40 protein-coding genes are annotated in these 45,582 nt (G+C 67.3%); 18 read left to right on the forward strand and 22 right to left on the reverse strand.

Going from position 1 to position 45,582, the window contains the following annotated elements; all coding sequences use genetic code 11:
- Positions 1–118: 118 nt before the first annotated feature.
- Positions 119–1,240, reverse strand: coding sequence for a CaiB/BaiF CoA transferase family protein (locus tag WFK61_RS24385; protein ID WP_336814646.1), 1,122 nt, complete (start codon positions 1,238–1,240; stop codon positions 119–121).
- Between the two features lie 181 nt (positions 1,241–1,421).
- A complete protein-coding gene (locus WFK61_RS24390) occupies positions 1,422–2,393 on the reverse strand; it encodes an AEC family transporter (RefSeq protein ID WP_336814647.1) in 972 nt (323 codons plus the stop codon).
- Positions 2,394–2,665: 272 nt separating this feature from the next.
- Here WFK61_RS24390 and WFK61_RS24395 point away from each other — a divergent pair, with 272 nt between their 5' ends.
- Both WFK61_RS24395 and hspQ read left to right on the forward strand, forming a co-directional pair.
- On the forward strand, positions 2,666–3,715 hold the full coding sequence (locus WFK61_RS24395; RefSeq protein ID WP_336814648.1) for an HpcH/HpaI aldolase/citrate lyase family protein: 1,050 nt from the start codon (positions 2,666–2,668) through the stop codon (positions 3,713–3,715).
- Positions 3,716–3,827: 112 nt separating this feature from the next.
- The gene (gene hspQ / locus WFK61_RS24400; protein ID WP_336814649.1) at positions 3,828–4,157 is read left to right on the forward strand and encodes a heat shock protein HspQ; all 330 of its coding nucleotides are present in this window, start codon (positions 3,828–3,830) and stop codon (positions 4,155–4,157) included.
- Positions 4,158–4,280: 123 nt separating this feature from the next.
- Here the strand turns inward: hspQ and WFK61_RS24405 are convergent, their stop codons facing one another.
- Positions 4,281–5,075 (reverse strand): invasion associated locus B family protein, encoded by a 795-nt coding sequence (locus WFK61_RS24405; protein WP_336814650.1) that lies wholly within the window; start codon positions 5,073–5,075, stop codon positions 4,281–4,283.
- Between the two features lie 293 nt (positions 5,076–5,368).
- Between WFK61_RS24405 and WFK61_RS24410 the strand changes: the two genes are divergently transcribed.
- The 3 genes from WFK61_RS24410 (at position 5,369) to WFK61_RS24420 (ending at position 8,595) form a co-directional block, all read left to right on the forward strand.
- Positions 5,369–7,168 carry an extracellular solute-binding protein gene (locus WFK61_RS24410; protein WP_336814651.1) on the forward strand — a complete coding sequence of 600 codons (1,800 nt, stop codon included), beginning with the start codon at positions 5,369–5,371 and terminating at the stop codon, positions 7,166–7,168.
- Positions 7,169–7,177: 9 nt separating this feature from the next.
- Positions 7,178–8,212 (forward strand): AMP-binding protein, encoded by a 1,035-nt coding sequence (locus WFK61_RS24415; protein ID WP_336814652.1) that lies wholly within the window; start codon positions 7,178–7,180, stop codon positions 8,210–8,212.
- Positions 8,213–8,283: 71 nt separating this feature from the next.
- Positions 8,284–8,595, forward strand: a complete 312-nt coding sequence (locus WFK61_RS24420) for a hypothetical protein (protein ID WP_336814653.1) — start codon at positions 8,284–8,286, stop codon at positions 8,593–8,595.
- Here the strand turns inward: WFK61_RS24420 and WFK61_RS24425 are convergent.
- Positions 8,567–9,244, reverse strand: coding sequence for a ceramidase domain-containing protein (locus WFK61_RS24425; protein WP_336814654.1), 678 nt, complete (start codon positions 9,242–9,244; stop codon positions 8,567–8,569). The two genes, WFK61_RS24420 and WFK61_RS24425, sit on opposite strands and share 29 nt — an antisense overlap.
- A 122-nt stretch (positions 9,245–9,366) precedes the next feature.
- On the opposite strand from WFK61_RS24425, the gene WFK61_RS24430 reads away from it, so the two are divergent.
- The 8 genes from WFK61_RS24430 (at position 9,367) to lexA (ending at position 16,374) form a co-directional block, all read left to right on the forward strand.
- Positions 9,367–9,648 (forward strand): YARHG domain-containing protein, encoded by a 282-nt coding sequence (locus WFK61_RS24430; RefSeq protein WP_336814655.1) that lies wholly within the window; start codon positions 9,367–9,369, stop codon positions 9,646–9,648.
- Between the two features lie 112 nt (positions 9,649–9,760).
- Positions 9,761–11,272 (forward strand): ATP-binding protein, encoded by a 1,512-nt coding sequence (locus WFK61_RS24435; RefSeq protein WP_336814656.1) that lies wholly within the window; start codon positions 9,761–9,763, stop codon positions 11,270–11,272.
- A gap of 99 nt (positions 11,273–11,371) precedes the next feature.
- Positions 11,372–11,989: an anthranilate synthase component II gene (locus WFK61_RS24440; RefSeq protein WP_336814657.1), complete on the forward strand. Its 618-nt coding sequence runs from the start codon at positions 11,372–11,374 to the stop codon at positions 11,987–11,989.
- A gap of 15 nt (positions 11,990–12,004) precedes the next feature.
- Positions 12,005–13,018, forward strand: coding sequence for an anthranilate phosphoribosyltransferase (gene trpD, locus WFK61_RS24445; RefSeq protein ID WP_336814658.1), 1,014 nt, complete (start codon positions 12,005–12,007; stop codon positions 13,016–13,018).
- Positions 13,019–13,025: 7 nt separating this feature from the next.
- Entirely contained in the window at positions 13,026–13,832 is an 807-nt protein-coding gene (trpC, locus tag WFK61_RS24450) for an indole-3-glycerol phosphate synthase TrpC (RefSeq protein ID WP_336814659.1), read from the forward strand.
- Positions 13,829–14,311: a cyclic pyranopterin monophosphate synthase MoaC gene (moaC, locus tag WFK61_RS24455; protein ID WP_336814660.1), complete on the forward strand. Its 483-nt coding sequence runs from the start codon at positions 13,829–13,831 to the stop codon at positions 14,309–14,311. Before trpC ends, moaC begins: the two co-directional genes overlap by 4 nt.
- Before the next feature lie 57 nt (positions 14,312–14,368).
- Positions 14,369–15,580, forward strand: a complete 1,212-nt coding sequence (locus WFK61_RS24460) for a molybdopterin molybdotransferase MoeA (protein WP_336814661.1) — start codon at positions 14,369–14,371, stop codon at positions 15,578–15,580.
- Between the two features lie 80 nt (positions 15,581–15,660).
- Positions 15,661–16,374 (forward strand): transcriptional repressor LexA, encoded by a 714-nt coding sequence (lexA, locus tag WFK61_RS24465; protein ID WP_336814662.1) that lies wholly within the window; start codon positions 15,661–15,663, stop codon positions 16,372–16,374.
- On the opposite strand, the gene WFK61_RS24470 is transcribed toward lexA, so the two are convergent.
- Positions 16,368–18,659, reverse strand: a complete 2,292-nt coding sequence (locus WFK61_RS24470; RefSeq protein ID WP_336814663.1) for a ComEC/Rec2 family competence protein — start codon at positions 18,657–18,659, stop codon at positions 16,368–16,370. The genes lexA and WFK61_RS24470 overlap by 7 nt on opposite strands.
- Before the next feature lie 172 nt (positions 18,660–18,831).
- On the opposite strand from WFK61_RS24470, the gene gltX reads away from it, so the two are divergent.
- From gltX to WFK61_RS24485, 3 genes are all read left to right on the forward strand, one after another.
- Positions 18,832–20,253 carry a glutamate--tRNA ligase gene (gltX, locus tag WFK61_RS24475; RefSeq protein WP_336814664.1) on the forward strand — a complete coding sequence of 474 codons (1,422 nt, stop codon included), beginning with the start codon at positions 18,832–18,834 and terminating at the stop codon, positions 20,251–20,253.
- A gap of 359 nt (positions 20,254–20,612) precedes the next feature.
- The gene (gene gltA, locus WFK61_RS24480; RefSeq protein WP_336814665.1) at positions 20,613–21,902 is read left to right on the forward strand and encodes a citrate synthase; all 1,290 of its coding nucleotides are present in this window, start codon (positions 20,613–20,615) and stop codon (positions 21,900–21,902) included.
- 139 nt (positions 21,903–22,041) lie between these two features.
- Entirely contained in the window at positions 22,042–23,031 is a 990-nt protein-coding gene (locus tag WFK61_RS24485; RefSeq protein WP_336814666.1) for a Bug family tripartite tricarboxylate transporter substrate binding protein, read from the forward strand.
- Between the two features lie 16 nt (positions 23,032–23,047).
- On the opposite strand, the gene lpxB is transcribed toward WFK61_RS24485, so the two are convergent.
- From lpxB to frr, 11 genes are all read right to left on the reverse strand, one after another.
- Entirely contained in the window at positions 23,048–24,235 is a 1,188-nt protein-coding gene (lpxB, locus tag WFK61_RS24490) for a lipid-A-disaccharide synthase (protein ID WP_336814667.1), read from the reverse strand.
- Positions 24,235–25,095, reverse strand: coding sequence for an LpxI family protein (locus WFK61_RS24495; protein WP_336814668.1), 861 nt, complete (start codon positions 25,093–25,095; stop codon positions 24,235–24,237). The genes lpxB and WFK61_RS24495 overlap by 1 nt, the downstream gene beginning before the upstream one ends.
- On the reverse strand, positions 25,092–25,901 hold the full coding sequence (lpxA, locus tag WFK61_RS24500) for an acyl-ACP--UDP-N-acetylglucosamine O-acyltransferase (RefSeq protein ID WP_336814669.1): 810 nt from the start codon (positions 25,899–25,901) through the stop codon (positions 25,092–25,094). Before lpxA ends, WFK61_RS24495 begins: the two co-directional genes overlap by 4 nt.
- 35 nt (positions 25,902–25,936) lie before the next feature.
- Positions 25,937–26,395, reverse strand: a complete 459-nt coding sequence (fabZ, locus tag WFK61_RS24505; protein WP_336814670.1) for a 3-hydroxyacyl-ACP dehydratase FabZ — start codon at positions 26,393–26,395, stop codon at positions 25,937–25,939.
- 193 nt (positions 26,396–26,588) lie between these two features.
- Entirely contained in the window at positions 26,589–27,650 is a 1,062-nt protein-coding gene (lpxD, locus tag WFK61_RS24510; RefSeq protein WP_336814671.1) for a UDP-3-O-(3-hydroxymyristoyl)glucosamine N-acyltransferase, read from the reverse strand.
- A 130-nt stretch (positions 27,651–27,780) separates the two neighbouring features.
- Positions 27,781–30,261 (reverse strand): outer membrane protein assembly factor BamA, encoded by a 2,481-nt coding sequence (bamA, locus tag WFK61_RS24515; protein ID WP_442896371.1) that lies wholly within the window; start codon positions 30,259–30,261, stop codon positions 27,781–27,783.
- Between the two features lie 216 nt (positions 30,262–30,477).
- Entirely contained in the window at positions 30,478–31,626 is a 1,149-nt protein-coding gene (gene rseP, locus WFK61_RS24520) for an RIP metalloprotease RseP (protein WP_336814672.1), read from the reverse strand.
- Positions 31,627–31,760: 134 nt separating this feature from the next.
- Positions 31,761–32,942, reverse strand: a complete 1,182-nt coding sequence (gene dxr, locus WFK61_RS24525; RefSeq protein ID WP_336814673.1) for a 1-deoxy-D-xylulose-5-phosphate reductoisomerase — start codon at positions 32,940–32,942, stop codon at positions 31,761–31,763.
- A 5-nt stretch (positions 32,943–32,947) separates the two neighbouring features.
- The gene (locus WFK61_RS24530) at positions 32,948–33,775 is read right to left on the reverse strand and encodes a phosphatidate cytidylyltransferase (protein ID WP_336814674.1); all 828 of its coding nucleotides are present in this window, start codon (positions 33,773–33,775) and stop codon (positions 32,948–32,950) included.
- Positions 33,772–34,530, reverse strand: coding sequence for an isoprenyl transferase (locus WFK61_RS24535; protein WP_336814675.1), 759 nt, complete (start codon positions 34,528–34,530; stop codon positions 33,772–33,774). The genes WFK61_RS24530 and WFK61_RS24535 overlap by 4 nt, the downstream gene beginning before the upstream one ends.
- Positions 34,531–34,589: 59 nt before the next feature.
- Positions 34,590–35,153: a ribosome recycling factor gene (gene frr / locus WFK61_RS24540; RefSeq protein WP_336814676.1), complete on the reverse strand. Its 564-nt coding sequence runs from the start codon at positions 35,151–35,153 to the stop codon at positions 34,590–34,592.
- A 248-nt stretch (positions 35,154–35,401) separates the two neighbouring features.
- Between frr and WFK61_RS24545 the strand changes: the two genes are divergently transcribed.
- Complete coding sequence (locus WFK61_RS24545; RefSeq protein WP_336814677.1) at positions 35,402–35,815, forward strand: VOC family protein; 414 nt, start codon at positions 35,402–35,404, stop codon at positions 35,813–35,815.
- Positions 35,816–35,825: 10 nt separating this feature from the next.
- Here the strand turns inward: WFK61_RS24545 and pyrH are convergent, their stop codons facing one another.
- From pyrH to WFK61_RS24565, 4 genes are all read right to left on the reverse strand, one after another.
- On the reverse strand, positions 35,826–36,533 hold the full coding sequence (gene pyrH, locus WFK61_RS24550) for a UMP kinase (RefSeq protein WP_265059236.1): 708 nt from the start codon (positions 36,531–36,533) through the stop codon (positions 35,826–35,828).
- Positions 36,534–36,697: 164 nt separating this feature from the next.
- Positions 36,698–37,621 carry a translation elongation factor Ts gene (gene tsf, locus WFK61_RS24555; RefSeq protein WP_336814678.1) on the reverse strand — a complete coding sequence of 308 codons (924 nt, stop codon included), beginning with the start codon at positions 37,619–37,621 and terminating at the stop codon, positions 36,698–36,700.
- Positions 37,622–37,814: 193 nt separating this feature from the next.
- Positions 37,815–38,807: a 30S ribosomal protein S2 gene (locus WFK61_RS24560; RefSeq protein ID WP_336814679.1), complete on the reverse strand. Its 993-nt coding sequence runs from the start codon at positions 38,805–38,807 to the stop codon at positions 37,815–37,817.
- A gap of 250 nt (positions 38,808–39,057) precedes the next feature.
- Positions 39,058–39,450 (reverse strand): pore-forming ESAT-6 family protein, encoded by a 393-nt coding sequence (locus WFK61_RS24565; RefSeq protein WP_336814680.1) that lies wholly within the window; start codon positions 39,448–39,450, stop codon positions 39,058–39,060.
- A 137-nt stretch (positions 39,451–39,587) separates the two neighbouring features.
- Here WFK61_RS24565 and WFK61_RS24570 point away from each other — a divergent pair, with 137 nt between their 5' ends.
- Positions 39,588–40,742: a GGDEF domain-containing protein gene (locus WFK61_RS24570; protein WP_336814681.1), complete on the forward strand. Its 1,155-nt coding sequence runs from the start codon at positions 39,588–39,590 to the stop codon at positions 40,740–40,742.
- Positions 40,743–40,757: 15 nt separating this feature from the next.
- Here the strand turns inward: WFK61_RS24570 and pncA are convergent, their stop codons facing one another.
- Complete coding sequence (pncA, locus tag WFK61_RS24575; protein ID WP_336814682.1) at positions 40,758–41,384, reverse strand: bifunctional nicotinamidase/pyrazinamidase; 627 nt, start codon at positions 41,382–41,384, stop codon at positions 40,758–40,760.
- An 11-nt stretch (positions 41,385–41,395) separates the two neighbouring features.
- A complete protein-coding gene (dnaE, locus tag WFK61_RS24580; protein ID WP_336814683.1) occupies positions 41,396–44,869 on the reverse strand; it encodes a DNA polymerase III subunit alpha in 3,474 nt (1,157 codons plus the stop codon).
- Between the last annotated feature and the right edge of the window lie 713 nt (positions 44,870–45,582).

Genomic DNA, 45,582 nt, shown 5'->3' on the forward strand with positions numbered 1-45,582 from the left:
GCTCATCAAGCGCCAGAAAAAGCCAATCGTCGCTATCGTCGCCATCATGCGACGCATCATCGTCGTCGCAAACGCAAGGCTCAGAGACGCTAAATACTGAGTTGATGACAACCGTTCTTCAGCCCTCGCCGAGCAACTTCCGCGTATCAGCCCCGCTCGCCGCGACTTTGCGCAACCCCGCCGCCTGCTCCCGGAACACCGGAGCCAGCGGCAAGGGCGTCGAGACGAGGCGCCGGCCGCCGGGCTCCTCCACCTGCGCATCGAGCAGGCCGCGCGCCGACATCTGCGGATCGGACACCGCTTCCTCCAGCGTGCGCACCACCGTGCAGCAGCAATCGAGCGGCTCGACCAGCGCGCGCCAGTAGGCTGCGCTTTCGCTCGCGATGATCGCGGCGATGCCGGCTCGTGTCGCGAGTGGATCGCGGCGGTCGTCCCGCAGCCTCTCGTCGAGCCCGATCCCCTCGCAGAAAGCCTGCCAGAACTTCGGCTCGATCGCGCCGACCGCGAGGAACCAGCCATCGGCCGTCGCATAGAGCCCATAGCGCGGGCTCGCGCCGGTCAGGAGCCCCTCGCCGCCATCGGGAAAGGAGCCGGTCACTTGCCCCTGCGCCAGCCCGTACCAGGCGAAGGTCGGCATCGCATCGGCCATGGCGATGTCGAGATGGCAGCCCTGCCCGGTCCGGTCGCGCTGGCGCAAGGCCAGCAGGATGTTGAGCACGGCCGGCATGGTGCCCCCGGCGATGTCGGCGACGAGCGGCGGCGGCAGGGGCGGCACCTCGCCGCGCTTCAGCGACTGGCCGAGCAGACCGCCCAGCGCCTGATAGTTGATGTCGTGCCCGGCCTCCTCCGCACGCGGGCCGTGCTGGCCGTAGCCGCTGATCGAGCAATAAATCAGGCGCGGGTTGATGGCCTTCAACGCCTCATGGCCAAAGCCGAGCCGCTCCATCACGCCCGGACGGAACTGCTCGATCAGGATATCGGCCTTCGCGAGCAGCGGAGTCAGTCGCGCCAGCGCGTCCGGCGCCTTGAGATCGATCTCGACCGAATCCTTGCCACGGTTCAGCACCGCGAAGGGCGCCGCCGTCTCGCCAATGCGCGGCGGGAAGCCGCGCATGTCCTCGCCGCCCCGCCGCTCGACCTTGATGACGCGCGCTCCGGCCTCCGAGAGGAACAGGCTCGCCAGCGGCCCGGGCAGGAGCGTCGAGAAGTCGAGGACCAGCAGGTCGTCCAGCGGCAGCATCCGGCACCCTATTGCGCGGGGCATGTCTGGGAAGTTCCTCAGCCCTCACCCTGAGGAGCGATGTCGTCAGACATGGCGTCTCGAAGGATGATCCAGGAGGCTCCGGAACCATCTGGAGCATCCTTCGAGACGCAAGCTTCGCTTGCTCCTCAGGATGAGGGCTTGCTTCCCAAACAAGCTCTCAGTGAAACAGATCGGCCGCTATCCTGCCCGTCTTCACCAGCCACAGGAAGCCCGACAGGGTGACCATCGATACGATGGTGCCGACGAGGATGCAGGCCGAGGCGCGCTCGATCCCGACTTTGTACTGCGTCGAGATCACGAAGATGTTCAGGGCCGGCGGCAGCGCCGCCATGATGATCGCGGCATAGATCCAGTGCGTCGGGATGCCGCCGATGGCCGAGAGCAGCACCCAGACCAGCAGCGGATGCAGCAGGAGCTTGATGAAGACCAGCGCCGGGACGCCGGCCGGCATCCGCTTCATCGGCCTGAGCGCCACCGTGACGCCGAGCAGGAAGAGCGCGCAGGGCGCGGCCGCCTGCGACAGCCACAAAACCATCCGGTCGAGCGCCACCGGCAGCTCGAACTTGAGATAGCTCGCCAGCACGCCGGCCAGCGTCGCGACATTGAACGGGTGGGTCAGCACCCGCCACACCACCTCGCCGGCTGTCGCCAGCAGGCTCTTCTTCTCGACGCCGGCGACCGCCATCAGCAGCGGAACCAGCGAGAACAGCAACACGCTGTCGAAGACGAAGATCAGCACGACCGGCGCGCTCGCCTCCGGCCCCAGCGCGGCCAGGATCAATGGCGGGCCCATATAGCCGATATTGGAATAGGCCCCCGCGACGCCCTGCATCACCGCCTGCGGCAGGTCGCCCTTGGCAGCCCTCAGCCCGATCACGAGCGACAGGCTGAAGGCGCAGAAGGTGGCGAAGGTCGTGCCGGCGATGAATTTCCAGTTGGCGAGCTCGCTCAGCGGCTTGTCGGCGATCAGCCGATAGAACAGCGGCGGCAGCGCGACATAGATCAGGAAGAACTGCAGCCAGGCGAGCCCTTCCTCCGGCAGCTGCTTGTAGCGGCCGATGGCGAAGCCGAGCAGGATCAGCCCGAAGAACGGCGCGACCAGATTGAAGATGTTGAGAAGGTCGGCCATCGGTGGCGTTTCGTCCTGCGATGAAGGCGCCCGCTTTCGATCCGAACCCGGCGGACATCTGCATCTAGCGCATGGCCCGAGGGCAGCAAGGGCTTTTGCAGCGCGCACACCCACGCCCAGCGCAACAAAGAGAAATGATGCCTAGGAAATATTACCTACTCGGGACAATGGGATTAATAACCTAGGCATTCCAGCCTATTCGTCATCGAAAGAACCATGGACGGCGCGCATCGTCTCGGCCACAGTCGCTGCATTGCAGCATGGAGCCGCCGATGACGACCAGGACGCCGCGCCAGTTCTTCCGCCCGCTCGCGATCGGCGCGCCGGAGCCCTTCCGCGAATTGCCGCTGCGGCTGGAGCGGATGATCCATTTCGTGCCGCCGCATCTGGAGAAGGTCCGCGCCAAGGTCGGCGAGCTCGCCGGACAGGTCGATATCGTGCTCGGCAATCTCGAGGATGCGATCCCGGTCGAAGCCAAGCAGGCGGCGCGCGACGGCTTCATCACCATGGGCAAGGCCGTCGATTTCGGCAAGACCGGCCTGTGGACGCGCGTCAATGCGCTGAATTCGCCGTGGTTCCTCGACGATATCACCGCGATCATGGGCGAGATCGGCGGCAAGCTCGATGTCGTGATGGTGCCGAAGGTCGAGGGCCCCTGGGACATCCATTATGTCGACCAGTTGCTGGCGCAGTTCGAGGCACGGCACCAGTTGCGCAAGCCGATCCTGATCCACGCCATCCTGGAGACGGCGGAGGGCGTCAAGAATGTCGAGGCGATCGCCACCGCCTCGCCGCGCATGCACGGCATGAGCCTCGGCCCCGCCGATCTCGCCGCCTCGCGCGCCATGAAGACGACCCGCGTCGGCGGCGGCCACCCGGAATACAAGGTGATCGCCGACCCCTCCCCCGATGGCGGGCCGCGCGCGATCGCGCAGCAGGACCTCTGGCACTACACGCTCGCCAAGATGGTCGATGCCTGCGCCTCGGCCGGGATCAAGCCGTTCTACGGCCCCTTCGGCGATTTCGCCGACGAGGCGGCCTGCGAGACGCAGTTCCGCAACGCCTTCCTGCTCGGCTGCGCCGGCGCCTGGACGCTGCATCCCTCGCAGATCGCCGTCGCCAAGCGCGTCTTCAGCCCCGATCCGGCCGAGGTCGCCTTCGCTAGGCGGATTCTGGAGGCGATGCCGGACGGCTCCGGCGCCGTGATGATCGATGGCAAGATGCAGGACGATGCCACCTGGAAACAGGCAAAGGTCATCGTCGACCTCGCCGTGCAGGTCGCCGCGCGCGACCCCGATCTCGCCGAGCGCTACGGAATGTGATGGGACAGAGGGCCTCAATCGATTGATTTCGACGCATTTACGACGCATTGCTTGAGCAAGGCGGCAAGAACGTAAGCTGGCGGCGTATCAGCCGGCGCAAGATGGATTTGTCATGGAAGCGCGTTCGGCCAAGTTCAGGATCGGGCAGGTGGTCAAGCACCGCATCTACCCGTTCCGCGGCGTGATCTTCGACGTCGACCCGGTCTTCTCGAACACCGAGGAGTGGTGGATGGCGATTCCGGAAGCAATGCGCCCGTCGAAGGACCAGCCCTTCTATCATCTCTTCGCCGAGAACGAGGAGGCGGAATACGTCGCCTATGTCTCCGAGCAGAACCTCGTCGACGACGATTCCGGCGAGCCCGTGCGCCATCCCCGCGCCAAGGAATTCTTCCGGCGTGACCGCAAGGGCCGCTACAAGCTCGACCGTGGCGAACTGAATTGAATCTCACCGGCCGATGAGCCGCCGCTCGGCGAGGAGTTCCTCGTCAGCAACACGCGTGACCAAAGAAAAAGGCCGGCCCCGCGAGGGACCGGCCTTTTCTGTTTCAGGCGATAGCGCCGCCGATCAGGGCTTCGGCGCGGTCGCGGGCGCGGCAGGCGCAGCGCCGGGGGCCGGGGCAGCGGCGCCCGGAGCGGCGGCACCGCCGGCGCCGAGGCGCTGGCGCAGTTCTTCCTGGCGCTTGGCGAGCTCGTCCTGGAGCTGCTTCTGCTGGTCCTCGAGCACCTTCGGGTCGATGGCGGCGCCGTCGAAGCCCTTGGCGAAATCGGCGAGCGGGATCGTGAACGTCAACTCGCGGGCGCCCTGGTTCTGGACGCTGACATTCAGGTTGGTGCCCTTCTTCATCGCATTGATGAAGTCGTCCTTGACCTGCGCCTCGGCGAAGCAGCCGTTCGGGAAGCAGATGGCGTAGCGGCCGCCGGTGGGCTGGGCGTTGTCGACGCCGAAGCGGATGCCGGGCTGCAGCAGCAGGCCGAGCGGCATCAGGAAGCGCACGATCTTGTTGGCGTCGCCCTTCACGTCATAGATCGCGACGGCCAGAACCGGCTGCCCCTGATCCGAGACGAAGTCGCGGGTGGTGTAGCAGATTTCCTTGTTGGCGCCCTGGTCCTTGCCGCAGACCTTGGTCCAGCTCGTCTGCGAAGGCTCGGGCTTGACCTGAACGACGGTCGGGCCGGAAGCCGCGGCGGCGCCGGGCTGGGCCGGAGCGGCAGGCTGGGCCGGCGCCGGAGCAGCCGGACGGGCCGGCGTCGCCGGGCGCTGCGCCGGAGCCTGGGCGAAGCCAGCGACGGGCGCAAAGCCGATGGCCGTGCTGAGCACGAGGCCGAGCGCACGAGATGACAGGCGATACGAAGCGGACATTCCTTGTCTTTCCTTATCAAGCGAATTCGGGATCACGACTTCGCAAGCCGCGCGCGTCACCGCTGATGGCCCAATCGCATGGGGCGCAGGCCATCGCAAGCCGTGCACATCAAGGCTGATTGAGGCGTTTGAATGACACCCTGCCCTCGCCTTTAGCGAGTTCGCACCGAGGATTCCAGCCCGAATAGCTGCGTGACCCTGCTGCTCCCATGCTATTCTTATGGAGGGAATCAGGTCGTACGATGGAATTTCTTCGATTGCCCCAGGCGGTGAGCCGTCGCGGGGTCAACCTCTTGCTGGCTTTGGCCCCGTTCGCCGTCCTGGCGCGCGGCCGTTCGGCGCTGGCCGATTCGGCCCCCTTGCGGCACGCCATTGCGATGCACGGCCAGCCGGCGCTGCCGCCCGGCTTCGCGCATCTGCCCTATGCCGACCCCAGGGCGCCCCGGGGCGGCCGCATCGTGCTCGGCATCCAGGGCACCTTCGACAGCCTCAATCCGCTCGTCGTGCTCGGTGTCGCGCCCGATGCGGTGCCGAAATACGTCCAGCAGAGCCTGCTCTATCGCTCGGCCGACGAGCCCTTCACGGCCTACGGCCTGCTCGCCTCCGGCGTTTCGCTCGATGCCGACCGCAAGCAGCTCGCCTTCGAGATCGACGAACGCGCCCGCTTCTCGGACGGCAAGCCGGTCACGGCCGAGGACGTGATCTTCACCTTCGAGATGCTGAAGGCCAAGGGCAAGCCGTTCCATCGCTCCAGCCTCGGCCGGGTGACCAAGGCCACGGCGCCCTCGCCCCGGCGTGTCGAGTTCGAGCTCGGCGACGGTTCAAACCGGGAGTTGCCGCTGGTGATCGGCGCGATGCCGATCTTCGCGAAGCACGCGACCAATGCCGAAACCTTCGGCGAAACCAGCTTCAAGCCGGCGCTCGGCTCCGGCCCCTATGCCGTCGAGGAGGTCCGCCCAGGCGAATCGCTGGTGCTGAGGCGGCGCAAGGATTTCTGGGCCGAGGACCATGCCCTCACGCGCGGGCTCTATAATGCCGACGAGATCCGCTACGACTTCTATCGGGATTCGAACGCGCTGTTCGAGGCGTTCAAGGCAGGCCTCTACGATGTCCGCATCGAGGGCGACCCGACGCGCTGGATGACCGGCTACGACGTGCCCGCCGTGCATGACGGGCGCATCCGGCAGGAAACCCTGCATTTCGACACGCCCAAGGGCATGACCGGCCTCGTCTTCAACACGCGCCGGCCGATCTTCGCCGATATCCGGACGCGCGAGGCGCTGGGACTCCTGTTCGATTTCGAATGGGTCAACCGCAACCTGTTCCATGGCGTCTATCGCCGGGCCGGCAGTTTCTTCTCCGATTCGGAGCTTTCGGCGCTCGGCATCCCCGCCGACGGCCGCGAGAAGGCCCTGCTCGCCAGCTTTCCGGGTGCCGTGCGCGAGGACATCCTCGCCGGCAGCTGGCGCGCCTCGGAGACCGACGGCTCGGGCCGCGACCGCGAGCAGGCGCGCAAGGCGCTCGACCTGTTGAAGGCTGCCGGCTTCACGCTTCAGAACGGCGTGCTGCGCAACGCCAAGGGCGAACCCTTCGCCTTCGAGATCACCGTCACCAGCCGGCCGCAGGAGCGGCTCGCGCTCAACTATGCCCAGTCGCTCGCCCGGCTCGGCATCACGGTCTCGGTGCGCCTGATCGACGACGTGCAGTACTGGCGGCGCCTGTCGACCTTCGATTTCGACATGATCCAGTGGACTTGGCCGGCCTCGGCCTCGCCCGGCAACGAGCAGATCGGCCGCTGGGGCTCGGCCAATGCCGCCCGCAACGGCTCGCTGAACTATGCCGGCGTGAAATCGCCCGCCGTGGACGCCGTCCTGCAGGCCCTGCTCGGCGCCCGCGAGCGCGAGGATTTCGTCGCGGCAGTGCGCACCCTCGACCGCCTGCTGATTTCCGGCTTCTACGTCGTGCCGCTCTATTACCTGCCCGACACCTGGATCGCCTTCGCGCGCGGCGTCGTGCTGGCGGGGCGGCAGCCGGCCTATTTCCTCTCCAACGAGCTGCTGGCCCGCCTCCCGGCGGCAGCGCCGGCGAACTAGGATCTGTCGATGCGGGCAGAACAGGACGAAGCCTCAGCCTTGCTCGACGGTCTCGATCTCGACACCCTGCTCGCAGCCCTGACCCGCAATCGCGGCTATGACGCGGCCTTGCGCGATCCGCCGGGCCGGCGCGGCTGGAGCGACGTCACGCCGGGCTCGGTCAATTTCCTCGATCTCGACGAGCGCATCGACCGGCTGGCCCGGCTGCTCGCGATCAACAAGGGCACGCCAGGCGCGAGCGTCGCGATCCTGGCGCCGCTGGGGCCGGAGGCGATCGTCTCGATCCTGGCCAGCCTGCGCGCGGGCCTGTCGCCCCTGATGTTGCCGTTGCACGGCAACGAGCTTGAGCTGCTCCGGCTGATCGAGGCTTCCGGCGCGGTGATGGCGCTCGGCGTCAGCCGGGTCGGGCCGCTGCGGCCCTTGCTCATGTTGCGCAATCTCGCGATGCGCGCCTTCGGCACGCGCTTCGTCGGCGGCTTCGGGCCGGACGTTCCGGACGGCGTCGCCCCGCTCGACATGCTGATGGCGAACCCGACGCTGCATCCCCTGCCGCAGCTCACTGAGCGGCCCGTGCTGCAGATCGCCGACGGCGTGTCGCTGCAGGGGCCGATCGCGCTGCCGGAGCGGGAGCTGCTCGGCAAGGCGCTCGACATCTCGCGGGCGCTGAAGCCGACCGTCTCCTCGCGCATCGTAACGACGCTGGTCGGCGGCGACCTCGCCGCGCTGGCGAGCGGGCCGGGCGTGGCGATGCTGAGCGGGCTCGAACTCCTGCCGCTCGGCCTGTTCAATCTCGGCGATCTCCAAGCCTGCATCGAGGGCGGGCGCAACGTCCATCTGGTGCTGCCCGGCACGATGGAGCCGGCGCTGGCGCATTCGCGGCTAGCCGGACATCCGGCGCTGGCGAGCCTCGTCTTCGTGCATCGCGCGAGCGACGCCCGCAGCCTGCCCGCGATCGACCGGCCGGACGTCGCGATCGTCGATATCGAGGCCCATTCGGCCGGCGACATCACCGTCGGCAAGCGGCAGGGACCTTCGATTGCCTGACAACGCCGGACCGGGAACTCCACAGGCCGACTCGCGTTGATCCGCGGGGCGTCTTCCTTGGAGTGCCGGCCATGCTTGCCGCCAGCCTCGTGCTTCTGTCTCTCTCCGCCAACCCGATCGCCAACGGCGTCGTCGCAATCGCGGATTCGCCGCCGCGCTTCGACATCGCCGCCTCGTGCCGCGATGTCGGCAAGTCCGGCATCGATATCGGCCGGCCGGCCAGCGCCTGCCGGGACGACGAGGAACGGGCCCGCGATACGCTGACTGCACGCTGGGCCCAGTTCCAGCCGGCCGCCCGCACGACCTGTGTCGAGGGGGCGACCTTCGGCGGGCCGCCGAGCTATGTCGAAGTGCTCACCTGCCTTGAGATGAAGAAGCCGTGACGGCCGGCCCTTCGCCGGTCACGGCCGCGCGCAGCAGCAGATAAAGCACCGACGCGTTGAGCAGGTGCCAAAGCCAGTGCGTCCCGAGCGGCAAGCTGCCGCACAGCGCGCCGTCGATGCTGCGCATCCTCAGGGAAACGGCGAAAGCCCCAGCCGCAAGCGCCAATAGCCGGCGCTGATCGCACAGCACCGGGGTTCGCGCCATCGCGAGCGCCATGCCGATCAGCCCGAGCAGGAAGGCCGCATAGCCGGCCGAACCTGCCATTCCGGCGGGCAGGACTGCGCGCCCGGCAGCCGACAACCCCAGCGCCAAAACGAAGAAGGCGAGCGTTCCGACAGCCGTGACCACGCCGCTCAACCCAAGAAAGCGCCTCAGCGCGAAAGCGAAATAGCCGAAGGCAAAGAGCTGGATCGGCACGACATCGGCCAGCAGCGTCCAGCGATTCGGGGTGGTGTGGAACAGGAACGAGCCGATGCCGATGGCAAAGACCAGTCCGATCAGGACGAGCGTGACCGCGTCCCTCCCGCCTTGCCGGCGCCACAGCCAGAACGCTGCAAGGGCCGCGACGAGGAAGGCGCCATTGGTCACCGCATTCAGGGGCTCGGCCCAGAAGCTGCCATCGATCCGCTCGCAATAGCCGAACTGCATCGCCTCGCCCGTCGTATTACGCCAGCGAAGCCGCCCGTTGCGACGGCCTCATGTCAGGCCCAGCGTGTTGCCTTCGCAAGCCCGCTCCGCAAAGCTCGCGCCTCGCCAGCAGGAGATATCCCATGCGCAGCCTCTGCCTCCCAATTCTCGCGGCAACCCTGCTTGCCGGCGGTATCGCGAGTCCGGCCTTCGCCAATCCCCAGGCCTGCGCCGATCTCTGGACCGCGCGCAACGAGATCTACAAGGCGCAGGGCTATTGCTTCCGTACGCAGCGCGCGATCGCGGCCTTCGGCAATGCCGGCTGCCAGTACGACAATATCGAGGATGTGCCGCTCTCGGCCAATGACCGCCGCGCGGTTGCCGATATCGTCCGGCAGGAGCGGAATCTGCGCTGCCCGCGCTGAGGTGCATTGCCTGTGGAAGGCAGGGCAGCCCTGCGTCCAGCGAGGGGAAGGCCGTGCTAGAAGCGCCGGCCGCAAGTCCGCTCCCGACCCAACACGACGATTCAGCGCCCGCATGACCACCGCAATCGAGATGGGAACGACAAGGACCGGCGAGCCCGGTCTGATCGATCTCGCCGAATTGCTGGCGACGCGCCTGCTCGTGCAGGGCAATTCCGGCTCGGGCAAATCGCATCTGCTGCGCCGTCTGCTGGAGCAGAGCGCGCCTCTGGTACAGCAGGCGATCATCGACCCGGAAGGCGATTTCGTCTCGCTGGCCGACCAGTTCGGCCATGTCGTGGTCGATGCCGAATGCGGCGAGGCCGAGTTGCAGCGCGTGGCGCTGCGCGTGCGCCAGCACCGCGTCTCGGTCGTGCTGAACCTCGAGAACCTCGAAGCCGACGAGCAGTTGCGCGCCACCGCCGCCTTCCTCGGCGGGCTCTTCGACGTCGACCGCTCGCTCTGGTTCCCGATGCTGATCGTGGTCGACGAAGCCCAGCTCTTCGCGCCGGTGATGGCGGGCGAGGCCTCCGACGAGGCGCGCCGGCTTTCCTTGGGCGCCATGACCAACCTGATGTGCCGTGGCCGCAAGCGCGGCCTTGCCGGCGTCATCGCGACCCAGCGCCTCGCCAAGCTCGCCAAGAACGTCGCGGCGGAAGCCTCGAACTTCCTGATGGGCCGCACCTTCCTCGATATCGACATGCAGCGCGCCGCCGATCTGCTCGGCATGGACCGGCGCCAGGCCGAGATGTTCCGCGATCTCGAACGCGGCCAGTTCGTCGCGCTCGGCCCCGCCCTGTCGAAGCGCCCGCTGCCGATCCGGATCGGCACGGTCTCCTCGGTCGATCGCGGCAGCGCGCCGGGGCTGATGCCCTTGCCGGAACAGGCACCGGAAGAGGCCGGCAAGCTGATCTTCACCCCCGGCGAGGACGAGCCGCTGCCCATCGCCCGCCCGGTGCGCCCGGCACCGCGCCCGCGCCCCGATCCGACCGAGGTGCTGCGCCGGATCGAGAACTACCGCCCTGCTCCGCAGCCGGAGCCGGAACCCGAGATCGAGCTGGAGCCGGCCGAGCGCGAGGCGATCATGGTCGAGATCCTCCGCGAATTGATGGGCGATCCCGAGGCCCGTTCGCGCCAGGTCGCGGTGCTCTACCAGGATTTCACCGTGCGCTGCCGGATGCGCCGGCTCGGCCGCACGCATCTGAGCCTGGAGGAGTTCCGTCGCAGGCTCGCAGTGGCGCGCGCCGGGGTCAGCGACAGCGTCGCGACGAGCGAGGGCTGGCAGGCGGCCGTCGCGGCTTCCGGCACGCTGCCGGAAGACCTGCAGGGGCTCTTCCTCTACATCGCCCGCACCGCGATCGAGGGCCGGCCCTGCCCCAGCGATGCCGAGCTCGCCGAGGTCTATGGCAGCGCCTCGCCGAGCCGGGCGCGGCGCGTGCTCAGCTATATCGAGGAGCGCGGGCTGATCGTCTGCCATGTCGATTTCCGCGGCCAGCGCACGCTCGCCCTGCCGACGCTCGGTGTCGAGACCGCGCCGGGACTGGCCCAGCCGCGCACGGCAGGCATGCCGCGCAGCGCGCGGGGATGACCGGCAGGCCGCGGCGCGGCGCCTTCAATCGCCCGCTCCAAACTTGACCACCCCGCCCCCGAACGTGCATGACCTCAAGCCGCATTCACGGGTTCGGCCATGCGCGTTCTGTTGATCGACAACTACGACAGCTTCACCTGGAACCTGGTCCATCTCATCGGTGGGCTGGGCGCCGAGGTCGATGTCTGGCGTAACGACGCGCTCACCGTCGACGAGGCGCTGGCCGGCGATCACGACGCGATCGTGCTCTCGCCCGGCCCCTGCACGCCCAACGAAGCCGGAATCTGCCTCGACCTCATCCGCGAAGGCGCGGGCAGGAAGCCGATCTTCGGCGTCTGCCTCGGCCTGCAGGCGATGGGCCAGGCCTTCGGCGGGCAGGTCGTGCGCGCGCCCCTGCCGATGCATGGCAAGGTCTCGCCAATCCGCCACAAGGCGCGCGGCCTGTTCCGCGGCATCAACGGCCAGCTGCAAGCGACGCGCTATCACTCGCTCGTGGTCGAGCGCGCCTCCTGCCCGGATGTCTTCGACATCGAGGCGGAGAGCGATGACGGCCTGATCATGGCGCTCTCGCACCGGGAACTGCCGGTCCACGGCGTCCAGTTCCATCCGGAGAGCATCGCCTCCGAGCATGGCGCGACGATCCTGCGGAACTTCCTCGACCTCGCGGAGCGATGGCAGAGCGAACGCGAAGCCTCCGCCCTGACCCCTTCAGCCTGATTCCGCAGAGTTCCCATGGACGATTTCAAACCCTTCATCGCCAAGGTCGCGACCGGCGCGACGCTCTCCCGCGAGGAAGCGCGCGACGCCTTCGACACCATCCTTTCGGGCGGGGTGACCAACGCGCAGTCGGCCGCCTTCCTGATGGCGCTGCGCGTGCGCGGCGAGACGATCGACGAGATCGCCGGCGCAGCCGGCGCCATGCGCGGCAAGATGCTGCCGGTGAAGGCGCCGCCCGAGGCGATCGACATCGTCGGCACCGGCGGCGATTCCTCCGGCTCCTACAATGTCTCGACGCTGGCCTCGATCATCACCGCGGCCTGCGGCGTGCCGGTCGCCAAGCATGGCAACCGCGCCGCCTCCTCACGCTCCGGCGCGGCGGACGTGCTGACCGCGCTCGGCGTCAAGGTCGGGCTCGATCCGGCCGCGACCGAGCATTGCATCCGCGAGGCCGGCGTCGGCTTCATGTTCGCGCCGACGCATCACGCCTCGATGCGCCATGTCGCGCCGGTACGCACCGAACTCGGCACGCGCACGATCTTCAACCTGCTCGGCCCGCTCTCCAACCCGGCCGGCGCCAAGCGCCAGCTCATCGGCGCCTTCTCCGAGACCTGGCTGGAGCCGATGGTCAAGGTGCTCGCCTCCTTCGGCTCGACCCGCGTCTGGGCCGTGCATGGCTCCGACGGGCTCGACGAGATCACCACGACGGGCCCGACCCGCGTCGTCTCGCTGGAGAACGGCAAGATCGAGAGCTTCTCGATCAGCCCGGCCGATGTCGGCCTCGAACCGGCCAAGCCCGAGGTTCTGCGCGGTGGCACGCCTGAAGAGAACGCGGCGGCGCTGAATGCCGTGCTCGCTGGCGACAAGACCGGCTTCCGCGACATCGCCGCCTTCAATGCGGCCGCAGCGCTGCTCGTCGCCGGCAAGGCCAAGGACCTGAAGGACGGCTTCGCCCAGGCGACGGCAGCCCTCGATTCCGGCAAGGCCCGGGCGACGCTTGCCGCGCTCGTCAAAGCCTCGAACGCGTGAGGCCGGCATGACCGATATCCTCGCGAAGATCGAAGCCTACAAGCGCCGGGAGATCGCGGCGGCGAAAGCCGCGGTTCCGCAGGCCGAGGTCGAACGCCGCGCCCGCGCAGCCGCCAAGCCGCGCGGCTTTGCCGATGCGCTGGCGGGCAAGCTCGCTCAAGGCAAGCCCGCTCTGATCGCCGAGATCAAGAAGGCGAGCCCGTCCAAGGGGCTGATCCGCGCCGATTTCGACCCACCTTCGCTCGCCCGCGCCTATGCGGCCGGCGGCGCGGCCTGCCTCTCGGTGCTGACCGACGCGCCCTCCTTCCAGGGCCAGCCGGAATTCCTGACCGCAGCGCGCGAGGCCGCCGGCCTGCCGGCGCTCCGCAAGGATTTTCTCTATGAGCCCTATCAGGTCTACGAGGCCCGCTCCTGGGGCGCCGACTGCATCCTGATCATCATGGCCGGCGTCGACGACGCCACCGCAAGCGCCCTGAACGAGACCGCGCGCGAGCTCGGCATGGACGTGCTCGTCGAGGTCCATGACGATGCCGAGCTCGACCGGGCGCTGAAGCTCGAAAGCCGCCTGCTCGGCATCAACAACCGCGACCTGCGCAGCTTCAATGTCGATCTCGCCGTGACCGAGCGGCTGGCCCCGCGCGTGCCTGCCGACCGCATCGTCATCAGCGAGAGCGGCATCTTCACACATGAAGACATCGCCCGGCTCAACCGGATCGGCGTGAACACCTTCCTCGTCGGCGAGAGCCTGATGCGGCAGGCCGACGTCACCGCCGCGACGCAGGCGCTGCTCACCGGCAAGGCCGTCGCGGCGTGAGCCGGCTCAGCCATCTCGACGCGCAAGGCCAGGCGCATATGGTCGATGTCGGCGGCAAGGCCGAGACGACCCGCATGGCGATCGCCGAAGGCCAGGTCGTCATGGCACCGGAGACGATCGCGATCGTGCGCGACGGCAACGCCAAGAAGGGCGACGTGCTCGGCACCGCGCGCCTCGCCGGCATCATGGCGGCGAAGCGCACGCATGAGCTGATCCCGCTCTGCCACCCGCTGTTGCTCAGCAAGATCGCCGTCGATCTTGAGATCGACGAGGCCCTGCCGGGCGTGCGCGTGCGCGCCGAGGTCAGAATGAAGGGCCAGACCGGCGTCGAGATGGAGGCGCTCACCGCCGTCTCCGTCGCCTGCCTGACGGTCTACGACATGGTCAAGGCCGTCGACCGGGCGATGCGGATCGAGAATATCCGTCTGCTGCACAAATCCGGCGGCCAGTCCGGCGACTACGAGGCTAAAGTTGGTTAGAGGAGTGAGCACGATGGCGTCCGAAAACCGGTTCCCACTTTTCGGCATCGTGCTCTGATGGCGCTCACTCCGGTCCCCGTCGCGCGCAAGGCGCTGCTCGACAGCATTCCGGGGCCGACGGGAGCGGAAACCCTGCCGCTGGCGCAATGCGCCTGGCGGGTGCTCGCCGGCGAGGTCAAGGCGCTCAGGACCCAGCCGCCCTTCGCCAATTCTGCCATGGACGGCTACGCCGTGCGCGGCGACGAGATGGCGGAAGGCGTCTCGCTCTCGGTCATCGGCGAATCCGCCGCCGGCCGGGCCTATGAGGGTGCCGTCGGGCCGGGACAGGCCGTGCGCATCTTCACGGGCGCGCCGATGCCTGACGGAGCCGACACCATCCTGATGCAGGAAGACGCTGACGGCGTCGGCAGCCCGGTCATCCGCGTCCGCATCCCGCCGGCCAAGGGCAAGTTCCTTCGCGCCGCCGGGCTCGATTTCCACGCGGGCGACGTCCTGCTTTCGGCCGGCCGCGTGCTCGACAGCGCGGCGCTCGGGCTTGCCGCCGCGATGGGACATCCGGCCCTGCCGGTCAGGCGCAAGCCGCGGGTCGCGATCCTCGCCACCGGCGACGAATTGGTGGCGCCGGGCGAACCGGTCGGGCGCGACCAGATCGTCGCCTCGAACTCGTTCTCGCTCGCGGCGCTTGTCGAGAAGGCCGGCGGCACCGTGCTCGATCTCGGCATCGCGCGCGACGACCATGCCGATCTGGCCAGCAAGATCGCAAGGGCGAGCGAGGCCGATGCCGATGTGCTGATCACGCTCGGCGGCGCCTCCGTCGGCGCGCATGACCTCGTTCAGGAGGCGCTGACGCGCGCCGGCATGACCCTCGGCTTCTGGAAGATCGCGATGCGGCCGGGCAAGCCGATGATGACCGGCCGGCTCGGCCGGATGGTCGTGGTCGGGCTGCCGGGCAACCCGGTCTCCTCGATCGTCTGCGGCCATCTCTTCGTGCTGCCCTTGATCGAGGCGCTGCTCGGCATCGCCGATGCCGATCGCGACCGCAGCATCCCCGCCATCCTCGGCCGCGACATGCCCGGCAATGACGAGCGCGAGGACTATCTGCGCTCGGAGTTGATTCTGACTCCGGAAGGCTGGGTCGCAACGCCCTTCGACCGGCAGGATTCCTCGATGCTCGGCACGCTGGCGCGCGCGCAAGCCCTCACGATCCGCCCGGCCCATGCCGCGCCGGCCAGGAAGGGCGACCCCTGCCATATCCTGCCCTTGCGGTAGCAGCTTGCGGAACACAAGCAGAACGCGTATGGTGTTCGTGCTTTGTTTCGAATCTGCGCTTTGAGGGGCTGGCGGCGACCATGCTGACACGCAAGCAACACGAACTCCTGCGCTTCATCCAGGAACGCTTGCGCGAAAGTGGCGTGCCCCCTTCCTTCGACGAGATGAAGGACGCGCTCGACCTGCGCTCGAAATCCGGCATCCACCGCCTGATCATGGCGCTGGAGGAGCGCGGCTTCATCCGCCGCCTGCCGAACCGCGCCCGCGCGCTCGAAGTCATCAAGATGCCGGACGGGCTCGGCGCGCCGCAGCCGCGGCCCCGCTTCAGCCCCGCCGTCGTGCAGGGTGGTCTCGGCGCGCAGCCGAGCGTCGCCAAGCCTCGCCCCGCTGCCATCGAGGACGACAGCCGGCATTCCATCGCCATTCCGGTCATGGGGCGGATCGCGGCAGGCACGCCGATCTCGGCGATCCAGAGCCGCAGCCACACGGTCTCGCTGCCGCCGGACATGCTCGGCTCGGGCGAGCATTACGCGCTGGAAGTACGCGGCGATTCGATGGTCGAGGCCGGCATTCTCGACGGCGACACGGTCGTCATCCGCAGGCAGGACACCGCCAATACCGGCGACATCGTCGTGGCGCTGATCGACGACGAGGAAGCGACGCTGAAGCGCCTGCGCAAGCGCGGCTCCTCGATTGCGCTCGAAGCGGCGAACCCGGCTTACGAGACCCGCGTGCTCGGCCCCGACCGGGTCAAGATCCAGGGCCGCCTCGTCAATCTGATGCGGCGTTACTGAAGGCGCTCGACATCCGCATCGGCTTCGCTCTCGATCGCTGACGCGGGTTGTACCGTCGCAGGCTGACCGGCCGACCGGTTTGCAACCTCAACCGGACGAGGCTCACGCCGGCGACTCCAGGGGCGATCGGCGGCGCTTGGTTCCGAGGTTCGACTGCTCCACCCTGCCGTCGTCCGGTAGAGCGAGGTCGCACCGTCGCGCGTGAGCGCCATGCGCTCGACCAGCCTGGCCTTGCAGGCTCCGCTCCAGGGGATGGCGGTGACGACGAGGTCGGCGCGCAGGCAATCCTCGATGATGGCAAGGCGCTCGCGCGTATAGGAGACCGTGCGCTTGTCGGCTGTCTGCGCCACGCAGGCCAGGCGGTCGCAGGCGATGCCGTTGCGCAGCGTAGGATCGTCCGGCGAGCGGTTGTCGCCATCGGCCGCAAGCCATTGCTGCAGGACGAAGCGGCTGGGCTTGCCCGCGATCGCGAGGCGTCCGTCCGGCCCGCGCACCGCCAGCCCGGAGCCGTCGCGCTCGATCAGGATTTCCGGCCGCTCCGGCTTGCCGGCTATCGCCACGCCGAGGATGAGCGGCACGGCGGCCAGCCAGCGCCAGCCCGTGGTCCAGAGCGTCAGCCAGAGCAGCGCCATCGCGAAGCAGGCCAGCACGGCCGGGCCGAAGGCTGCGATCGTCACGGTGGAATGGTCGATGGTCGCAACCCAATGCGCCACCCTGAGCACGACATCGGAGGCGAGCCCCATCAAGGCCCAGGCCGGCCAGTCCAGTCCGAACGGGTAGGCCAGCACGCCGAACACCGCCGCCGGCATCACGAAGAGCGAGACGAAGGGCAGCGCCATCGCGTTGCCGAGCAGGCCGAAGGGGTTGAAGGTCTGGAAATGATAGGCGCCGAAGGGTGCGGTCGCGGCCGTCGCCAGCATGGTGGTGACGAGGATGCCGAGCGCCACCGTCCAGATCGGCCCGAGCGGCCAGGGCAAGGCCGGCGGCGGCTCGCTGCGGTCTCTTCTCTCCCAGCGCTCGGCGAAGGCGATCAGCGCCGCGACCGCACCGAAGGACATCTGGAAGCTTGGGCCGAGCAGCGCCTCCGGCTCGCGCAGCAGCACGATCATGGCGGCGAGCGCGAGGTTGCGCATGCTCAGCGCCGCGCGATCGACGAGGATCGCGCCGAGCATAACCAGCGTCATGATCAGCGAGCGTTCGGTCGCGACATCACTGCCCGAGAAGATGCAATAGGCGGTCGCGCCGACCATGGCCGCGATCGCGGCGAGCTTCTTGACCGGCCAGTGCAGCGCCACCGTCTGCGACAGGGCGAGCAGCGCGCGCACCAGCCAGAAGATCGTGCCGGCCGCCAGCACCATATGCAGGCCGGAGATCGAGACGATGTGGTAGATGCCGGCGGCGCGCAGGTCGTTATTGGTCGCTTCCGTGATCAGGCCGCGCTTGCCGGTGACCAGCGCGGCGGCAACCGCCCCGCCCTGCCCGCCTCCGACTTCGGCGATGCGTTTGGTCAGGGCATTGCGGGCGCGGTCGATCATCACGTCGACCGCGAGGCGCGTCGGCATCGGGTAAGGCGCCGGCGCCAGCGCGATCTTGCCGGAAACGCTGCCGACGGCACCGATTCCGCGGAAGAAGGCGTCGCGGCCGAAATCATAGCCGCCCGCCCGCGCCGGCCCCGGAGGCGGCAGCAGGCGCGCGGTCGCGACGATATGGTCTCCGGCTGCGACCGAGCCCTGCCGGATATTGACGCGGACCCGTTTCGGTCGCTGGTCCAGCGGCACATTAGCGAGATCGGTCACCAGCACGACGAGTCGCGCGCCGCTATCGCGGGCTTCGACGCTCTCGACGAAGCCCGTCAATTTGCCGATGCGCGGCCGTTCCAGCATCGGCGCCGCGATATCGGCCGTGCGCCAGACGCCGGCGGCGAAGCCCAGGAAGCCAGCCGCTATCGCGAGGCAGACCATCGATGCCGCAGGACGAAAGCGCAGCATGAAGGCCGCCGCGCCGCTCAGCGCTAGTCCGAGCAGCGGAGCCCATAATGCCGGCTCACGATCAGCCGCGAAGTAGAGCAGGATGCCGACGCCCATGGCGATCGGCAGCCAGAGGAAGGGCCGGCGCCGTTCGGCCTCCAGCGTGAATCCCTGCTGCAAACGGAGCCGGAGCTGTCCAAGCAAGGGGCGCAGGCTCGCCAACGGCGGTGCGGAAGCGCCGGGCCAAGCCGGCAAGGCATCGGCGCGCGCGCCGCGCCGGCCGCTCTGCTCTCCCTGCCCCGGCGGCGCCGGCTGCATCGCCCGCCTCCCCCTGCCGGCGTTGCGATTTGACCGCTTAACCTTTCCGGCCAAGGCATGTTACAGGGCGCGCGCCGGTTGTCATGTCACGACTTGTGTCATGGCACGACCTGGCACCATTCCCCTGTCTTGCCCCGGACGGCCTTACGCCGCCCGGCCGGAGTTCCCTCCCATGAGCAACGCCGTCGTCACGCGCTTTGCGCCCTCGCCCACCGGTTTCCTGCATATCGGCGGAGCCCGGACTGCGCTGTTCAACTGGCTCTATGCCCGCCGGCAAGGCGGCAAGATGCTGCTGCGCATCGAGGATACCGACCGGGAACGCTCGACCGATGCCGCCATCGCCGCGATTCTCGACGGGCTGGAATGGCTCGGCCTCGATTGGGACGGGCAGACCGTCTACCAGTTCCAGCGCGCCGCCCGGCATCGCGAGGTCGCCGAGCAGATGCTCGCCGCCGGCAAGGCCTATCACTGCTATGCGACCCCGGCCGAGCTCGAGGAGATGCGCGAGAAGGCCCGCGCCGAGGGCAAGCCGCTGCGCTATGACGGGCGCTGGCGCGACCGCGATCCGTCGACCGCGCCGGAAGGCGTGAAGCCGGTCATCCGCCTCAAGGCGCCGCAGACCGGCGAGACCGTGGTCAATGACGAGGTGCAGGGCCGCGTCGTCTGGCAGAACGAGAATCTCGACGATCTCGTGCTCCTGCGCTCGGACGGCACGCCGACCTATATGCTCGCCGTCGTCGTCGACGACCACGACATGGGCGTGACCCATATCATCCGCGGCGACGACCACCTCACCAATGCCGCCCGCCAGACGCAGATCTACGACGCGCTGGGCTGGGACGTGCCGAGCATGTCGCATATCCCGCTGATCCACGGCGCGGACGGCGCCAAGCTCTCGAAGCGCCACGGCGCGCTCGGCATCGATGCCTATCGCTCGATGGGCTATCTGCCGGCGGCGCTGCGCAACTATCTGGTGCGGCTGGGCTGGAGCCATGGCGACCAGGAGGTCTTCTCCACGCAGGAGATGATCGACGCCTTCAAGCTGTCCTCGATCGGCCGCTCGCCAGCCCGCTTCGACTACGCCAAGCTGGAGAACCTTAACGGCCTCTACATGCGCCAGTCGAGCGACCAGGACCTGCTCGACGCGCTCAAGGTCATCCTGCCGGAGATCGGGCCGGCGCGCGGAGTGGAGGCAACGCTCTCGCCGGAGCTGGAGGCGAAGTTCCTCGCCGCAATGCCTGGCCTCAAGGAGCGCGCCAAGACGCTGATCGAACTGCTCGACAGCGCCTTCTATCTCTATGCCCAGCGCCCGCTGCAGCTCGACGACAAGGCCAGGGGCCTGCTCGACGAGGCCGCCCGCCAGCGCCTGCCGCAGATCGCGGAAAAGCTCGCCGCCGTCGCCGACTGGTCGCCGGCCCCGCTGGAAGCGGCGGTTCGCGCCTATGTCGAGGAAAGCGGGCTGAAGCTCGGCCAGGCGGCGCAGCCGCTGCGCGCCGCGCTGACCGGCCGTGCGATGTCGCCGGGCCTGTTCGACGTCATGGCGGTTCTGGGCCGCGAAGAGACGCTGGCGCGGCTCGCCGATCAGGCCGCCTGAACGGTTTTCGAAGGCCCGGAAAGGCCCGCCCGATCCGCCTGAAGACCTCCCGCCGCCGCCGTCCCAAAGACGGCGGCGGAGTTGCTCGCGCAGATATGAGCGCAGCGCGGCTCCAACCGCCTTTTGGCTCGGTTGAATGCACTGCGCAAATGGTCTAGTGACGCGCAAGTGCATTGCAGCGCGCCAGCGCGGCGGGCACGAATATTGCTTGTAAATCAGTCACATGGACCGCCTCTTCCCATCTCCTTTCGACATGCGCCCGTCACATCGCGGCCTTCGGATGCGAGATGCCCGGCGCGAAAGCGCGGAGAGGCGAAACCGGGGCTGAACAGCAGCGAGCCTTGAAAGGATCGGTATCGATGAGCGGAAGTAACAGCCAGCTCCAGGTCGGCGACAAGACCGTCGACATGGCGATCAAGGAGGGGTCGGTCGGCCCCGCCGTCATCGACATCGCCAAGCTCTACGCCCAAACGGGCATGTTCACCTATGATCCCGGCTTCACCTCGACGGCGAGCTGCGAGTCGCAGATCACCTATATCGACGGCGACCAGGGCATCCTGCTCTATCGCGGCTTCCCGATCGATCAGCTCGCCGAGCATGGCGACTTCCTCGAGACCTGCTACCTGCTGCTCTACGGGGAACTGCCGACGGCCGCCCAGAAGGCCGATTTCGATTATCGCATCACGCGCCACACCATGGTGCACGAGCAGATGGCCCGCTTCTTCCAGGGCTTCCGCCGCGACGCGCACCCGATGGCGGTGATGGTCGCCTCGATCGGCGCCATGTCGGCCTTCTATCACGACTCGACCGACATCTCGGACCCGCATCAGCGCATGATCGCCTCGATGCGCATGATCGCGAAGGTGCCGACGCTGGCCGCTATGGCCTACAAGTACTCGGTCGGTCAGCCCTTCGTGTATCCGCTGAACTCGCTGGACTACACCTCGAACTTCCTGCGCATGTGCTTCGCGGTGCCGGCCGAGGAGTACAAGGTCAATCCGGTGCTGTCGCGCGCGCTCGACCGCATCTTCATCCTGCACGCCGACCACGAGCAGAACGCCTCGACCTCGACGGTCCGTCTCGCCGGTTCCTCGGGCGCCAATCCCTTCGCCTGCATCGCGGCCGGCACGGCCTGCCTCTGGGGCCCCGCCCATGGCGGCGCCAACGAGGCGGCGCTCAAGATGCTCGAGGAGATCGGCTCGGTCGACAACATCCCGAAATACATCGCCAAGGCGAAGGACAAGAACGATCCGTTCCGCCTGATGGGCTTCGGCCACCGGGTCTACAAGAACTACGATCCGCGCGCCAAGATCATGCAGAAGACCACGCATGAGGTGCTCAACGAGCTCGGCATCAAGGACGACCCGCTGCTGGACGTCGCCGTCGAGCTGGAGCGCATCGCGCTCTCCGACGAGTACTTCATCGAGAAGAAGCTCTACCCGAATATCGACTTCTATTCGGGCATCACCCTCAAGGCGATGGGCTTCCCGACCTCGATGTTCACCGTGCTCTTCGCCGTCGCCCGCACGGTCGGCTGGATCGCCCAGTGGAAGGAAATGATCGAGGATCCGTCCCAGCGGATCGGCCGCCCGCGCCAGCTCTATACCGGCTCGCCGCAGCGCGACTACACCCCGATCGGCCGTCGCTGATCCCGGCGAAAGCTCGAATGTCTGTGAGGGCGCGGTGGTCTCCACCGCGCCCTTATTGTTTCCGATGATTGATCAGAGCGGGGCGAGTGATCCGCTGGCGCGTCCGTCTAGAATTGCCTCTTTCCACGGAGATCCGTTCATGACCGAAAGCCGCTTTCTCGACCGCCGCTCCTTCCTCATCGCGGCCGGCGCCGCCGGCCTCGCCGGCACGCAAGCACGCGCACAGGCCAATTTTCCCAGCCGCCCGATCAACCTGATCGTCCCCTTCGCCGCCGGCGGCTCGACCGATATCGTCGCCCGGCTCGTCGGCCAGAAGATGGGCGAGATCCTCGGCCAGAGCGTGGTGATCGAGAACCGGGCCGGTGCCGGCGGCAATATCGGCTCCACCGCCGTCGCCCGGGCCCAGCCTGACGGCTACACGCTCCTGCTCGGCACCATCTCGACCCATGCGCTCAATCCGGCGATCCTGAAGACGGTGACATTCGACGCCGTGAAGGATTTCACCCCGATCAACCTGCTCGCGATCGTGCCGAACGTCATGGTCGTTCATCCGGACTTCCCGGCCAAGACGGTGAAGGAGGTCATCGAGGTGCTGAAGGCCAATCCGGGCAAGTACTCCTACGCCTCCTCCGGCGTCGGCACGCCGCTGCATCTCTCGGGCGAATTGTTCAAGTCGCTCGGCGGCGTCCAGATGAACCATGTACCCTATCGCGGCGCCGGACCTGCCCTGAACGATGTGGTCGCGGGCGCGGTACCGATCATGTTCGACAACCTGCCCTCCTCTGCCGGCTTCATCCGGAGCGGCCAGTTGCGCGCGATCGGCGTCACCACGAAGGAGCGCGTCTCTTCCTTCCCGGATCTGCCGACGATCGCCGAAGGCGGCCTTGCCGGCTACGAGACCTATACCTGGAACGCGTTGTTCGGCCCGGCCAACATGCCGCGCCCGATCGTCGAGAAGATCAATCAGGCCGCGAACCAGGCCCTCAAGGACGAGAACGTCAAGAAGAAGCTCAACGACGTCAGCGCCGATATCGTCGGCTCGACGCCGGAGCAGCTCGGCGAGCACGTCAAGGTCGAGCTCGCCAAATGGGCGCCGATCGCCAAGGCGTCGGGCGCGGTCGTCGAGTAAGCGCCCGTAAGCCGGCTCAGGCCTGCGTCGCCTCGCGGCCGCTCCGCGAGGCGACCAGTTCGAGAGCCGCGGCAACCGCGTTCGCCGCCGGGCTCGGCCCGGCCGAGCGCATGATCGTCTCGACCTCGGCGAAGCCGTCGAGCTGTTCCTGACGCTTGCCGCCTTCGGCCATCGCGGCAAGCAGCTGGCCGCTCAGCGCGTCGGCGGTCGCCTCTTCCTGGATGAATTCGGGAACGACGCTCCGCCCGAGGATCAGGTTGGGCAGGATGACGCTCGGCAGCTTGACGAGGCGCCGCGCCAGGAAAGCCTCCCAGCCGGCGCCGCGATAAGCCGCGACGGTCGGTATCTGCGACAGGGCGAGCTCCAGCGTCACGGTCCCCGAGGCTGCCAGCGCGGCACGGGCTTCGCGGAACGCCGCGAGCTTGGCCGCTTCGCCGGTGACGATCTCCGGCTTGACGGACCAATGAGCCATCGCCTCGGCAATCATCGGCTGCAGCCGCTGCACGGCCGGCAACACGAAGCGCGCGCCCGGCGCCATTGCTGCGACCTTCGCGACCGTCTCGCCGAAAACCGGAATCAGGTGGTGGATCTCGGAGCGCCGGCTGCCGGGTAGCACGAGAATCGTTGGCTGCCCGGCATCGTCGCGACGGCGCTGCGCATCGGCGTCGGGGCGCATCTCGGCCAACCGCTCCATCAGCGGATGGCCGACATAGACAGTCTCGGGGCCATGCAGCCGCGCAAGCGCTGCCGGTTCGAACGGCAGCAGAGCCAGGATGCGGTCGACATGCGGCGCCATGCGGCGCGCCCGGCCGGAACGCCAGGCCCAGACGCTGGGGCAGACCCAGTGCACGATCGGGATGGAGGGCGCGCGTGCCCTCACCTTCTTTGCGACGCGCAGGCAGAAATCCGGGCTGTCGATCGTCAGCAGCAGGTCGGGCTGGAACGCGGCGATGCCGCGCGCCGCATCTTCCATCCGCCGCAGCAGCAAGGGCAGGCGCGCGATCACCGGGCCGAAGCCCATCACCGCGATATCGGTCTGGGGAAACAGCGTTTTGAGACCGGCCTCCGGCAGGCCGTGATCGCCCACGCCGCAAAGCTCGATCGGACGATCGCCCATGCGCTCGCGCAAGGCAGCGAGGAAGCGCAGCGCCAGGGCATCGCCTGAGGCCTCGCCCGCGATGATTGCCAGCCGGAAGGGCCGCATCAGGGAAAGCCCTCGACGAAGAGGCCCAGCTGATCCGCCTGCCGGCCCAGCGCTACGCGGTCGCCGACCAGAACCGCGCCGGCCCGGACGCCGATGCCGGAAAGCCCGGCTTCGGCGATGTTGCGCAACGTATCCGGGCCGATCGCCGGCATGTCGACGCGCAGGTCCTGCCCGGTCTTCGGCACCTTCACCAGAAAGCCGTCGCCCTTGCCGATCTTGAGCCGTCCGCGCGCCACCAGATCGGCCACGCGCCGGATCATCGCATCCGTGCCTTCGGCGGCCTCGATCGCGACCACGCGGTGATCGGCCAGGATCGCCGCCTGTCCGACATCGAAGGGCGAAAGCGTCGCCAGCAGCGAGAAGCCGCGCTCGAGCTCGGCCCGTTGCTCGGGATTGACCTGCTTGCGACCGAGCGCCCCCGTGGGCGCGGTCATCTCGGGCGCGATACCCGCCGGCCCATGGACGCGAAAGCCCTGCATCTCGAAGAAGCGGACGACGCCGCGCAGCAGGTGGTCGTCCCCGCCCTGAAAGGCTTTGGCGAAATGCGGCAGGTATTTCAGCGTCGAGACTTCCGGCCGCAGCGAGCCGAAGCTCGGCCGCGGCAAGGCGCCCAGCATGACGATATCGGCGATCCCCCGGCGGCGAAGCTCTTCGAGCAGGCTGCCGAGCTGACCCAGCCGGTATGTCTGGACATCCGCGCCCTCACCGAAGGACGCAGGATCGGCGGCGCCGTCGAGCGCCGCGATATAGGGCCGCTCGCCGCCCTCGGTCACGATGCGCGCGAGCTGGAGCGGGTAATCGCCGCTCCCCGCGATCATCGCGAGCGGGCCGCGCGCCGCTCCTTGCGGATTGGCGCTCACCGCTCCGCTGCGGCAGCATCCCGCGGCGTGCAGAGCGGCTTGCCGCCGCCTTCCCTGATGAAGTTCAGGATTTCTTCGATCAGCGGCTGCTTCGAGAACTCCGCCGCGACGTCCTCGACGCGCTCCGCCAGCGTGCCTTCGTCGGCGAAGAGCAGACGATAGGCGCGGCGCAACTCGTTGATCTGCTCGCGGCTGAAGTCGCGCCGCTTCAACCCGATCAAGTTGAGCCCGGCCAGGTGGCCGGGGTTGTCACGCACGAGGCCGAAGGGAATGACGTCGCTGGTAACACCGGCGCCACCACCGATGAAGGCATGGTCGCCGATCCGGATGAACTGCAACAGGCCGGCGCCGCCGCCGACGATGACGAAGTTGCCGACCGTGACATGGCCGGCGCACATCGCGTTGTTGGAGAACACGACATTATTGCCGATCTTGGAATCGTGCCCGACATGCGAGTTCGCCAGGAAGGCGCAGCGATTGCCGACGACGGTCTCCATGCCACCGCCCTCGGTGCCGGGATTCATCGTCACGCCCTCGCGGATGAGGCAATCCTCGCCGACCGAAAGGGTCGAGGGCTCGCCGCGGTATTTCAGGTCCTGCGGCGGATGGCCGATCGAGGCGAAGGGGAAGATGCGCGTGCGGGCACCGATCGTGGTGCGGCCGGCAACGACGGCATGGCTGACGAGCTCGACGCCTTCGCCGAGCACGACATCGGGGCCGACTTCGCAGAAAGGCCCGATCTTCACGCCCGCGCCCAGCCGGGCCTTCGGGTCGACCAGCGACATGGGGTGGATAGTAACGCTCATCGAGGCGCTGTCCTGATCCTGAACCGGCTCAACGCTCAAACGACCATCGCCGAGATTTCGGCTTCGGCCACGAGCACGCCATCGACGCGCGCCTCGCCGCGGTAGAAGAAGATATTGCGCTTGCGAGCGAGCTTGGTGAGGTGGAAGCGGATCTGGTCACCCGGCGTGACCGGCTTGCGGAACTTCGCCTTGTCGATCGTGGTGAAGAGGACGGTCTGGACCGCCTTCTCGTCCGGGCCACGCGCGTTGACGACCAGGACACCGGCCGTCTGGGCCATGGCCTCGATCATCAGAACGCCCGGAAACACCGGCCGCTCCGGGAAATGGCCGGTGAACTGCGGCTCGTTGACCGTCACGTTCTTGATGCCCACGCCGGACGTATCGCCGTCGATCTCGACGACGCGATCGACCAGCAGAAACGGATAACGATGTGGGATGCTGGCCATGATCTTCTGGATGTCGATCACACCCAGTGCCGTCGTCGCCTCGCTCATGGTCTGTCTTCTCCCGCGTGCCTTCGCCGGGCAGCGCCTTGCACTCATTTTAGTAACCGGAAGCAGGCAACGCCCCTGCAACCCGCCACGTTTTCAAAGCCTTCCGCCGCTTTGCCGGAAACGGAGCGGGTTCGGCAACAAAATTCTCAGCATTCGCGATAGAAAGCGCCGATCCGGCAGTGGAAACGCCGGGTCACTCCTGTGCTGCGCCGGGCTTCTTGCCGCGATTGGCGACCAGCGTCTTGAGCAGCGCCGTCTCGCGCGCCCAGCCGAGCGCGGGCTGGGCCGGATAGCCGCCATAGCGCGCGCCGCGCGGGACATCGCCGGCGACACCACTCTGCGCCGCGATCTGAGCGCCGGCGCCGATGACGAGATGACCGGCAAGCCCGACCTGGCCGCCGAGCACCACGAAATCCTCCAGCGTGGAAGAACCCGCGAGACCGGTCTGCGCGCAGATCACGCAATGGCGCCCGATCACGCAGTTATGGCCGATCTGGACGAGGTTATCGATCTTGGTGCCCTCACCGACCACCGTGTCACGGCTGGCGCCACGGTCGATCGTGCTGTTGGCGCCGATCTCGACATCGTCCTGGATGATGACGCGGCCGATCTGCGGCACCTTCATGTGCCCCTTCGGGCTCATCGCGAAACCGAAGCCGTCCTGCCCGATCCGGGCGCCGGGATGGATGATGACGCGGTTGCCGATCAGCGAGGCCTGGATCGTGCTGCCCGCCCCGATCGAGCAGTTGCGTCCGATCCGCACCTGCGGGCCGATGACGGCATGCGAGGCCACCACGGTGCCGGCGCCGATCTCGGCACCGGGGCCGATCACGGCGCCTGGATCGACCGTCACGCCCGCTTCGAGAACGGCAGTGGCATGGACGATCGCGCCGGGCGCGACGCCCTGCGAAGCGAAGATCGATTCAGGCCTCAGCGCGCTCGGGAAACAGCGCGCCATCACCTTCGCGAAGGCGTGGTAGGGCGCCGGCGAGATCAAGGCCACCGTACCGGCCGGAACGCGATCGGCGAAGCGCGGCGAAACCAGGCACAGGCCCGCCTTGGTCGCGGCGAGCGCCTCCGTGTATTTGGGATTGTCCATATAGGCGAGATCGGCCGGGCCGGCCGTTTCGAGGGCGGCGACGCCGTCGAGCTTGCGGGTCGGTTCGACACCGTCCGGCAAGGTTCCGCCTGAAATGCTTGCGACCTCGCCGAAGTCCAGCGAGGTCGCGAAGGGAAAGAAAACGGGCTCTGCCATGATCCGGTCCGAAACGGGCGGGATCGCCACACGCCCTGCGGACGCAAAACCGGCGATCGCCCCTGTTATCGCATCGGAGCCCCCGAAAAGCGGAAGCCGCTTTTCGGGCCGATGCTACACCCCACCTACGTCAGAAGCGGGTGCCGCCCGAGAAGCGGAAGGCCTGGAGACGGTCGCCGCCGTACTTGCCGACGATACCCGTCTGCGGGTTGGTGCCCCACTGACCGTCATCCTTGGTCAGAGCATAAGCGTAGTCGAACCGGATCGGTCCGAGCGGCGACTGCCAGAGCAAGCTGGCGCCCACCGACGAACGCAGGATGTTCTTGTCGCGGATACAGCCAATATTCGACTGGGCGCCGCCAGTGACGACGTTGTACTGGCGTGCCTCGGAACCGGCCGGGCAGTCGAAGGCCACCGACTTCGAGCCGCCGTCGTAGTTGAACAGCGTACCGGCATCGGCGAAGAGCGCGCCGCGCAGGCCGACATCGCGCGGCAGGCCCCAGATCGGGAACTGCACCTCGATGGTGCCGCCGAAATAGCTCGTACCGCCAACCGCGTTGGCCGTCGGATCGTTCAGCACGTCGCGCGGACCGATGCCGGAGGGCGCGAAACCACGCACCAGCGACGGGCCGAGGAAGTAGTGATCGACCATGCGCAGGTTGCCGCTGGTCGCCTGGACGTGACCGCCCTGGACGCGCAGGAAGCCGACGACGTCGTCGAAGATCTCGCGATAGTAGCGGGCATCGGCCGAGATGCGGAAGAACTTCGAATCGCCACCGAGACCGGCGAATTCCGGCTTCAGTTCAGCCATGAAACCGTTGCGCGGGTTCTGGTTGCTGTCGAGCGAGTTGTAGTTGAAGTTCAGGCCGACCAGCGAAGTCAGGGTCGTGCCCTGGGCTTCCTTGACCGCGACCGTCGCCTCGCCGTTGGTCACGCAGTTATACGGCGTGGTCGCGGGAGCGTTGAAATACGAACAGTCGTTATAGGGGCGGTTGATCTCGTTCGGGATATCGATCTCGGTCTGGTAGAGCGAGTACCGCGGCGTGATCGAGAACTCTTCCGTGATCGGGAAGGTGAAGCGCACCTGACCACCGGTCACGCGGCTCTCGAAACGGCCCGTATTGTAGTTGTCGTTGAACTTCGAGAACAGGTCGAAGCCGGCCGCCACGCGATAACCCAGGAAATAGGGCTCGGTGAACGAGAAATCGATGCCCTGCGTCCGTTCACCCATCGTGCCGGCGATGCGGACGAACTGGCCACGGCCCAGGAAATTCGATTCCGACAGCGAGATTTCGCCGATGACGCCGTCCGCGGTCGAGTAGCCGCCGGCAATCGAGAACGAGCCGGTCGCCTTGTCCTCGACATCGATATTGACGACCACGCGATCCGGAGCGGAGCCCGGCTCGTTGGTGATGCGGACCTTGCTGAAGAAGCCGAGATTGTTCAAGCGACGCTCGGCGCGATCGACCATGACCTTGTTATAGGCATCGCCTTCGCCGAGATCGAGCTCGCGGCGGACGACATAGTCACGCGTACGGGTGTTGCCGCGCACGTTGATGCGCTCGACATAGACCCGCGGGCCTTCATCGATGACATAGGTGATGCCGATCATGCGACCGGCGGCATCGCGATCGCCGCGCGGGCGAACCTGGGCGAAGGCATGGCCGCGGCGCGCCACTTCGGTGGTCAGCGCGACCAGCGACTTCTCGACCGCCTCGGCATTGTAGGTATCGCCCGTCGAAGTCGCGACATAGCGCTGCAGGGCCCCCGCGTCGACATCGCGCAGCGCGGAATCGACCGTGACATTGCCGACCTGATAGCGCTGGCCTTCCTCGACCTGGATGTCGACGACCCAACCGCCGGCCGCATCGTCGAAGCGGGCCGCGCTATTGGTGATCTGGAAATCGGCATAGCCGTTCTTCAGGTAGAAGCGGCGGATCAGGTCCATGTCGGAATTGATCCGGTCCGGATCATAGACGTCGGAGGTCTTGATCCAGCTCAGGAAGTTCGACTCCGTCGAGGTCATCAACCCGCGCAGACGCCCGGCCGAATAGGCCTGGTTGCCGGTGAAGTTGATCGACTTGATGCCGGTCTTGCCGCTCTCGTTGATGGTGAAGACGAGATCCTGGCGGCCGTTCGGCAGCGGCGCGAGGCGCGCGCTGACCGAAGACAGGCCGTAACCGACCCGCCGATAGGCCTCGCGCAGACGCTCCACGTCGGAATTCATCAGCGCCTGGCTGACCGGGGCGCCGGCGCGCGACTGCACGACCTGCGCCAGCTGGTCGCTCTTCAGCTTGCGATTGCCTTCGAAGGCGACGCGGTTGACCGTGCCGCCCTGCTCCTGGACGGAGACGACGATCTGCGAGCCGCGGCGGTTGACCTGAACATTGCTGAACAGACCGGTCGCCATCAGGCTTTCGCGAATCTCCTGCGTGTTCTCGCGGCCAGCCGCGTAGGAGCGGATCGTCTCCGCATCGACACGCCGGTTGCCGTGGACAACCACGGCCTGCGCGAACGCTACACCACCACTCACGGCCAGCATCAAAGCCGAAAGTCCGATCGATCGAGAGAGCCGCAGCTTGATCGTCCGGCTCTGTTGGGTCGACGTCATCGGGTCGCCTATTCCATCTCTCTGGTCACCACCCCAAGCGGGGACCACCATCTCACGACGGCAGCACGGGGACATTGCGGTTCAATCGCTTCTACAAAGTTTCCAGCAGGGTGCAAACCGCGATCATCGTTAATAAAGCGTTTTTAGAAATCTCGTTGCCGGAGGGCCACGCAACATGCCGTTTTTCCGCCGCAAAGCGTGGCGCCGCAAGCGGTTTCAGAGCATCCCGCGAACGTGGACGATATCGTTCCAGGTCACGAACAGCATCAGCATGAGCACCAGGGCGAGGCCGACCCGGAAACCGATTTCCTGCGCACGCGGGCTCAGCGGCCGGCCACGGAGCGCCTCGTAGAGATAGAACAGCAGGTGTCCGCCATCGAGCATCGGCACCGGCACGAGATTCATCAGGCCGATCGATACCGAAAGGATCGCGGCGAGGTTGATCAGCCCGAGCAGCCCGCCATTCGAGGCGACGATGCCCGAGACCTGCGCGATCCGAATCGGGCCCGAAAGCTGATCGGTCGATTCACGCCCCGTCAGCAGCTTGGCGAGGTAGTCGTAAGTCCGGGTCACGACGAACCAGGTCTCGACGAAACCGGCTTGGGTGGACTCCAGCAATCCGAATCGCTGGACCTTCCAGTCCTCCGGGCGCGGCGAGGCCCTGACGCCGATGACACCGATCCGCTGCGTGCCGAGCTGGGTCTTCATCTCCGTCAGGGTCGGCGTGACCGGCAAGGTCACCGTGCCGCCGTCGCGCTCGATCGAAATCTCGAGGCGCTCTTCGGGCCGGGTCGAGACGATGCGCTGCATGTCGGAGAAGCTGGCGACCTTCTGGCCGTCGATGGCGATCACGATGTCGCCCGTCTTCAGCCCGGCCTTTTCCGCCGCGCTGCCCGCGACCACCGCGTCGACGCGCGGGATCAGCACCTGCTTGCCGAAGAAGAAGGCCGAGCCGGCGAAGATCAGGATCGCCAGCAGGAAATTCGCGATCGGGCCGGCGGCGACGATCGCCGCCCGCTCGCCGAGGGACTGCGCCGGGAAGGAGCGCGCGCGCTCCTGCGCCGACATCCGGCTGACCGCGGCATCGTCAGGGGCGCTGGACGCATCGGCATCGCCGGAGAACTTGACGTAGCCGCCGAGCGGGATCAACGCGAAGCGCCAGCGCGTGCCATGCCGATCGTTGAAGCCGAATATCTCGCGGCCGAAGCCGATCGAGAAGGTCTTGACGTCGACGCCGCACCAGCGGCCGACCAGGAAATGCCCGAGTTCGTGGACGAAGACGACGATGGTGAGAACGAACAGGAACGGCAGCAGATAGCCGAGCACGAATTGCCCGGCGTTCCAGAGCGACGCTGCGAATTCCATGAAACTATTCCCCCAAGGGTCCTAGATCATCGCGTGTCCTATCGGACACAATCACGATGATCTAGCTGATTGGTGCTGCATCGGATTTGTCCGAAAAGTGGATTCCACTTTTCGGTCCGATGCAATGTCGGTCTTTAGGTGACAGTGAACCGTGCTTGCGACAAGAGCGAGGCGGCCCTCCGTCTCGAATCGTGGTCAATGGCGAGCGCCTCCGCGACATCGCCCGGAGCTTCCGATCCGCCGGGAGTGGCTGCGCAGACCACCTCCACCAGAGCCGCGATATCGGGAAAGCGGAGCCGCCCCTCCAAGAAGGCAGCGACCGCAACCTCGTTGGCGGCGTTGAGCACCGCAGGCATCGCTCCGCCTTCGCGCAAGGCGGCCATGGCGAGCCCCAATGCCGGGAACCGAACGAGATCGGGCCGTTCGAAAGAGAGCGGCGCGGCCAGAGCGAGGTCGAGGAAGCGTGGCGGCGGCGCGCCGAGGCGCCCGTCGATGCCGAGGCAATGCGCGGCGGCAACCCGCATGTCCGGCACCGCCATGCCGGCGCTGACCGAGCCGTCGCGGAAGGTCACCAGGCCGTGGACGATCTGCTGGGGATGGACGAGCACGTCGAGCTGGCCCGCCTGCAGGTCGAACAGGAAGCGGGCCTCGATCAGCTCCAGCCCCTTGTTCATCATGCTGGCGGAATCGATCGTGATCTTGGCGCCCATCGCATAGTTCGGGTGCTTCAGCGCCTGATCAGGCGTCGCCGCCGCGATCTGCTCGGCGCTCCAGGTCCGAAACGGCCCGCCCGAGGCTGTCAGCGTCATGCTCCGGACCGACGAGAGCGGCTCGCTACCGAGCACCTGAAACAGGGCGTTATGCTCGGAATCGAGCGGCAGCAGGCGGGCGCCGACCTCGGCCGCCCGCGCCATCACCGCCGCCCCGGCACAGACCAGGCTCTCCTTGTTGGCGAGCGCGATCGTCCGTCCCGGCTGAAGCGCGGCGAAGGTCGCCTCCAGCCCAGCCGCACCCGAGATCGCGCTGACGACGATATCGGCCGGCCGGTCGACCGCTTCCAGCACCGCGGAGCGCCCTGCTCCATTCGCGATTCCGGTGCCGGACAGCGCCTGCTTCAGCGCCTCGCCGCCAGCCGCGTCAGCGAGCGCGGCGAAGGATGCGCCAACCTCGATCGCGGTCCGGGCGAGCGCCTGCGCATCCCGGCCACCGACCACTGTCGCGATCGAGAGCCGCTCGGGATTCTCGGCGACGATATCGCGGACCGAACGTCCGACGGAGCCGGTCGCTCCCAGAAGCGTGACGCTGCGCAGGGGCATCGGGATCAGACGTTGAGATGCAGGGCGAAGAGCGCGAAGCCGGCGAGCACCAGCACCGCCCAATAGCCGTCGAGCCGATCGAGGAAACCGCCATGGCCGGGGATGAGCTTGCTCGAATCCTTGGCGTCGAAGCGGCGCTTGAGGGAGGATTCGAACAGATCGCCCGCCTGGCTGACGATAGAGCCCGCGAGCGAGGCGGCGACGACCGGCCCGGCCGCCGTCACGCCCTGCAGCGAAGGCATCAGGCGCCAGACGAGATAGCCGCCGACCATGCCGGCGACGGCGCCGCCGATCGCGCCCGACCAGGTCTTCTTCGGGCTCACCGCCGGCATCAGCTTCGGTCCGCCGAGCTTGCGGCCGGTGAAATAGGCGGCGATGTCGGTCAGCCAGACGACCGCGAAGCTCCACAGGATCAGGGCGAGCCCGATCCCCGGGAGATCGCGCAAGGCCGGCGTGACCAGCGCGAAGGCGAGCGCATAGGCGACGCCGCAGAGTTCAAGCGCCAGCCGCGAGCGGACGAAAGGCGTCGCAAGCGCACCAAGGAGCGCTGCCGCTGCCGCGGTGCCCGCGAGCGCGGCGGGGCTTGCCGGGGAGTAGGTCAGCGCAAGGCCGGCGACGACCACGCCGATACCGGCAGGGATCGCATTGCCGCGGCCGATGATCGCCAGCCATTCGTAGGCGACGAGCCCGGCAACGAGAATCCAGACCAGCCGGAACGGCCAGCCGCCCCAGAGCGTGACGAGCAGGATCAGCGCGCCAAGCACCAGCGCCGATGCGACCCTGAGCTTCAGCTCCGAGTTGGCGCGCGGCGCGGAGGGAGACGGCGCATTCACGCGACGCCCACGCTGCGATCGGAGGGCGTGGACAATCCGCCGAAGCGGCGGTCGCGCTGGCGATACTGCGCGAGCGCGTCCTCGAAAGCGGCGCGGTCGAAATCGGGCCACATCACCGGGGCGAAGATGAACTCGGCATAAGCCGCCTGCCAGAGCAGGAAGTTCGATATGCGGGTCTCGCCCGAGGTCCGGATCACCAATTCGGGATCGGGAATGTCGTGGGTGTCGAGCTGGCCGGCGATCGCGGCCTCGTCGATCGCGGCCGGATCGATCCGCCCGGCCGCAGCCTCGGCCGCCAGCCGGCGCGTCGCGCGGATGATCTCGTCGCGGGAGCCGTAATTGAAGGCGATCACCAGCACGAGCCCGGTATTGTTGCGCGTGCTGGTTTCGGCATGCTCGACGAGGCGGCGCAGATCGGCCGCCAGATCGTCGCGGCTGCCGATGATCCGCACCCGGACATTGGCGGCGGAAAGCTCGGCAAGATCCTTCTCGACGAAATGCTTGAGCAGCCCCATCAGGAAGGAGACTTCCGCATAGGGGCGGCGCCAGTTCTCGGTCGAGAAGCTGTAGAGCGTCAGATACCGAATGCCGAGATCGCCGGCATTGCGCACCGTACGGCGCAGCGCCTCCAGCCCGCGGCGATGGCCCTCCTGCCGCGGCAGCCCGCGCATCTGCGCCCAGCGCCCGTTGCCGTCCATGATGATGGCGACATGGGCCGGGTTGGACACATCTGCGTCGCGCTGACCGGATGACATGCGGATGAGCCTCGCTCGGCCTCGGCCGAAGGAGCGCGGGATATCTCCCGCGCGGGACGTCAGACGTGCAGGATTTCCTTTTCCTTCGCCGCAAGCGCCTGGTCGATCTCGGCGATGTGCTGGTCGGTCGCCTTCTGGACGAGGTCGGAATTGCGCGCGGCGTCGTCCTTGGTCATGTCGCCGTCCTTCTCCAGCTTCTTGACCACGTCGATGCCGTCGCGGCGGACATGGCGCACGGAAATCTTGGCCTCCTCGGCATATTTATGCGCGACCTTGACCATCTCCTTGCGGCGCTGCTCGTTCAGCTCGGGGATGCGGATGCGCAGGACCTGGCCTTCCGTCTGCGGGTTGAGGCCGAGATCGGATTCGCGCACCGCCTTGTCGACGGCATTGACCATCGAGCGGTCCCAGACCTGAACGCTGAGCAGGCGCGGCTCCGGCACGGAGACCGTGGCGAGCTGGCTCAGCGGGGTGCGAGCGCCATAGGCCTCGACCATGATCGGGTCGAGCATGTTAGCGGAGGCGCGGCCGGAGCGCAGCGAGGCGAGATCGCCCTTGAAGGACTGCACCGCACCGGCCATGCGGCGCTTGATGTCGGCGAGGTCGAACGTCGTCTGGGCCATTTCAATCGGGACCTTGCAGGTAATTCAAAATCGGCGAGACCATGGCGGGGCGGCCGCGCAGGGTCAAGATTGACATGTTCGAACAGCATTTTCCCCTGCGATGAGCAAGGGAAAAGCGTCGATGCGGGCAGATCATGGCCGGCTGGCGGCGCAAGCCGCTGGTTCGCGGCCCATGGATGCCCATCTCATCCTAGAGACCAGCCCGCCCGCCGGCCAGCACCGGCCGCAAGGAACCGTGGAGAAAAGACGTGCCTCGCCTCAACCGCATCGTCGAGACCGCGCTCTATGTCGACGATCTCGACCGCGCCCGCACCTTCTACGAGGACAAGCTCGGCCTCGCGCCGCTGCTCAAGACGAAGACGCTCTTCGCCTATGATGTCGGCGGCGCGAACGTGCTGCTGCTGTTCCAGCGCGGCGCCTCGCTGCAGACGCAAGCCTCGGCGGGAGGCACCATCCCCCCGCATGACGGCAGCGGGCCGCTCCACATCGCCTTCGCGATCGATGCCGATGGCCTCCCGGCCTGGGAGGCCCGGCTGAAGGAACTCGACATCGCCATCGAAGGGCGGATGCAATGGGAGCGCGGCGGCACGAGCCTGTATTTCCGCGATCCGGACGGGCATCTCCTCGAACTGACGACGCCCGGCCTGTGGAAGACCTATTGAGGCAAGCGCCTCAAGGCGTGACGTAGGTCGCCCTGCCCTCGCCGCGCAGGACGGCTGCCAGCATACCGGGCTCGGCGATCGAGAAGACCACGATGGTCAGGCTCGCGTCGCGGGCGAGCGCGAAGGCGGCCGTGTCCATCACCTTGAGGTCGCGCTTGATCGCGTCCTCATGGGTCAGCGTGTCGTAGCGGGTCGCGGTCGGGTCCTTCTTCGGATCGGCGCTATAGACGCCGTCGACCTGCGTCGCCTTGAGGAGATGGCTGCAGCCGAGCTCGGCCGCGCGCAGCGCAGCACCCGTGTCGGTGGTGAAATACGGGTTGCCTGTGCCGCCGCCGAGGATGACGACCTTGCCGTTGCTGAGATGGTCGAGCGCGCGCTTGCGGGCATAGCTCTCGCAGAGCGAGGGCATCGGCACCGCCGACATGGCGCGGGCCGGGGCGCCGGCCGCCTCGATCGAATGCTCCAGCGCCAGCGCGTTCATGACCGTGCCGAGCATGCCGATCGAATCGGCGGTCGTGCGGTCGAGCCCCTTGTTCAGGCCCTGGACGCCGCGGAAGAAGTTGCCGCCGCCGACGACGATGCCGATCTCGACGCCCTCGCGCGAGGCATGGGCGATATCGGCCGCGAGCGCCGTCAGCGTGACGCCGTCGAGCCCGTTTCCGACAGGGCCGGCCAGAGCTTCACCAGAGAGCTTCACGAGAACGCGTTGGGGTCTCATCGATGTCTCTCCGTCTAGCTGGGGGCCGGCCGCGATTCGACGCAACCCTATCTTCCTACAAAAAAGGCCGCGCGATGCGCGGCCTTTCTGTCATTCTTGTCTTACCGCATTTTCTTCACGCGAACCGGTATCCACTTCGCTCGAAAATGCTTTGGCGGAGTTTGTCAGCCCGTGGTGCCGCCGGCGGCAGCGACCTCGGCCGCGAAGTCCTGCTCTTCCTTCTCGATGCCCTCGCCGAGCGCGAAGCGGGCGAAGCCGGTGAGCTTCACGGGAGCGCCGACCTTGCCCTCGATCTCCTTGAGGACCTGCGAGACCGACTTGGAGCCGTCATGGATATAGGCCTGCTCGAGCAGGCAATATTCCTTGGCATAGCTCTTCAGACCGCTCTCGGTGATCTTGGCGAGGACGTGCTCGGGCTTGCCGGCATTCTTCTCGGCCAGGATCGCCTTCTCGCGCTCCAGGACTTCCGGGGCGACCGAAGCGAGGTCGAGAGCGACCGGGTTGGTCGCGGCGACATGCATGGCGAGCTGGCGGCCGAGCGCGGCGAGTTCATCCGACTTAGCCGTCGACTCGAGCGCGACGATGACGCCGATCTTGCCGAGGCCCTCAGTGATCGCGCCGTGGACATAGGAGCCGATCACGCCCGAGGAGACCTTGAGCGAGGCGACGCGGCGCAACGTCATGTTCTCGCCGATCGTGGCGATGGCGTTGGCGATGGCGTCCTGCACCGAGCCGCCGCCCGGATAGTGATGGCCGAGCAGCGCCTCGACGTCGCCGCCGCGCTCCAGCGCGACATCGGCGATGGTCTTGGCGAGCGCCTGGAATTCCGGATTGCGCGCGACGAAGTCGGTCTCGGAGTTGACCTCGACGACGACGCCTTCATTGCCCTGCACGGTAACGGCGACGAGGCCCTCGGCGGCGACGCGGCCGGCCTTCTTGGCGGCCTTCGACAGGCCCTTGGCGCGCAGCCAGTCCACGGCGGCTTCCATGTTGCCGTCGGTCGCCGAGAGGGCGGTCTTACAATCCATCATGCCCGCGCCGGTCTTGTCGCGGAGTTCCTTCACCATCGCGGCGGTGATCGCTGCCATCTGTCTTGTCCTTGCTGTCGGTGCGGCGCGGGCCCGGAGGCCGGCCGCGGATCGGAGTGATGCGGACGCCTGCATGGGGAAACGCCGACGCTCCGTTTCCGGCCGTCGGCGCGTCCTCTTAACGTCTAGAAGCCGGCGTCAATCGAGAGGCCCGATTGCGACGCGCCGATGACGCGCCGCAATCGCAACCGAATTACGCGTCGGCGAGGTCGCGAGCCTGGGCGACCCAGCCCTCGCGGTCGATCTTGCCGCCGAGCTTCAGGTCGTGGTCGATCTTGGTCACGTCGGCCGGGGTCATCGCAGCGATCTGCCAGAAGTGGTAGATGCCGCCGTCGTTCAGCTTCTGGACCGCGTCCGGGCCCATGCCCGAGAGCTTGGTCAGGTCGTCCGGAGCGCCACGCGGGGTGGTCAGCGTCTCGAAGGCGCCCGAAGCGGTCTCGAGAGCTTCCTCGACGACCGGCGCCTCGGCGGCGCCGACATCGATGCCCTGGTCGCCCGAGGCGCGGCCGATGCCGTCGATCGCCGAGCGGGCGATCAGATCGCAATAGAGCTGGATGGCGCGGCCGGCGTCGTCATTGGCCGGGACCGGGAAGGTGATGCCGTCCGGATCCGAGTTCGAGTCGACGATCGCGGCGACCGGGATGCCGAGGCGCTGAGCCTCCTTGATCGCCAGCTGCTCCTTGTTGGTGTCGATCACGAAGATCATGTCCGGCGTGCCACCCATGTCCTTGATGCCGCCCAGAGCCTTCTCGAGCTTGTCGCGCTCACGCGACAGCATCAGGCGCTCTTTCTTGGTCAGGCCGGTGCCGCCGCCGTTGAGCAGCTCGTCGACCTTGCGCAGGCGCTGGATCGAAGCCGAGATGGTCTTCCAGTTGGTCAGCATGCCGCCGAGCCAGCGGGAGTTGACGTAATACTGGGCCGAACGCTTGGCGGCATCGGCGATGGCGTCCTGCGCCTGGCGCTTGGTGCCGACGAAGAGGACGCGGCCGCCACGGGCGACGGTGTCCGACACGGCCTGCAGGGCGCGGTGCAGCATCGGCACCGACTGCGACAGGTCGAGGATGTGGATGTTATTGCGGACGCCGAAGATGTACGGGGACATCTTGGGGTTCCAGCGATGGGCCTGGTGGCCGAAATGGGCGCCGGCCTCGAGGAGCTGGCGCATGGAGAAATCAGGCAGAGCCATGGTGTTCTAGTCCTTCCGGTTGAACCTCTGGAGCGCGAATGAACAGGGCATGAGCTGCCGCGTCACCGGAACGCCTCGGGAGATCGAGGCGATGCACTCCATGTGGGATGGGCTGCGCCTTACAGGGGATGGCGCCGTATTGCAAGCCGCCTGGGCCGGGAAAGCCGGATGCGCGGCATGATGAGGCCCATGCGGATACCGCATGGGCCCATCCACAACTATCCCCCCGGCAGAATGCCGGGCCTAAGCCTTATTGCGGCAGCTTGGCGCCCATCTGCTTCACGAGATCGCCGATCTGCTTGCAATAGCTCGCCGGCGTGCCGTTCATCGCCTTGGCGATCGCCTCGATGTTCTGCTCCATGCCCATGGCCGAGATCGTGCCCTTGCGGCCGGCGGCTTCGGCGGCATCGCCGCCGCTGACATCGGCCGGCACCGGGATCATCGCGATCAGCTTCTTCTGGACATCGGCCGCGGCCGTGTCGGTGAAGCCCTTGTCGGCGCAATAGCCGAGAATGCCGAGCTGATTGCGGGCCGCCTGATAGGCGACCTTGAGCTGATCGGCCTGGGTCTGGGCGAAGGACGGGGCCACGGAGCCCAAAAATGCAACCGCAGTGGCGGCCATCAACGACTTATAAAAGGTCATGGGGAATATCCTCAGGCTATCATGTTCTCAAGCATGCCAAGATGCTCTCCCCCCCACCGTCACCTGCCTAGCGCGTGCGGCCGGGTCGAACAACCCGGGTCGCCCCGACAGGACGGCGATCGGAGGCCGGATTCGGCGTGACCCTCGACCTGAGAACCATCTTCGTCACCGGCGCGCTGACCTGCTTCATCATCGGCGCGCTGCAATTGATGACCTTCGCCACCGGCCGCTTCACCCGCAGCCCGGTCTGGTGGGGCGTCAGCAGTCTGTGCATCGGCGCCGGCCTGCTCGGCGCGGCCTTCCGCGGCACGATTCCCGATATCGTCTCGATCGAATTCGCCAACACCATCATGCTGGCCGGCTGCTTGCTGCTGCTCTTCGGCATCCGCAATTTCGCCGGCCGCGAGCTCAACTGGTTCGGCTTCGGTGTGGTGCTCCTGGGCATCTGGGCTCTGCTCGCACTCTCGCCGGGAACGGAGGGCTATTCGACGCGCGTCATGGTCGTGGCGACGGTGATGGCGCTCTGCGACGCCGCGATCGTGCGCGAAGCCGTCCGGCTCGGCCGGCAGGAGCGCTTGCGTTCGGCCTGGCTTCTGGCTGCGCTGTTCATGCCCACCGTGGTGATCTATGCCGGGCGCATCACACTGGCGGCGCTGGATCAGGTCGGCACGACGCTTTTCCCCACCGATTCGGGAGCGACAGGCTGGCTCGCCGCGACCGGCGTCGCCTTCGTCATCCTGAGAGGCCAGGCGCTGCTGCTACTAGCGGCCGAACGCAGCAACCGGATTCTGGCGACGCTCGCCCGGCGCGACCCGCTGACCGGGGCGATGAACCGCTCCGGTCTCGAACAGTGGCTGGCGCGGCAGGCGCGCGGCGAGCAGCGGGCCGCGCTCCTGCTCATCGACATCGACCATTTCAAGCAGCTCAACGACACGCTCGGCCACGCCGAGGGCGACCGTATCCTGCGCCTCTTCGCCACCGCCGTGCAGGAGCAGTTGCGCAGCACCGACATCCTGGCCCGGCAAGGCGGCGACGAATTCGCGATCATCCTGCCCGATATCGGCGTCCGGGAAGCTGTGCGGGTGGCGGAGCGCCTGCGCGGCGCCTTCCGCGACAAGGTCTCCGATCTCGCCGAGATCGGGCTGCAGCCGACGCTCAGCATCGGCGTGGCCGAGGTCGCGCTCGGCGGGCGCGAGCTCGACGACCTTCTGGTCGAGGCCGACGAAGCGCTCTACCGCGCCAAGCGGCTCGGACGCGATCGCGTCCAGGCCCAGCTCAAGCCGGCGGCCTGAAACCGGGCTCAGGCCTCAGGGCATCAGGGTCGCGGCCGAGACCCGCTCGATCCCGGCTGCGGCCATCTCGGCCCAGGCCCGATCGAGCGAGCCGTCGAGATCGATCGCGCGGCAGGCATCCTCGACGACGATGGTCTCGAAACCGGCGCGCGCGGCATCCTGCGCCGTCCAGCTAACGCAGAAATCCGTCGCGAGCCCGGCAATGACGACCTTCGCGATGCCGCGCTCGCACAGATAGCCCTCCAGTCCCGTCCGCGTCTGGCGATCAGCCTCGATAAAGCCCGAATAGCTGTCGATGCCCTGACGATAGCCCTTGCGGATCACCGCCTCGGCATGAGGCAGATCGAGCCCGGCATGGAAGGCGGCGCCCGCCGTACCCTGCACGCAATGATCCGGCCAGAGCACCTGCGGGCCATAGGCCAGCTCGACCATCTCGAAGGGCTTGCGACCGGGGTGACTGGAGGCGAAGGAGGCGTGGCCGGCCAGATGCCAGTCCTGCGTCAGCACGACATGGCGAAAGCGGCGTCCGAGCGCGTTGACGATCGGCACGACCGCGTCGCCATCCGGCACGGCAAGGCTGCCGCCCGGACAGAAATCGTTCTGGACGTCGACGACGAGCAGCACGGTCCGGTCGTCGGCCATCGGCTCAGCTCCTATTGCAGCCGGACATCGACCACGCCAGGCGCAGCCCGCACGGCATTGGCGATCTGCTGGTTGACCGGGAACTTGCCGGGCAATTCGATCTCGACCTCCTGGGCACCGTCATCGATGATCATGATGATCGAGACCTTGCCCTCGGCACGCGTCGCCTCGCGCGGGCGGATGCGCTCGGCAACCGAGGCCACCGCCTTGTCGTCGCGCAGATAGACGACGAGATCCTGCTTCTGGCGCGCCGCGAGCCCGTCCAGTTCCTCTGCATCCTCGATGCGCGGGCGCACCTCTTCGCCGTCGAGCACGGCCGACAGCCGGAGCACCAGCGCCCTGCCTGGCTCCAGCAGGTCGCGCAGCTTCATCAGCCCTTCCGAGAACAGCACAGCCTCGAACTGACCGCTCGGATCGGAGAGGTTAACGATGCCCATCTTGGAGCCCGACTTGGTGCGCCGTTCCGACTTGTCGATGACGGAGACCGCGACCTTGCCGACGCCGGTGCCATTGACGCGCACGGTCTGGGCGAAATCGGCATAGCGCTGCACCCGCAGGCGCTTCAGCACATGCTCGTAATCGTCGAGCGGGTGGCCGGAGAGGAAGAAGCCGACCGCCTCGTGCTCGCGCTTGAGCTTCTCGGCCGGAGCCCAGGGCTCGACCTGCGGGATGCGGAAGGCCTCCTGCACCACGCCGCCGCCGAGCAGGTCGAACTGGCCGGCTGCCGCCTCGTCGCGGGTGCGGTTGGAAAGCGCCAGCATGCCGTCGAGCGCAGCGACCGCGCGGGCGCGATCCGCCTCCAGCTCATCGAGCGCGCCGGCGGCAATCAGCGCTTCCAGCGTGCGGCGATTGACCAGCCTTGTGTCGATGCGGCGGGCGAGATCGGCGAGATCGCGGAACGGGCCATTGGCCTGCCGCGCCGCCACCAGCGATTCCACCGCCGCCGTGCCAACGCCCTTGATGGCGCCGAGCGCGTAGAAGATCTTGCCGTCGGCCACGTCGAACTCGACGCCGGACTGGTTGATCGCCGGCCGCTCGACCTTGATGCCGAGCCGCTCGGCATCGCGGCGGAATTCCGAGAGCTTGTCGGTATTGCCCATGTCGAGCGTCATCGACGCCGCGAGGAACTCGACCGGGTAATTCGCCTTGAGATAGGCGGTCTGGAAGGCGACGATGGCATAGGCCGCCGCGTGGCTCTTGTTGAAGCCGTAATCGGCGAACTTCGCCAGCAGATCGAAAATCTCGGAGGCGATGTCCTTCTTGATGCCGCCCTCGATCGCGCCCTTCACGAAGCGGTCGCGCTGGGCGTCCATCTCCGCCTTGATCTTCTTGCCCATGGCGCGGCGCAGCAGGTCCGCCTCACCGAGCGAATAGCCCGAGAGCGCCTGCGCCACCTGCATCACCTGCTCCTGGTAGACGATGATGCCGTGGGTCTCGCGCAGATAGGGCTCCATTCCGGGATGGAGATAGGTCGGGTCTTCCAGCCCGAGCTTGCGGCGGCAATAGGTCGGGATGTTGTCCATCGGGCCCGGCCGGTAGAGCGCCACCAGCGCGATCAGGTCCTCGATCCGGTCGGCCTTCATCTCGACCAGCGCCTTGCGCATGCCGACCGATTCCACCTGGAACACGCCGACCGTCTCGCCGCGCGCCAGCATGGCGTAGGTGGTCGGGTCGTCGAAAGGCAGTTGCGCCAGATCGATCTGGATATCGCGCTGGGCGATGAGCTTCACCGCGGTCGTCAGCGTGGTCAGCGTCTTCAGGCCGAGGAAGTCGAACTTCACCAGTCCGGCCTGCTCGACCCATTTCATGTTGAACTGGGTGACGCGCATGCCGGTGCGCGGATCGACCGAGAGCGCGACGAGCTGCTCGAGCGGCCGATCGCCGATCACCACGCCTGCGGCGTGGGTCGAAGCATGGCGATGAAGCCCTTCCAGCTTCTGGCCAATTTCGAGCAGGCGCGCGACGATCGGCTCCTCCTCCGCCGCCTGCTGCAGCTTGGGTTCGCCCTCGATCGCATCCTTCAGCGAGATCGGCTTGGCCGGGTTCTGCGGCACGAGCTTGGTCAGCTTGTCGACCTGGCCATAGGGCATTTCCAGCACGCGGCCGACGTCGCGCAGCACGCCGCGGGCGAGCAGCGTGCCGAAGGTGATGATCTGGGCGACGCGCTCCTGGCCGTAATGGTGCTTGACGTAGTCGATCACCTCTTCTCGCCGGTTCTGGCAGAAGTCGATGTCGAAGTCGGGCATCGAGACGCGGTCTGGATTGAGGAAGCGCTCGAAGAGCAGGCCGAAGCGCAGCGGATCGACATCGGTGATGGTCAGCGCATAGGCGACGAGCGAGCCCGCGCCCGAGCCGCGGCCCGGACCGACCGGAATGTCATGGTTCTTTGCCCATTTGATGAAGTCCGAGACGATCAGGAAGTAGCCCGGGAACTTCATCCGCGTGATGATCGAGAGCTCGAAATCGAGCCTCTTCTCGTAATCCTCGACGGTGAAGCCGTCGGCCGGGCCGTGCTTGTCGAGGCGTGCGGAGAGGCCGGCGCGGGCCTGATCCTGAAGCTCCTCGGCCTCGTCGCGACCTTCCTCGCCGAAGCGCGGCAGGATCGGCTTGCGGGTCGAGACGCGCCAGTGGCAGCGCATCGCGATCTCGACCGTGTTCGCCAGCGCCTCCGGCAGGTCGGCGAAGCGCTTCTTCATCTCGGCGCGCGAGGCGAAGTAATGCTCCGGCGAGACGCGCCGGCGCGTACCGTCCGAGACGAGGCGGCCTTCCGCCACTGCCAGCAGCGCGTCATGCGCGTCGAAATCGGCCGGCTTGGCGAAGAAGGGCTCGTTGGTCGCGACGATCGGCAGATCGGCGTCGTAGGCGAGGCGCAGGAGGTGGGCTTCCCGCGCCGCCTCGCCGTCGCCGCCATGGCGCTGGATCTCGACATAGAGCCGATCGCCATAGATGCCGGCGAGCGTCGCGAGGCGTGAAGCGGCCTGCGGAAGCTGGCCGAGGCGGATGGCGACGTCGATCGGCCCGCCCTGCCCGCCGGTCAGCGCGACCAGGCCGGAATGATAGGCGGCGAGGCGCTCGATCGTGGTCACGGGCTGGCCGGAACCGCCGGTCGCCAGCGCCGCCTCGCTGACGAGCTTCATCAGGTTGCCGTAGCCGGCCTCGTCCATGGCGAGCAGGACGATATGCGGCAGGCGCTGCGGCTGCGCCGGTTTGCGGCTGCCCTCGCCCTCATCGGCGAAATCGACGGAGAGCTGCACGCCGACGATCGGCTGCAGGCCGGAGCCCGCCAGCTTCTCCGAGAATTCGAGGCCGCCGAAAAGATTGTCGGTATCGGTCAGTGCCAGGGCCGGCTGGCCGTCGGCCACCGCCATCTTGGCGAGCGTCGCGATCGTCATCGCGCCTTCGAGCAGCGAATAGCTCGAATGGACATGCAGGTGGACGAAGCCGATCTCCTGGAGAACGCGCGCCTCGCCAGCTTCCCTGCTCATGTCCCACTCCTGTCGCCGCACAGGCGACTCGTCCGCACCCGATCCTTCTTATGCGTCCTGGGCGAGGCCGTCGTCGAGGCCTTGAGCCTCCATCTGTGGATGGCTCCTGCCGTCTTCAGACATGCGGGCCGGAGAGGATCGCTGCCCAGAGCCAGATCATGCCGAGGAAGACGCCGAGCGAGGCGATCTCGGCAAGGCCGGCGGCGAATTTACGCGCTGCAGTCATGAGAACCTCCTGTGTTCGCGATAAGTTCATATTAGTTCACTATTTGTTCTCGTCAATGTCGATAGGGAAGCGGGCCGTGCGAACCGGGCGCAACGGTTAATGAAATCCTACCGACGATTCGATGCAGAGGCTGGCGATCAGTGGAGCCGCGTTGGGATATCCCCATCCGTCATGGTCGGGCTTGTCCCGACCATCCACGTCTTCGCCGGTTGAAGATCGTATTCAAGACATGGATGCTCGCCACAAGGGCGAGCATGACGGCAACCGCATCGTTCCTGTCACAACCACCATTGTCATTCCGGGGCGCGCCACAGGCGCGAACCCGGAACCCACGACTGGGTGAAACATCAAGTGTTCGGCTGCGATGGCTCACCCAGTCGTGGGTTCCGGGTTCTTCGCTTTGCGAAGCCCCGGAATTGTCTGTTTGAGTTTTGGTATTGTTGTGTGGTTCCGCGGAAGCGGTATGCCTGGTCCGGCTGGCCGGCCG

The sequence above is a fragment of the Allobosea sp. MMO-172 genome, from assembly GCF_037147855.1.
Lineage (GTDB): Bacteria > Pseudomonadota > Alphaproteobacteria > Rhizobiales > Beijerinckiaceae > Allobosea.

Bases quoted from the DNA above. Each gene is read 5' to 3' on its own strand.
- WFK61_RS24460 (WP_336814661.1), top strand. From the start codon at position 14,369: ATGGCGCTCACTCCGGTCCCCGTCGCGCGCAAGGCGCTGCTCGACAGC.
- WFK61_RS24470 (WP_336814663.1), bottom strand. From the start codon at position 18,659: ATGCAGCCGGCGCCGCCGGGGCAGGGAGAGCAGAGCGGCCGGCGCGGC.
- WFK61_RS24395 (WP_336814648.1), top strand. From the start codon at position 2,666: ATGACGACCAGGACGCCGCGCCAGTTCTTCCGCCCGCTCGCGATCGGC.
- bamA (WP_442896371.1), bottom strand. From the start codon at position 30,261: ATGACGTCGACCCAACAGAGCCGGACGATCAAGCTGCGGCTCTCTCGA.
- WFK61_RS24430 (WP_336814655.1), top strand. From the start codon at position 9,367: ATGCGCAGCCTCTGCCTCCCAATTCTCGCGGCAACCCTGCTTGCCGGC.
- gltA (WP_336814665.1), top strand. From the start codon at position 20,613: ATGAGCGGAAGTAACAGCCAGCTCCAGGTCGGCGACAAGACCGTCGAC.
- WFK61_RS24560 (WP_336814679.1), bottom strand. From the start codon at position 38,807: ATGGCTCTGCCTGATTTCTCCATGCGCCAGCTCCTCGAGGCCGGCGCC.
- frr (WP_336814676.1), bottom strand. From the start codon at position 35,153: ATGGCCCAGACGACGTTCGACCTCGCCGACATCAAGCGCCGCATGGCC.
- WFK61_RS24390 (WP_336814647.1), bottom strand. From the start codon at position 2,393: ATGGCCGACCTTCTCAACATCTTCAATCTGGTCGCGCCGTTCTTCGGG.
- lpxA (WP_336814669.1), bottom strand. From the start codon at position 25,901: ATGAGCGTTACTATCCACCCCATGTCGCTGGTCGACCCGAAGGCCCGG.
- lpxB (WP_336814667.1), bottom strand. From the start codon at position 24,235: ATGCGGCCCTTCCGGCTGGCAATCATCGCGGGCGAGGCCTCAGGCGAT.
- WFK61_RS24440 (WP_336814657.1), top strand. From the start codon at position 11,372: ATGCGCGTTCTGTTGATCGACAACTACGACAGCTTCACCTGGAACCTG.
- WFK61_RS24405 (WP_336814650.1), bottom strand. From the start codon at position 5,075: ATGTCCGCTTCGTATCGCCTGTCATCTCGTGCGCTCGGCCTCGTGCTC.
- fabZ (WP_336814670.1), bottom strand. From the start codon at position 26,395: ATGAGCGAGGCGACGACGGCACTGGGTGTGATCGACATCCAGAAGATC.
- trpD (WP_336814658.1), top strand. From the start codon at position 12,005: ATGGACGATTTCAAACCCTTCATCGCCAAGGTCGCGACCGGCGCGACG.
- lexA (WP_336814662.1), top strand. From the start codon at position 15,661: ATGCTGACACGCAAGCAACACGAACTCCTGCGCTTCATCCAGGAACGC.
- dnaE (WP_336814683.1), bottom strand. From the start codon at position 44,869: ATGAGCAGGGAAGCTGGCGAGGCGCGCGTTCTCCAGGAGATCGGCTTC.
- dxr (WP_336814673.1), bottom strand. From the start codon at position 32,942: ATGCCCCTGCGCAGCGTCACGCTTCTGGGAGCGACCGGCTCCGTCGGA.
- WFK61_RS24565 (WP_336814680.1), bottom strand. From the start codon at position 39,450: ATGACCTTTTATAAGTCGTTGATGGCCGCCACTGCGGTTGCATTTTTG.
- tsf (WP_336814678.1), bottom strand. From the start codon at position 37,621: ATGGCAGCGATCACCGCCGCGATGGTGAAGGAACTCCGCGACAAGACC.
- trpC (WP_336814659.1), top strand. From the start codon at position 13,026: ATGACCGATATCCTCGCGAAGATCGAAGCCTACAAGCGCCGGGAGATC.
- pyrH (WP_265059236.1), bottom strand. From the start codon at position 36,533: ATGAGACCCCAACGCGTTCTCGTGAAGCTCTCTGGTGAAGCTCTGGCC.
- hspQ (WP_336814649.1), top strand. From the start codon at position 3,828: ATGGAAGCGCGTTCGGCCAAGTTCAGGATCGGGCAGGTGGTCAAGCAC.
- WFK61_RS24435 (WP_336814656.1), top strand. From the start codon at position 9,761: ATGACCACCGCAATCGAGATGGGAACGACAAGGACCGGCGAGCCCGGT.
- WFK61_RS24425 (WP_336814654.1), bottom strand. From the start codon at position 9,244: ATGCAGTTCGGCTATTGCGAGCGGATCGATGGCAGCTTCTGGGCCGAG.
- WFK61_RS24485 (WP_336814666.1), top strand. From the start codon at position 22,042: ATGACCGAAAGCCGCTTTCTCGACCGCCGCTCCTTCCTCATCGCGGCC.
- lpxD (WP_336814671.1), bottom strand. From the start codon at position 27,650: ATGGCAGAGCCCGTTTTCTTTCCCTTCGCGACCTCGCTGGACTTCGGC.
- WFK61_RS24535 (WP_336814675.1), bottom strand. From the start codon at position 34,530: ATGTCATCCGGTCAGCGCGACGCAGATGTGTCCAACCCGGCCCATGTC.
- pncA (WP_336814682.1), bottom strand. From the start codon at position 41,384: ATGGCCGACGACCGGACCGTGCTGCTCGTCGTCGACGTCCAGAACGAT.
- WFK61_RS24385 (WP_336814646.1), bottom strand. From the start codon at position 1,240: ATGCTGCCGCTGGACGACCTGCTGGTCCTCGACTTCTCGACGCTCCTG.
- rseP (WP_336814672.1), bottom strand. From the start codon at position 31,626: ATGGAATTCGCAGCGTCGCTCTGGAACGCCGGGCAATTCGTGCTCGGC.
- WFK61_RS24415 (WP_336814652.1), top strand. From the start codon at position 7,178: ATGCGGGCAGAACAGGACGAAGCCTCAGCCTTGCTCGACGGTCTCGAT.
- gltX (WP_336814664.1), top strand. From the start codon at position 18,832: ATGAGCAACGCCGTCGTCACGCGCTTTGCGCCCTCGCCCACCGGTTTC.
- WFK61_RS24420 (WP_336814653.1), top strand. From the start codon at position 8,284: ATGCTTGCCGCCAGCCTCGTGCTTCTGTCTCTCTCCGCCAACCCGATC.